This is a genomic window from Nocardiopsis sp. SBT366 (assembly GCF_001083815.1).
Classification (GTDB): Bacteria; Actinomycetota; Actinomycetes; order Streptosporangiales; family Streptosporangiaceae; genus Nocardiopsis; species Nocardiopsis prasina.
Map to the genome: position 1 here is coordinate 1 of NZ_LAVM01000049.1, position 43,747 is coordinate 43,747.

Here is a 43,747-nt window from a genome sequence, read left to right on the forward strand (position 1 = left end):
CGACGGCACCGAGCTGAAGGCCAAGGTCATCACCCCCACCGACGCCGAGGGCCCGCCATGTCCCGAGTCAGTACGCGTCCCTCCAGCGAGCGAACCCCCTTCGGTGCGCGGTTCCACGCCCTCTCCGCCACCGCGACGGCGGCCGCCGTCGCGGTCGCCGCCCTGTCCCCGGCGCCCGCCTCCGCGGTCACCGTCTCCTCCACCACCAGCTACGAGACCATCGTCAGTCACGACGGCACCGAGCTGAAGGCCAAGGTCATCACCCCCACCGACGCCGAGGGCCCGCACCCCCTGCTGGTGATGCCCTCGGCGTGGGCGACCCCGCACATCCTCTACGTCGGCGCCGCCAAGAAGCTGGCAGAGGAGTCCGGTTACCAGGTCGTCGCCTACTCCTCCCGCGGGTTCTGGGACTCCGGCGGCGGCATCGAGGTCGCCGGGCCCGAGGACCGGGCCGACGCCAGCTCCGTCATCGACTGGGCCCTGGAGAACACCGAGGCCGACGCCGACCGGATCGGCATGGCGGGCATCTCCTACGGCGGCGGGATCAGCCTCCTCACCGCCGCGGAGGACGAACGGGTCAGGGCGGTCGGTTCCATGAGCGGCTGGGCCGACCTGGGGGCCTCGCTCTACCCCGGAGACACCATCGACGTGCAGTCCGCCGAGCTACTGCTCCTGGCCGGGAACCTGCTCGGCACCCCCGGAGACTCCCTCAGGGAGATGGAGCGCGAGTACCGGCGCGGCAACGTCGACCCCATCCTGGAGATGGCTCCGGACCGCTCCGCCGCCACCAAGGTGGACCGGATCAACGCCAACGGGACCGCCGTCATGATGGCGCACGGGTGGAACGACGGCATGTTCCCCGCCGGGCACATCGCCGACTTCTACGAGGAGCTGTCCGGCCCCAAGCGGCTCATGCTCGCCCCCGGCGACCACGCCACCTCCGAGGCGTTCGGCGCGGTGGGGCTGCCCAACGAGGTCTGGGAGGACCTGGCCCGCTGGTTCGACCACCACCTCAAGGGCGAGGACAACGGCATCGACGCCGAGGACCCGGTGCGCGTCAGACCCAACAACGGCGACGGCGCTTGGTCCTCACACGCCGACTGGCCCTCGGTGACGACGGCGACCGACGAGTACCACCTCGACCGGCCCAGCTCCAGCTGGGGCCGCTGGCAGAGCAACGGCGCGATGGTCGGGGAGCCCGCCACCGGCTGGGACTACGGTTTCCGCACCGGGATCGGCACGACCGCCCGCAGCGGAACGGTGATCCTGTCGGGGGCGCTCCAGCAGTTCTTCGACGTGCCCACGGGGGTCCTGCTGCCCACGGTGGACCGGTACCGGGCCGCCGTGTGGACCAGCCCCGCCTACCCCGACGGCGCCCGTGTGGCGGGGACCCCCGAGGTGACGTTCACGGTCACCCCGACCACCGCCGACCAGTCGGTCTTCGTCTACCTGTACGCGATCAACGAGCGGGGCACCGGTTCCCTGCTCAGCCACGCCCCCCACACCCTGCGCGACGCCGCCCCGGGCGAACCGGTGACGGTGCGGACGGAGCTGTCGTCTGTCGTGTGGGACGTACCGGCCGGACACCGCCTGGCCGTGGTGGTGGACAGCAAGGACGCCCGGTACGTCAGTGAGAGCCGGATCGGGGACCGGGTGACGGTGACCTCCCCGGAGGAGGAGCCGACCCGGGTGAAAATCCCGCTCGGGTAGACCGGTGCGGGTTTTCTGCCAGCTATCGGCGCCGAAAACCCGAGTTCCGGTCAACGGAGCACCACGCACAAGGCGACCGGCCGCCCCTTCTCTCACGAGGACGGCCGGTCGCCCTCCCGAGAGACCCGCGCCTGCCCGAGAAACCCGCGACACAAACCCAAAGTAGTTATCGAGTTACTCCAAGTGTGCGAAGATCGTCGGCATGACCTCGCCCACCGCACGCAGGATCCTCGCCCCGCTGGCCGCTGTCGCGGTCGCCTTCGGGGGTCTGGCCCTCATCGACCACCTGCCCGCCCCGGCCTCCGCCGTCTCCCAGGCCATCCACGCCTCCGCGGTCCTCCCGGACGCGCTCGCGCCCGAACGCCCCGCACCGGAAGGGCGCACGCCCGCCTCCCGGACGGACGGGATCGACCGCCAGGCCGGAGCCGTGACCGGCGAACAGCGCACCGCGGTCCTCGACTACTGGACCAGCGACCGCATGGCCGCCGCCCAGCCGATCACCAGCCTCGTGGAGTCCACCCTCGGGCTGGCCGACCCGCTCGGGCAGTCCGCCGACATCCAGCCGCAGGCCTCCAGCCCCAGAAGCGACGGAGCGCGCTGGAACGACGGCGGCAAGGTCACCGAGACCACCGGCAAGGTGTACCTGACCATGGACGGCAAGGACTTCACCTGTTCCGCCTCGGTCGTGGACTCCGCCAACAAGAGCACCCTGGTGACCGCCGGGCACTGCGCCAAGGACGGCAAGGGCTCCTGGGCCCAGAACTGGACCTTCGTCCCCGGCTACTCCTCCGGCGACAGCCCGTACGGCAAGTTCACCGCGCGGGACCTCATGGTCGCGCCGCAGTGGTCCAACCGGGCCGACGACAGCTACGACTTCGCGATGGTCGTGCTCAACAAGGACGGCGGCACGCCGGTGCAGGACCGGGTCGGCGCGCAGAAGCTGTCCTTCTCCACGTGGACCGAGCAGAACGTGAAGAACGGCCTGCAGGTCTACACCTTCGGCTACCCGGCCGCCTCGCCCTTCAACGGTCGCGAACTGCACTACTGCTCCGGCCGGACGGTCCCGGACACCGGCGGCACCACCGCCAACGGGGTTCGGTGCACCATGACCCAGGGATCCAGCGGCGGCCCCTGGTTCACCGACTTCGACCCCGCCACCGGCGAGGGCACCATCTCCTCGGTGGTGAGCTTCAAGTACGCCGACGACCGCAGCACCCAGTACGGCCCGCGCCTGGGCACCGAGGCCAAGCGCCTCTACGACCACGCCGCGCAGCTCTAGGAACCGTTCACCCGAACCCTCCGCGCGTGGGACCCGGGGTCACGACGGGGCGGTGGCGGCCGAAGTCCGGCCGCCACCGCCCCGTCCCCTGTTCCCCGGCCCTACAGGTCGATGCCCGTGAGGACGAGGACCCGCTCGTGGGTGAGGTCCGTCATCGCGGCGCGCAGGCCCTCCTTGCCCACCCCCGAACCCTTGACGCCGCCGTAGGGCATCTGGTCGGCGCGGAAGGTGGGGACGTCCCCGACGACCACTCCGCCGACCTCCAGCTCCCGGTGGGCGCGGAAGGCGGTGGGCAGGTCCCGTGTGAAGACACCGGCCTGGAGACCGAAATCGCTGTCGTTCACGGCGGCGAAGGCGGCGTCTGTGTCAGCGACCCGCTGGACGACCAGCACGGGACCGAACACCTCCTCGCGCACCACACGGGAGTCGGCCGGGGCGTCGGCCAGGACGGTCGGCGCCACGGTGACGCCGTCACGCGTGCCGCCGGTCAGGAGGCGGGCCCCCGAGGCGACCGCCTCGTCGATCCAGGACGTCACGCGTTCGGCGGCCGCCGCGTCGACCAGCGGTCCGACGTCGGTCTTCGGGTCGGCCGGGTCGCCGGTGCCCAGCGTCTCGACCTCGGCGACCAGACGCCGCACGAACTCGTCGTGGACGGCGTCGGTGACCACGACGCGCTGCACCCCGATGCAGACCTGGCCGGCCTGGTTGTTGCCGAACAGGGCCACCCTCCTGGCGGCCCAGTCGAGGTCGGCGTCGTCCAGCACCACGGCCGCCGCGTTGCCGCCGAGTTCGAGGGTCACGTGCTTGTGCGGGGCGCGCCGCTGGAGCTCCCAGCCGAACGGTCCGCCGGTGAAGGAGATGACGGGCAGCCGCTCGTCGGTGATCAGCGGGGCCGCCAGCTCGTTGGGCATGGGCAGGATCGACACCATGCCCGCGGGCAGGTCGGTCTCGGCCAGGATCTCGCCGAGGATCAGGGCGGTCATCGGGGTGGCCGGGGCGGGCTTGAGCACGACCGGCGCGCCCACCGCGATGGCCGGGGCGACCTTGTGTGCGACCAGGTTGAGCGGGAAGTTGAACGGCGAGATGCCGAGGACGGGGCCCTTGGGGACCCGCCGGACGAGCGCCATGCGCCCGGTGCCGCCGGGGTCGGTGTCCAGGCGCTGGAGCTCGCCGCTGTCCCGGCGGGCCTCCTCGGCGGCCCACCGGAACACCGACACGGCGCGTCCGGCCTCGGCGCGGGCCCACTTGATCGGCTTGCCGCTCTCGGCGGTGATCACCTGGGCGATCTCCTCCGCGCGTTCGCCGATGCGCCGGGAGACGTGGTCCAGGGCCCCGGCACGGACGTGCGCGGGCAGGGCGGCGGCCTCGGCGGACACCGCGTGCGCGGCGGAGACGGCGGCCTCCACCTGCGCCTCGGTGGGCACGGAGACGACGCCCGCCGTCCCGCCGGTGTAGGGGTTGCGGACGGTCAGCTCGGTGTCGCCGGTCGCGGCGGTACCGGCCAGCCAGAACGGGTGCGTGGTCATGTCGGCGACGCTAACCCCCAGGCGACGCGGCCCGCCTTGTCCACTGTCGCCAATCCGGGCCCTCGAATTGGCCACTGTGGCGCATACGGTCGGGGAATGTCGGCGCCCCCGGACACCATGGGTCCGAACGAGAACCCAGGGAGCCCGACTTGAGCGTCAGCCTGTACTACAGCGCCCACCGCGACACCCCGCTCAGCGACGCCGAGCGCGCCGGGCTGGGCAGGATCATCGCCGAGGGGGAGAGCGCTCTGACCGCCTTCGCCGAGCACGCGCTCCCCGCCTGGGTCCGTGACGGCGAGGTCACCGACCCGGACCTGGAACCCCGTGAGCTGTTCGAGCCCCTGGCGCCGTACTCCTTCGGCGGTGGGCGCGGGGAGCTGTTCGCCGGATCCAGCAAGATCTCCCACACGGCCAGCGGGCCCGAGCCCCAGATGGCCCAGCTGAACCACTACCTTGCCGCGCTCGCCCGGCTTCGGGACGCGGTTCCCGGCGCGGAGTGGCGTGTGAGGATTGATGACTTGGCCATTCCTTGGGTAGACGGAGAGTACGACCTGGGGTCGGCGGGGCACTGACCCGTCGAAGGGAACCTGGTCAACCGGCTGGCGTAGCGACGGTCCTTCGTCCACAGTGGTGAGGGAGGGCTCTGCCAGCGGGTTCGGCCGGACCCTCGGGTCCGCCGCCGTCGGGAACCCGGGAGTGCCCATTGCCGCTCGTCTACCGCACGTTGGTCGCCGTCCAAGACGGCGACGGGGACCTGGTCTCGGTCGCCTCCTCCGTCCTCTCCCGCTGGCTGAGCAAGCGCGGTAACTCGGGTGCGCGAGTGGACTTCGCCGACTCGGGCCGGTACGAGCTGAGCAACCGTTCGCGGGCGCTGGTGGCTCGGCACCACAACGCCGACGAGGGCCTGACCTTCCTTCGGCTGACCACCGAGTCCGAGAAACCCGAGGGCGTGTGGCGCACCCTGGCCACGGTGGTGGTGGACCCCGAGCTCTCCCCGTGGAACTACGTGTGGATCGACATGACCGTCGACCCCACCACGCCCTCGGACTCCCCCCGCTCCGACGTGATGCCGCCCGAGGCCGCGCGCATGCTGCTGGAGGCGGTCGGCGCGCACGACGGCGCCCACCCCCTGCCGTCCTCACCCCGCATCGTGCGCGGGCGCGACGAGGAGGACGTGGCGGCCCTGGTCGCGACCATCCGCGATCCCCTGCGGCGCCTCGCGATCGTCGCCACCGGTGCGCCGCGCGACGTGACCGTGGCCGACTGGCGCACCGCCATGGCGGGGACGCTGTCCCGTTGCACGGGCATGTGCGCCGGTTACGTGCTGGACGGAGCGGCCATGGACCGGGTCGCCGAGCTCCTCCCCCGTGGCCTGGACGTGCCCGTGGGCGGGGTGCGCACCTTCTTACCGGGCGTGGACCCCTCCGACGAGGGGGACGCCCAGCGCCACCCCAGGATGAGTCCGGGCACCCTCGACACGGCCCGCGACGGCGAACGCGTGCGCAACTGGGTGGGCGCCGCCCTGTCCCGGCGGGTGCGCGACAACGCGCTCGGCCTGCGCCTGCCCGAGGCGCTCCGGGCGATCGACGCGTTCCTGGCCGAGGAGACCGAGGACCTGCGCCGGGGTCCGAACACCCGTGCCCCCGTTCCCCCACGGGCACCCTCAGGATCGGGGAACGTCATCGCACACCAGTCAGGGCACGACTCCGTCTCCTCGGTGGAGTTCGCCGCCGCCCAAGCGCAGGAACAGCAGGTGCGTCGGCTCAAGGAGGAGGTGCGCAGGCTCAACGCGCGGATCGGTGAGCTGTCGGAAGAGCACCAGGCCATGCTCGCGGAGACCGCCGACCTCGCCGACGAGCTCGCCGTCGCAAGGGAGGATCGGAGATCGGCCCGGTTCGAGGCGCGGTGGCTGCGCGACCAGGCGAGGGACGCGGGTCTGTTCCGGCTGGCCGCGGCCCCGGCCCCGCGCGACCCCGAGCTACGGCCGCCGTCCAGCGTGGCGGAGCTGCTGGAACGGATCACCGACGGTTCGGCCCTGCCGCACCTGTTCTTCACCATCGAGGACCAGACGGTGTACGAGCTGTCCGACAGCCGCAAGGAGGGACTGTGGGTGACCCGGGCCTGGGAGGCGCTGATGGCCCTGAACGACTACGCCCGCTACCAGTTCGACAACCCGGGCAGCGGGCTGGGCTTCCACTCCTACCTGCGCGAGCCCCCCGACGGTTACCGGGTGATCCCGGTCAAGCGGCTGGCCTCGCAGGAGTCGGACTACGTCCGCAACCGGGGCAAGCTCAACGAGAAGCGGGTCTTCCGGGTGCCGACCGAGGTGGAGCCGGACGGCCGGGTCCCGATGTACGCGCACATCAAGCTGGACATCGAGTACGGCATCTGCCCCCGGCTGTACTTCTTCCCGCACCTGGGCCCGGACACCACCAACCGGGTGTACGTGGGCTACCTGGGACGGCACCTGCCCGTCCAGCAGTCCAACTGAGCCTCACCGGGCCCACAGCGGTTCCTCGGGGTCAGACGAGGGCGTGCCCGAAGGAGTGGGACAGGGCGGCCAGGTCGGGTTCGCCGTACCGTTCCACCAGGTCCTTGAAGCGGATCTCCTTCTCTGGGCCGAAGCGGCTCACCTTGGCCGCGTAGGTGTCGGCGGTGAGGAAGACCGGTGGCTGGCTCTTGCTGTGGAACTTGTCCGCGTACATGACCAGCTCCTCCTCGGGCGACTCGGCGAGGTAGTCGGCGACCGGGATGGGCAGTCCCTGGGCGCGCACGTCGTCGCGGGTGACCCCCACCCCCGTGTGGTGCGAGCAGAACCGGCACAGTGTCTCGGGCAGCCCCTCCCCCACCAGCAGTTCGTGACCGAGCACCCCGTGGCTCACGTAGCGGGGGCCGTCGATCCGTCCGTGCCCGTCCATCAGACGGTAGACGCCGACGTCGTGGAGCAGGCACCCCGCGCGGACGAGATCGGCGTCCACCCCGGCGGGCACGTGGTCGAGCAGCAGCTCGGCGACCTCACACACGGCTCGGCAGTGGGTGTACACGAGCTCGAAGGCCTCGGCGGTGGGCGCGTGACGCTCGTGGAGGGCCCGGATCTCGTCGTCGGTGGGGATCTGCATCCCAGAAGACTAGGGCAGCCGGGACCGGACGTACCCTGGGTGCCGTGACGGGAACGAGGACCGAGACCCTGAGGGGTCTGGCGGAGACGGAGTGGCGCGAGCGCGCCGAACTGCACGGGCGTCGGGTGGACGCCCTGGTCGGCGACCACGTCCGGCGCAGGAGCGCGGGCGAACGGCACCCCGTCGAGGACTTCCTGTTCACCTACTACAACCTCAAGCCCGCGCAGCTGCGGCGCTGGCACCCCGGAGTGGGGACGGTGCTGCTCGGCGAGGGCTCCCGCGAACGGCTCTCCGAGCGCTTCCACACCGAGATCTCCGGCGGGGTGGGCCTGGACGTGCCCGCGTTCCTGGCCGCCCGTCCGGTCCTGGACTTCGTGGAGCGCCTGTTGTCCTCGGTCGCCGAGCGCCCCGCGCACCTGGGCTGCTTCGGGCTGCACGAGTGGGCGATGGTGTACCGGACCGAGGAGGTCCGCCACGGCCAGGTCCCCCTGCGGCTCGGGCACGAGGGCACCGACCGTGTGGTGGAGTCGCACCGGGTCCAGTGCTCCCACTTCGACGCGTTCCGGTTCTTCACTGAACCGGCGCGCCCGCTGAACACGCTCCAGCCCACGAGGGAACGCCAGGCGGAACTGGACCAGCCGGGGTGCCTGCACGCCAACATGGACCTCTACAAGTGGGCGTACAAGCTCACTCCGGCGGTCCCGTCGGAGCTGGTGGCGGACTGCTTCGAACTGTCGAAGGAGATCCGGGTGCTGGACATGCGCGCCTCGCCCTACGACCTCCGGGAGTGGGGTTACACCCCGGTTCGGATCGAGACCGCCGAGGGCAAGGCCGCCTACATGGAGTACCAGCGGGACTTCGCCGAGCGCGGCGCGGTGCTGCGCGAGCGGGTCCTGGACGTGTGCCGGGCCCTTCGGGCGGCCTGATCCCGCTCAGGGCAGCTCGGCACGGCCCACCTCCCCGGCCTCGCGCTCCCGGGCCAACCGGTGGGCTCGCCCCGTGCCGGTCAGGAGCACCACGAGGCTGATCCCGATGGGCACGAGCACGGCGGCGGCCTCCCCGCTCGGGGTGGTCGCCACCGGCAGCAGAGCCAGGCCCGGAAGACAGACCAGCCCGGCGGCGATCGACCAGTGCGCGGAGAGCTCGTGCACGGTGTACCAGGCGTCCTCGCTGGAGCGGGTGTAGCGGGTCCGGATTCCGAAGAACTCGTTCGGTCTGATCCGCCGTCGGGCGCCCATCGCCCCCATGAGCACCAGGACCACCGTCATGAGCAGCAGACAGCCCATCATGCTGAGGAACGCGCCGAGGGGCATCGTCTGATCCGAGGCAGCGGCCAGGGGGTTCACGGGGGTGTGGTCCTTCCTCTCGGAGACGGGAGGGCGCAGGTGGCGGTTCCTCCAGGGAGCCGGTGGCGGTTGGCGGCCACGACCCGGTAGGCGGCGCGGTTGAGCACGCGAACCCCGGGCAGCAGCAGGAACCGGCCTAGGGTCCGGGCCGGGAACCCGGCGCCCAGGAGCACCCCGGCGATCGCGTCCCCTCCGGCGAGCCGCTGCCCGTCCCGGTGCACGAGCCAGGCCTGGGCGTCGGTCTCTTCGGGGCTCAGGCCGAGTGCGGGCAGGTCGGAGTCCTGCCAGGCCGCGAAGGAGGTCCGGGTGCGCAGGCGGTCACGCGCGAAGGCGACCGCGCGCTGGCAGAAGCCGCAGTCCCGGTCGTACAGGAAGACCGCCAGCCCGAGGTCGCGCGTGTGCGGGGTGTCCGCCATGAGTTCCTCCCGGTTCGCTGCGTCCCCTTCCTCCTTCCTACCCGCCCGCGCCACCCGACCGGAAGTCACGAGGGTCAGGGGCCTCGGGCCCACGGCGCGGTCGGCCCCCGTCGCCGGTCCCCACCGGGCTCGACGGGTTCCCTCGTACCGTGGTGAGGGCCTTCGCGCACGCGAACCTGGCGGACGAGGAACGGCTGCGCGCCGAGTTCCGGCGGGTGCACGTGTGCCGCCGGTTCACCCGGCCGGTCGACCTCCCCGGCCGGGCCCGGGCCCGGACACACGAGCGCGCGGGCACCCTCCGGGGGTACCCGCGCGCTCGGTCCGGATCAGTTCGCGCCGTGCACGATCCGCTCGGCCAGCTCCTCGCGGGGCTGGATCTCGCCGGACAGGATCTGCTCGGCGTAGTGGCAGGCCACCCTGTGGGTCGCCTGCCCGCCCTCCAGCGGGCGCAGCTCGGGGCGCTCGGTGTCGCACCGCTCCTCCTGCCGCCACGGGCAGCGGGTGTGGAACCGGCAGCCCGCGGGCGGGTTCGCGGGCGAGGGCAGGTCACCGGCGAGCAGGATGCGCTCCCGGGTGTCCTCCACCGTCGGGTCCGGCACAGGCACGGCCGACATCAGCGACCGCGTGTAGGGGTGCAGCGGGGTCTCGTACAGCTGGTCGCTGGTGGCCTCCTCGACCAGTGAACCCAGGTACATCACCCCCACCACGTCGCTCACGTGCCTCACCACCGCGAGGTCGTGCGCGATCACCAGGTAGGTCAGACCCAGCTCCTCCTGGAGCTCCTCCAGCAGGTTGAGCACCTGCGCCTGGATGGACACGTCCAGTGCCGAGACCGGCTCGTCGCAGATGATGAGGTCGGGCTCCAGCACCAGCGCCCGGGCGATGCCGATGCGCTGGCGCTGGCCGCCGGAGAACTCGTGCGGGTAGCGCTGGAGCGCCTTGGCGGACAGCCCCACCCGCTCCAGCGCGTCCACGACCCGGCGGCGCTGGTCCTCCCTGGTCCTCTGCCTCAGCTCCGACCGGCTCAGCCCCTCGGCCTCCGCACCCTCGGGACCGCCGATCCCGTGTGTCTGAAGGCCCTCCAGGAGGATGGAGCCGATGTTCTGGCGGGGGTTGAGGCTGCCCAGCGGGTCCTGGAAGACCATCTGGAGGTTGGCGCGCTCGCGGCGCATCGACTCCGAGTCGAGCCCGGCCAGGTCGTCCCCGCCGAACCACACCTCGCCCTCGGTGATCTCGTTCAGCCGCAGCACCGCCCGGCCCAGGGTGGTCTTGCCGCAGCCGGACTCCCCCACCAGGCCGTAGGTCTGGCCCTTCTCGATGCTCAGCGAGACCCCGTCAACGGCGCGCACGTGCCCCACGACACGGTCGACGATCACGCCCCGCTTGATGGGGAAGTGGACCTTGAGGTCCCTGATCTCCAGCAGGCTCATCCCCGCTCCTCCTCGTCCTCGCCCACCACGGCCGGGCTCTCCAGCACGGCCCGGTCCACCACGTCGGCGTGGCTGATGGGGTTCACACAGCGGTGGACGTGTCCCGGGTCCCCCACGCCCACTTCGACGAGCTGGGGCGGCCCCTGGAGGCACTCCATGGTGTAGTGGTCGCAGCGGGGCGCGAACGCGCACCCGTCCGTCCACGCGATGTTGTCGTTGACCGATCCGCGTACCGGGGTGAGCGGTTCTCCGCGCGGCGCGTCCAGGCGGGGAATGGAGCCGAGCAGGCCCACCGTGTAGGGGTGGGTGGGGTCGCTGAAGAGCGGCGCTCGCTCGGCGGTCTCCACCGCCCGGCCCGCGTACAGGACGTTGATGTCGTCGCACAGCCCGGCCACGACGCCGAGGTCGTGGGTGATCATCAGCAGCCCCGTGCCCTCCTCGGTGACCAGGTCCTTGAGCAGTTCCAGGATCTGGGCCTGGATGGTGACGTCCAGCGCGGTGGTGGGCTCGTCCGCGATCATCAGGCGTGGCTTGCAGGCCACCGCCATCGCGATGAGCGCGCGCTGGCGCATACCGCCGGACAGTTGGTGCGGGTACTCGGTCAGGCGCCGGGTGGGGTCGGGGATGCCCACCCGGTACAGCAGGTCGGCGGCCTCCTTCCTGGCGGCGGCGCCGCGCATCCCCCGGTGCCGCTTGAGGATCTCGGTCACCTGGAGGCCGATGGGGACCACCGGGTTGAGCGAGCTGAGCGGGTCCTGGAAGATCATCGCCAGCTGGGAGCCGCGCAGGTCGCGCATACGGCGCTGGGAGATCCTGAGCAGGTCCGCCTCCTTCGGCTCCTCTCCCCGGTCGGACAGGCGCATGACCGCGCTGCCGCCGACCTTCACTCCCCGGTCCGGCAGCAGACCCATGAGAGCCAGGGAGGTCACACTCTTGCCGCAGCCGGACTCGCCGACCAACCCCGTGACCTTGCCCTCCTCCAGCGTGAAGGAGACCCCGTCGACGGCGCGGGTCGGGTTCTGGCCCTTGCGGTGGAACACCACGGACAGCTCGTCCACCGCCAACAGCGGCGTGCTGGAACTCATGGTCACTTCCTCAACTTCGGGTCGAGCGCTTCCCGCAGCGCCTCACCCAGCAGGGTGAAGCCGAGCGCGGTGATGATGATGCCCAGGGCCGGGTAGACGGCCAGGGACGGTGCGCTGGACAGGAACCGCTGGGCCTCGGACAGCATCGTGCCCCACTCGGGGTAGGACGCGTCCGGGTTGCCCAGGCCCAGGTAGGACAGGGCGGCCGCGTCGATGATGGCCGTCGCCAGGGTGAGCGTGGACTGCACGATCACCGGGCCCATGGAGTTGGGCAGGATGTGCGTGACGGCGATCCGGCGTTTGCGCACGCCCAGGGCCTGCGCGGCCAGCACGTACTCGCGGTTCCCCTGGGAGATCATCGCGCCGCGCAGCAGGCGGGCGAAGATGGGGACCTGGGCGATGCCGACCGCGATCATGACCGTGGTGAGGCTGGGCCCGACCAGGGCGGCGACGGTGACGGCCAGCAGCAGGGTAGGCATGGCCAGCATCATGTCGATGACGCGCATGATCACGTTGTCGACCTGGCGCCCCCAGCGCCCGCCCAGCACCGAGCAGGCGCCGGCGAGGCCGCCCAGGAGCGCGCCGAACAGGAAGCCGACCAGGGTGGCGACCACGCCGACCAGGAGGGTCTGGCGGGCGCCGATCACCATGCGGGAGAACATGTCCCGGCCGAGGTGGTCCAGACCCAGCCAGTTCTCGGCGCGCGGCCCGACGAACTCGTTGCGGTTCGGGAAGACCTCACCGCCCCAGGCCTGGGAGGTGGGGCTGTACGTGGCGATGAGCGGCGAGAAGAGGGCGATGACGAGGAACACGGCGACGATGACCGCGCCGGTGATCGCCATGGGGCTGCGCCGCATGCGCTGGAAGGCCTCACGCCAGACTCCCGCACCGTGGGTGCCCGCGTCACGGTCGCCCATGAGTTCGGCGAGCCGGTCGACCTTGTCGGCCTTGCGCTGGTGGAACGGGACCTTCTCGTCGGCCACGGCGGTGTCCGGGGCCTCGGACGGGTTCGGACTCGGTGTCGTAGGCATCACTGGGCCCGCACTCTCGGGTCGAGGAGGCTGTACGAGATGTCGACCAGGAGGTTGATGAACACGTACATGGTGGCGATGAGGAGGATGAAGCCGGTGAGCACCGGATAGTCGCGGGTCTGTGTCGCCCCGTAGACGAACGACCCGATACCCGGGAAGGCGAAGACGCTCTCGGTGAGGACCGCACCGGCGAAGAGGCTGCCCGCGAGCAGACCGACCGCCGTGACCACCGGCAGGAGGGCGTTTCGCAGCACGTGGCGGGTGCGCACCGTGGTGCGGTGCAGGCCCTTGGCGTTGGCGGTGCGGACGTAGTCCTCGCCCATGACCTCCAGGACACTGGCCCGGGTCATGCGCGTGATGACGGCCAGCGGGATGGAGGCCAGGGCCAGCCCCGGCAGGACCAGGTGGGCGAGCGCGTCCATGACCACGTCCCACTCACGCGTCATGAGGCCGTCCAGCACCACGAAGCCGGTGATGTCGGTGCGGCTCAGGCCCGGTGAGAGCCGGAAGGCGGAGGGGAGCACGCCCAGGTTCTCGGCGAAGACGACCTTGAGGATGAACGCCAGGAAGAAGACCGGGGTGCAGATACCCAGGAGCGAACCGCCGACGGCGGCGAAGTCCAGCACCGTGCCGCGCTTGCGGGCGGCGAGGTAGCCCAGCGGCAGACCGACGGCGACGGCGAAGATCATCGCGGTCACGGCCAGTTCGAAGGTCGCGGGGAAGCGGAGGAAGAACTCGTCCAGAACCGGTCGGCTGGTCTGGAGGGAGGTCCCCAGGTCGCCCTGCAGGATGTTGCGCAGGAAGGTCAGGTACTGAACCGCGAGGGGTTCGTCCAGGCCCAGGGACCGGCGCAGAGCGGCACGCTGCTCAGCGGTCGCGTCGTCGGGGAGGAGGGCGTACTCGGGTCCGCCCGGCAGTCGTTGGAGCCAGACGAACAGCAGGATCGACAGACCGCCGAGTGTCGGGATCAGCTGTAGGAGTCGCCTGACGATGAATCGCAGCACCTGCGCCGCCTTTCGCCAGTGGTGAGAACGATGGACGCGGAGCGTCCCCCGCCGGGGTGTGGCGGGATGGACGGATGGTCTCTGGGGGTGCCCGGGGGGGTGCGGCGCGGTGTGCCTTGGGGCAGCGGACCGCCGGGGTGGCCGTGCGGCGGGCCCGACCGGTCAGGACCGGTCGGGCCCGGCGGAGGCCCTCTCCCGGGTCAGGGAGAGGGGGTCTCGCGCCTTACTTCCAGGAAGCCTCGGAGAAGTTCTCCTGGGTCAGGGGGCTCACGTTCGGCGGGTTGACGTCCCCGGAGAACGCGATGGAGGGCGGGGAGCTGGAGATGGGCAGCCCGGGCAGGACGTCCATCACCATCTCGTTGAGCTCCTGGTACCCGGCGATGCGCTCGTCGGCGTCGGGGTTGGTGCTCACTTCCTCCATCTTGTCGAAGAGCTCCTCGTCGTCCATGCCCCAGGCGCTGTTGGGGGTGGAGAACCAGGTGCCGACGAAGTTGTAGGCGTCGTTGTAGTCGCCGGTCCAGCCCAGCAGGTACAGCGGGCAGTTACCGCTGTCGGTCTGGTTGATGTACTCGGCCCACTCGTAGCTCTTGGCCTCGACCGTGACACCGGCCTCCTGGAGGTCCTCCGAGATGACGTCGAAGATGTCCTTGGGCGCGGGCATGTACGGACGGGTGACCTCGGTCGGGTAGCAGAACTCGATCTCGAGGTCCTCCTGGCCCGCGTCGGCCAGCTTCTCCGCGGCCAGCTCCGGGTCGTACTCGATCTCGCGGACGTCCGGGGACCAGCCGTCGAGGGTGTCCGGGTGGAACTGCGTCGCGACCTCGCCGCCCTCGGGGAGGATGGTGTCGACGATGCGCTGGCGGTTCACCGCGTGCGAGAGGGCCTCGCGGACCTCGAGGTCGGCGAGGGCCTCGTTGTCCTGCTGGTAGGCCAGGTAGAGGACGTTGAAGACGTCACGGGTGGGGACCTCGAACCCGGCTTCCTGGAGCGGGCTGACGTCGGCCGGGGCCACCAGGTCGTAGCCGTGGATGTCGCCCGCTTCCAGGGCCTGACGGCGGGCGTTCTCGTCCGGGATGGCCCGGATGATCATGTTCTCGAAGCCCGCCGGGTCGCCCCAGTAGTCGTCGAACCGCTTGAGGGTGATCTCGCCCTGGTCCTGGTTCCACTCCTCGACGGTGAACGGGCCGGTACCGGCGACCGTCCCCGGCACCTGGGTGTACTCGGGCAGGTTGGGGTTGCCCTCCTCACCCGTGATCTCCTGGCCCTCCATGGCCTCCAGGCTGGTGGGGCTCATGATGCCGAAGGCCGCGAGGCTGAAACCGCCCGGGTACAGGGAGGAGAACTCGCTGACCTCGATGACGGCGGTGAACTCGTCCTCGGCGTCACAGGAGACGAAACGCGGGTCCGGCGCCGCGTAGGCCTCGTCGTTCTCCGCGAAACCGCCGAAGATCTTCTGCCAGTAGTACGAGTTGTTCGAGCTCTGGTAGGCACCGGAGAGGTTGAACCAGCGGTCGAAATTGGCGCAGACCACGTCGGCGTTCAGGTCGTCGCCGTCGTGGAACTTCACACCCTGCTGGAGGTTGAAGGTCCAGACGGTGCCGTCATCGGACTGGTCCCAGGATTCGGCCAGTCCACCGACGATCTCAGAACCGCCGGATTCGTGTTCGAGAAGGGTCTGGAAGACCTGGCGGCTGTATCGGAACGTCTCACCGTCGCTGGCGAGGAAGGGGTCGAGCGCGGTGATGTCACCGGCGGAGGCGAAGACGAACGGCTGGGAGTCGTCGCCACCTCCGTCGGCGCGGTCACTCTCCGCACAGGCGGTCGCCACAAGCGTGAGCGACGCCGCGACGGCCAGGAGGCCGAGCGGCTTACGGGAAGACTTCGTGAACATGGTCCACCTCAGGGATGGGGGACGGGGGTTTGGGGCCCGGAACGATGATTCGGACCCTAAACCGCGCCATGACCACCTGGGAAGGTAGACGGCTGGGTATTAATACAACCGTTTCAGATCTGTGCCGTGATCCATAGATCGGCATTTGGCTCGCATGTGTTTAACTGAGCGTCAACTTCCCCGGGGCCCCTCCCGCCCCAGCGTCGTGACAATGGGTATTCACCCGAGCACAATTCCGCTTTCTTTATCCGATCATGGGATGAATGACTTTCTCTACCGAATGTCCGTTTTTTGTTTCCGTTCCGTGAACGGGCCCCAAGGCGCCGGAGGCATGCGGTTCGTCCTATGATCTGCGGATGAACACTCCCCTAGACGACGCGGAGCTCACCGCGTTCCTCGAAGGCCAGGACACCACCTGGCTGGCCGAGCAGCTCATGCTCGTCGCCGACGAGGACCCCATCACCCGCATCCGCCTGAGTGCCGCGGCCGGAGCGGAGAGCGCGGTGGAGGAGGCCCGAGGCCTCGCGCTGACGCGGGTCACCGAGCACTCCCCCCAGGAGGCCGCCACCGACCCCGACGACGGGGACCCACTGCACCGGTCGCTCGACCTGCTGGACGACCTCCTCGACTACGGGTTCGAGGACGAGGTGGGAGACATCGCGGACGAGGCCCGCGAGATCTACGTCAACCGTCACGGGGAGGACGGCAGCGAGCACCTGGCCCGCCTGCACGTCCTCGCGGACGGCGAGGAGGAGGACTGAGCGGCGGCGCCTGAGGCGGGACCCCCGGACGGAAGGGGCCCGGCGGTGAGCGTCCCGTGACCACACGGGCCACGCGCGCCCCGGGCCCACGGCGTCCCAGCACCGTGCCGAAGCCATGGCCGAGCGGGGACGTCGTCCCAGGTCGCCAGGCATGAGCCCAGCAACCCGGGGATGGACCAGTCGGATCGTCCAGCTCCGCCCCGGGGGCAGTGAGCCCCCGCGAACGCGGGAGTGGACCGTGGCTGGACTCGCGAGCGGAACTCGGGATCCTGTGAGCCCGCGAACGTGGGGACGGCCGCCGCCCCTCTTCAAGCGCACGTCATGATCGTGAGCCCCGCGAACCCGGGAGTGGACCGTCCTTCATCCTGGAGACCAGGTGCCCGGCGACGTGCCCCGCGAACGCGGCGACGGACAGCGCGGACGGGAAAGGGGTGCCCCGACCAGTAGCCGGGACACCCCCCTCGTGGCGAACTCCTAGGACTCGCACCAGCGGCGGACGTTGGTGCTCCACAGGGCGATGTTGGTGACGATGGCGAAGAGGGCCACCACCACCGCGACCAGCAGCATCGGAGTGTCGGCCAGGCGGGCCGCCGTGTTGAGCGCGGAGACGGCCACGCCGAGGGCGACCACCGCGCCGAACTGCGCCATGCGCCACAGGACGTATCCGGCGCGACGCACGGGCAGCACCAGCGCCACCAGGCCCAGGGTGACCAGCGACGCCAGGACCACCTGCACCCACAGGTCGCGCACGATCGGCGCGGGCGCGCCAGCGTCCAGCGTCGCCCACGCCCGGTAGGCCAGCCCGGCGAACGCGGCGGCGGTGACGAACATCAGGACACAGGTCTGCCGAACGTCCTGCGGGGGCCGCACACCGGGGCGACGCGCGGCGAGCAGGCTCTGCCGGGGGGCCGGCAGCACACTGAACGGCCGGGAGTCGGAGGTTACGGGGGACGTCTGGGTGTCTTGCATGACGAACAGGTTCGCGTGCCGGGGCGTACTACACAAGTGGAGCAAAACCCCCGCGCATGTGGTGGTCGTCTCCCGGCGGTGTCCGGTCAGGTCAGGGAGAGGCCCAGCCGCTCCGACACGTACTCCAGGGCCTGCGCGCTGAGCTGGGTGAGGTCGCCGCGCACGTCGAGCTCCAGCCCCTCCTCGTCCGGCCCCAGGCGCTCCAGGGTCTCCAGCTGGGAGCGCAGGAGCGCGGGCGGCATGAAGTGGTCCCTGCGGGCCTCGATCCGCTCCCAGATCACCTCCTCCGTGCCGTGCATGTGGACGAAGTGCACGCCGGGTGCCCCTCGGCGGAGTACGTCCCGGTAGGAGCGCCGGAGCGCGGAGCAGGCCATCACCGTGGACTCCCCCAGCGCCTCGTGCGCGGCGATCCACTCGGCGAGCTCGGCCAGCCAGGGCCACCTGTCGTCGTCGGTCAGCGGTACCCCTGCCGACATCTTGGTGATGTTGGCCTCGGGGTGGAAGGCGTCGGCCTCCGCGAAGGGCAGTTCGAGGCGCGCGGCGATCCGCTCGGCGACACTGGTCTTCCCGCTGCCAGATACGCCCATGAACACGAAATGCATGCTCTCTCCGAGTCTTGGCCCGCCGCCCGTGCGCGACGCCGCCACCAATAGTGATATCAATCAATCCGGCTAGGCTGCTCCGTGACCCCGACCGCGTCGCAGGAGATTCCGAGGGACGAGATGGCCACCGAGCACCGAACGCTGCACAACCGGGTGCTGGCGGTGCTCGGTCCGGCGATCGCCGCCGGAGAGTACGCCCCCGGCCACGCCTTCACCCTCCAGGGTCTGGAGGGCGACTTCGGCGTGTCACGGACGGTCGCCCGCGAGGCGGTCCGTGTCCTGGAGTCCATGGGCCTCGTACTGAGCCGCCCCCGGACCGGTATCCGGGTCCGACCCCAACGGGACTGGAGCGTCTTCGACCCCCAGTTGATCCGCTGGCGCCTGGCCGGATCCGGCCGCATGGAGCAGCTGCGCTCCCTCAACGAGCTCCGGGCCGCCGTGGAACCCGGCGCCGCCGCCCTGGCCGCCGAGCGCGGACCCGCCGACGAGCGGGCCCAGCTGGAGGTGGTGGCCGACAGGATGACCCTGACCGGCCAGGCGGGCGAACTCACCACGTTCATGGAGCTCGACATCGCCTTCCACCGTCGCGTCCTGGAGTTGTCCGGCAACGAGATGCTCTCCGGTCTGGCCGAGGTGGTGACCGAGGTGCTCGTCGCACGGACCTCCTACGACCTGATGCCGCACAACCCCCGCCCGGAGGCCCTGCGCCTCCACATGACGGTGGCGCGGGCCATCCGGGACGGGCTGCCCGACGTCGCCGAGGCGGCCATGCGGTCGATCGTCACCGAGGTCGCGGACGCCCTCAGGGACGACGCTCCCGGCCGCTGAGGGCCTACAGGACCAGGTACAGGGCGAAGGCGAACCCGAAGCCGATGAAGCCGATCAGGGTCTCCATGACGGTCCAGGTCTTGAGCGTCGTCCTGACGTCCATGCCCAGGAACCGGCCGACCAGCCAGAACCCGGAGTCGTTGACGTGGGAGAGCGCGGTCGCGCCGGAGGCGATCGCGATGACGATCAGGGCCAGGTCGATGGAGCTGAGCCCGGAGGTGGCGTGCACGGCCGGGGCGATCAGACCGGCGGCCGTGGTGATGGCGACCGTGGCCGAACCCTGGGCCACACGCAGCGCGAGCGCGATGACGAACGCAGCGACGATGACCGGCATGCCCGTGGACTCCAGGCTTCCGGCGAGGGCGTCACCGATGCCGCTGGTGCGCAGGACGCCGCCGAACATGCCGCCCGCGCCGGTGATGAGGATGATCCCGCAGACGGGGCCGAGCGCGCCGCCGACGATCTCCTCGACCCGCTGGCGGGTGAAGCGCCCCTGGCTGAGCACGACCATCGCGTAGAGCACGGTGATGAGCAGCGCGATGGGCGTCTCGCCGACGAGCCGCAGGGACTGGACCCAGACGGCGTCCGCCGGGACGGCTCCGGTCGCGGAGAGGGTGGCCGTGCCGGTGTTGGCGAAGATGAGCAGCATCGGCAGCAGCAGGATGCTGACGACCGTGCCCAGGCGGGGCGGGTTCTCGTGGGTGACGTCGCCGTTGGACATGATGTCGTCCGGCACGGGGATCTCGAAGCGCTTCCCGGCCCACAGTCCGAACAGGTAGCTGGCCAGGTACCAGGTGGGGATGGCCAGGAGGACGCCGACCAGCAGGGTCAGGCCCATGTCCGCGCCGATCTCCACGGCCGCCGTGACGGGGCCGGGGTGCGGCGGCACGAAGGCGTGCATGACCGCGAAGGCACCGGCGGTGGGCAGGGCGTAGGTCAGCACCGAGCCGCCCACGCGGCGGGCCACGCTGAAGACGATCGGCAGCATCACGATGAGGCCGACGTCGAAGAAGATCGGGAAGCCGAAGAGCAGGGAGGCCACGCCCAGGGCCATCGGGGCGCGCTTCTCACCGAACAGCTTGATGAGCGCCCCGGCCAGGACGGCGGCGCCGCCGGTGACCTCCAGCATGCGGCCGATCATCACGCCCAGCCCCACGAGGAGGGCGACGTTGGCGAGGGTGCCGCCGAACCCGTCGAGGAGGGTGGGGACCACCCCGTCGACCGGGATGCCCGCGACCAACGCGGTGAGCACGCTGACCAGGACCAGCGCGATGAACGCGTGCATCTTGAAGCGGATGATCAGGAACAGCAGGAGCGCGATGGCGCCCGCCGCGATCCCGAGGAGGGGACCCGTGCCGTAGACGGGTTCGAAGTTCTCCACGACGGAGCCTTCCAGTGGACGGGACGGTGGGGCTTGGCCGTGCAGGGACACGCCCTTGACCTGCTCTTGGACCAGGCTCCGAGAATGGTAATACCATTTGTGAGCATCTGTGAACACCGGCTATCGATTTTGTGAGTGTGACCCAGCACACATCCACCGGTGCGACGCACTTCAGGACAGGTAACCCCGAAGCACATCGGACCGCATCTTCGCGTCACCAGCGGATAAATCAGGTCACTTCTGGGGCCGATGTGCCGTCCACGGTGCGCGGAGATTGACACCCCACCCACCCAGACCCCAACCTCATGCCATGAGCGCTGAGCCCACCCCCTCTCTGCACCTCGCCGTTTACGACCGGATGGCCGACTGGCACTACGGCCACACCGTCGCGCAGGTGCGGGAGGGAATCGGTCCGCACCGAACCGGCAGCCTCCCTGTCGTCACCGTGGGACTCACCGGGGCCCCGGTGACCACGGCGGGCGGGCTCACCGTGCTCCCCGACCTCACACTCCCCCAGTTCAAGCCCTCCACCAGCGCGATGCTCCTGCTGCCCGGCTCGCCCGACTGGGACGACGACCCGGAGTCGCTGGCGCCCCTGGCGTCAGCGGCGGGCATCCTCCTGGACGCGGGGATTCCCGTGGCGGCGATCGGCGGCGCGACCGCCGGGCTGGCCAGGGAGGGGCTGCTCGACCACCGCGACCACACCAGCTCCGCACCCGACTACCTGCTGGGCACCGGGTACGCGGGCAGTCGCCGCTACCGGGAGGAGCTGACCGTCACCGACGGGGACCTGGTCACCGCGGGCGCCAGCGCCCCGGTCGAGTTCGCGCGGGCTGCCCTGGCCCGGCTCGGCCTGCTCAGCCCGCGCGCCCTGGACGCCTGGTACCGGCTGCACGCCCTCCACGACACGGACGCCTACCTGACGCTGTTGGAGGAGGCCTGACCCGTTCGGGCACGCCCGAACGCCCCCTCGCCGTGGGCGACCGAGCCGTCGGCGTCAGGAGCCGGTGACGGCGGCGCTCATGGCGTCCGCGATCCAGACGTAGGGAGTCGGGTCCTCGTCGTGGTCCTCGGCAACACCGTTGATGACGGCCACCAGGGCCAGGTACCGGCCGTGGGTGTCGTCGTAGCCGGGCCCCTCGGAGACGGCGTCCTCCTCGGCGATCCGGCGCAGGAGGTCGGGGACCTGGCGGAACCCGTCGGCCATCCGGGCACGGACCTCCGGGGTGAGCGGGGTGTCGGACAGGGCGACCGCCGCCTCCATGAAGCGTGTGACGGCCGACTGCGCGCGTGAGGACCCGGGGGACTCTCCAGCACGGTAGGCGGCGAGGAGGTCCTCCATGAGGGGCGCCCCGCTGTCGTGGATGAAGTCCTGGAACGGCTCGGTGGCCACAGTCCGTGCCTCGGGCGCCGAGTAGGTGTCCCGGAGGTGGGCGCGTACCGCGTCGCGGAACTCCCGGTCCCGCACCAGGTCGGCCAGGGTGATCCAGGCCTCCAGCTGCGCGGCGGTGGGCTCCTCGGGCAGGACCGGGCGCATCGCGCGCAACCGGTCGACGAACCCGTCCGGCACGTCGAGTCCCTCCGCCACGTCGTTCCAGAAGTCGTCGATGGTCCGTTCCCGCTCCTCGTCGGTCATCGTCACCAGTCGGTGCATCAGGTCGGCCCGCGCCGTCTCACCCCCCTGCCTGATCAGGGCCCTGAGCACCGCCCGCCTGGCCCTCAGAGTGCGCTCCTGCCGCTCGACGATCCCCAGGTGGGTCATGAGCACACCGTGCAGGGTCGCCTCGCCGGTGAGCAACCGCCGGATCTCGCTCAGGTCGGTGTCCAGCTCGCGCAGGGTACGGACGAGTTCCAGCCCGGCGATGGCGTCGACGTCGTACATCCGGTGCCCGGCCTCGTTCACGCCCGCGGGTCGCACGACCCCGGCGTCCGCGTAGTACCGGACCGCGCTGACGCTCAGCCCGCTGCGGCGCGCGGCGTCTCCGATGGGGTACAGCTCTTCGTGGTTCATGGGGACCACTGTGGTGTCTCAAGCGGCTTGAGGCGCAAGCCCGTCCGGAGGGGCCCGAACCGGCCCGGTCCGGGCCCCGGGGGACCCGCGCAGTATCGTCGTGGGCGCACCCCACATCGTCGTGGGCGCACCCCACGCCGAGGAGGAACCTTGATCGACCTGCGTTCCGACACCCTGACCCACCCCACCCCCGCGATGCGCCGGGCGATGGCCGAGGCCGAGGTGGGTGACGACGTGTTCGGCGAGGACCCCACAGTGCGCGCGCTGGAGGAGGAGACCGCCGCGCTGCTGGGCCGGGAGGCCGCGCTGTACGTGCCCTCCGGGCACATGGCCAACCAGCTCGGCCTGTACGTGGCCACCCGCAGCGGCGAGGAGGTGTGGGCGCACGAGCACCACCACCTCATCGGCGACGAGCAGGGCGCCACCGCGGTGCTCGCCCGTGTCCTGCCCCGGATGTACTCGGGTGAGCCGTTCCCTCGCCAGGAACTGCTGGAGTCGTGGATCGCGGGCGTCGGCGACGTGCACCGGGCCGACCCCGCCCTGGTGTGGCTGGAGAACACCTTCTCGGGGCAGGTGCTGCCCCTCGCCGAGCAGCGCCGGGTGACGGACTTCGCGCACGCGCACGGCCTCCGGGCCCACCTGGACGGGGCCCGGCTCTGGAACGCCGCCGTCCACCTTGGGGTCTCCCCCGCCGAGGTGGCCGCCGGATTCGACTCCGTGTCCGTCTGCTTCTCCAAGGGCCTGGGCGCCCCGGTGGGCTCGGCACTGGTCGGTGACACCGACACGGTCCGGCGAGCCCGACGCGGTCGCAAGCTGCTGGGCGCGGGCATGCGTCAGGCAGGGATCATCGCGGCCGGCGCCCTGCACGCGCTGCGCCACCACCGGGAGCGGCTGGTCGAGGACCACGAGCGCGCGGCCCGGCTCGCCGAGCGGCTGGAGGGCCTGCCGGGGGTGTCGGTCGAGGCCCGGACCAACATGGTGCTGCTGACCACCCCGGAGGGTCGGGCCGGACGGTACCTGGAGGCCATCGCCGCCGAGGGGGTCCGGGCGATCGGCGGGGGTGCCCGCGTGCGGCTGGTGCTGCGCCAGGAGATCACCGACAGCGACGTCGAGGACGCGGCGAAGGCGATCACCCGGGCGGCCGCGTCGGTCTGATGTGGACGACCGCAGGTCAGCGCGGTGCCGCGTCGGTAGACTTGGCCGATCACGTGCGAACCCGGGGCGCCCACAGGTGTTGCGCATCACATCGCGTAGTAGCATCGGGCGTATGACATTGTCGTACTAGAGAGTGGTAGCACCGCAATGCCGGGAAGAATCCAGTCCATCGAACGCGCCGCCGCCATCCTCCGGCTCCTGGCCAGTGGCGCCCGCGGACTGAGTCTGGCCGAGGTCTCCCGCTCCCTGGAACTGCCCAAGGGCACCGCCCTGGGCATCCTGCGCACCCTCCAGCACGTGGGGTTCGTGGAGCAGGACCCGGAGTCGGGCCGCTACCGCCTGGGCGGCGGGATGCTCAGCCTGGGCACCCGCTACCTGGACGGGAACGAACTCCGCACCCGCGCCCTGAACTGGGCCGACACCCTGGCCTCGCGCAGCGGTGAGAGCGTGCGGATCGGCACCCTGCACAAGCACCAGGTCCTGGTGGTCCACCACGTCTTCCGCCCGGACTCCTCCCGGCAGACCCTGGACGTGGGCACCCTGCTGCCGCTGCACTCGAGCGCGCTCGGCAAGGTCCTGATGGCCTTCGACCCCCTGGCCGTGCCCGAGGAGGTCTCCGCCGTGGAGACCGACTCCCCCGTCGAGCTGACCGCCTTCACCCGCCACACCGTGACGTCGATGGCGACGCTGGAGGCCCAGCTGTCGGAGATCCGCGACAACGGCTGGGGCTGGGAGGCCGAGGAGCTGGTGGACGGCGAGGTGTCCATCGCCGCGCCCATCCGCGACCGCCGGGGGGTGACCGTCGGCGCCATCGGGGTTCGGGGCGCCGTCGAGCGCCTGCGCGGTGAGGACGGTAAACCCGACATGGAACAGGTCTCCTACGTGCGCGACGCCGCCCGGGCCATCTCCCGTGAGTTGGGCGTCACACCCTACTGAGCCGGGCCTCACGCTCTGACCCCGGGCTTCGCGCCCGATCCCCTCCGCCCGCGTGCCGCCGGGCCCCCGCCTGCCTTCACACGCCTTCCCACGCCCCGCCGGGCAACGGCGGGGCCAATGGCGTTCACCGCTTCGCCCCACTTTGGGTCAGGGCCCGGAGTGGTGCTTTCCGCGTCCGCGCCCGTCCTGAGACAGTGTCCGCGCGACCGCGTGATCCACGCAACACGATTGCGTCACACGGCCTTGACATGGGAAGGAAAAACGGTTGAAACTATCGCCTATTCATACGTCAATGTCGTACATCGTTCGGTGAGCACCGCCGATCACACCGATTCCCACCCCAATCCAGAGCCGTCCACCTGAAGGCGAGCACCGATGAGTCAGCAGTACGTCGCCGCGATCGACCAGGGCACCACGTCGAGTCGCTGCATCCTCTTCGACCGGGACGGACGCATCGTCTCGGTCGACCAACGAGAGCACCGACAGATCTTCCCGAAGCCCGGTTGGGTGGAGCACGACGCGCTGGAGATCTGGACCAACGTCGAGGCCGTGGTCCAGGAGTCCCTTCGCAAGAGCGACATCACGCCCGACCAGATCGCCGCCATCGGCATCACCAACCAGCGTGAGACCACCCTGCTCTGGGACCGGGAGACCGGCGAACCGGTCTACAACGCCATCGTCTGGCAGGACACCCGCACCGACGACATCGTGCGCGAGCTCGGCGCCGACGGCGGCCAGGACCGCTTCCGCCCCAAGTGCGGCCTCCCCCTCGCCACCTACTTCTCCGGCCCCAAGATCCGATGGCTGCTGGACAACGTGGACGGTGTCCGGGAGCGCGCCGAGCGCGGCGAACTGCTGTTCGGAACCATGGACACCTGGCTCATCTGGAAGCTGACCGGACGCCACGTCACGGACGTCACCAACGCCAGCCGCACCATGCTGATGAACCTGGCCACCCTCGACTGGGACCCCGAGGTCCTGGAGGCCATGGAGATCCCGGCCAGCCTGCTGCCGGAGATCCGCTCCTCCTCGGAGGTCTACGGCGAGTCCACCGGCTACCTGGCGGGCACCCCCGTGGCCTCCTCGCTGGGCGACCAGCACGCCGCCCTGTTCGGGCAGACCTGCTTCGACCCGGGTGACGTCAAGGGCACCTACGGCACCGGCACGTTCCTGGTGATGAACACCGGCACCGAGCCCGTGACCTCGAACAACGGCCTGCTCACCACCCTGGGCTACAAGATCGGCGACGCACCCGCCGTGTACGCCCTCGAGGGCTCCATCGCGGTCACCGGCTCCCTGGTGCAGTGGCTCCGCGACAGCCTGGGCCTGATCTCCTCCGCGCCCGAGATCGAGACGCTCGCGCGGACCGTCGACGACAACGGCGGCTGCTACATCGTCCCGGCCTTCTCCGGCCTGTTCGCCCCGCACTGGCGCAGCGACGCCCGGGGCGTGATCGCCGGTCTGACCGGCTACGTGAACAAGGGCCACATCGCCCGCGCGGTCCTGGAGGCCTCGGCCTGGCAGACCCGCGAGGTCGTCGACGCCATGAACGCCGACTCCCAGATCGACCTCACCACGCTGAAGGTCGACGGCGGCATGACCGCGGACAACCTGCTCATGCAGATCCTCTCCGACGTGCTCGACGCCGAGGTCGTGCGGCCGATGGTCGCCGAGACCACCTGTCTGGGCGCGGCGTACGCCGCCGGGCTGGCGGTCGGATACTGGCCCGACATCGAGACCCTGCGCGCCAACTGGCACAAGGCCGCCGAGTGGAACCCCCGGATGGAGCCCGCGGTCCGGGACCGCGAGTACCACAACTGGAACAAGGCCGTGCAGCGCACCCTGGACTGGGTGGAGCACGAGGACGCCAAGTAGCACCGGGTCGGCGGGGAACGGGTCGGTCACGCGAGCGACCCGCCCCGGGTGACCGACCCTCGCGACGACCGCGTTCCCGGGACGCCCCCGTCACCAGGGGCCCGCGGCGCGGACCCCGGACACCGGGAGGTGTCCGGCCCATCCATCTCGGCTGCCCCGTCACGGGGCGGAGGTCTCCATGGAAAACATGTCGGTGTACCTGGCGGAGTTCGTCGGTACGGCCATCCTGATCCTGCTCGGCGGCGGTGTCGTCGCCGGCGTCTCACTAGCCCGTTCCAAGGCCCTCGCAGCGGGCTGGATCGTGGTGACGTTCGGCTGGGGTATGGCGGTCGCGATGGCGGTCTACGTCGTCGGCGCCGTCTCCGGCGGCCACATCAACCCGGCCGTCACGCTCGGTCTGGCCAGTATCGGCGAGTTCGAGTGGGCGCTGGTTCCCGGCTACATCATCTCCCAGCTACTGGGTGCCATCGTCGGTGCCTGCCTGGTCTTCCTGGCCTACTTCGCGCACTGGAGGATCACCGACGACCCCGAGGCCAAGCTCGGCGTCTTCAGCACCGCGCCCGGGGTGCGCAACCCGGTCGCCAACCTCACCACGGAGATCATCGGTACCGCGATGCTGGTGCTGGGCGTCCTCGGAATCGGCGGCAACGAGGGGTCGGTCACCAAGGGCGACGCCGACCTGTCCGCCCTGTTCGCGCACGGACTGGCTCCGCTGCTGGTCGGTCTGCTGGTGCTGGCGATCGGCCTGTCGCTCGGTGGCCCGACCGGGTACGCCATCAACCCGGCCCGTGACCTCGGTCCCCGTATCGCGCACGCGCTCCTGCCCATCCCGGGCAAGGGCTCGTCCGACTGGGGGTACGCCTGGATCCCGGTGGTCGGCCCCCTCGTCGGTGGTGTGATCGGTGCCTGGATCTGGCACCTGACCGGCTTCGGTGCCTGAACCGGGGTCACACCAGCGCTCGTTGGGGGCGCCCGGCCACGGCCGGGCGCCCTCCGGCGTTCACGGGACCCTCACGGGCCCAGGTGGAACTCCTCCAGGTAGTCGAGGGTCTCCCCGGGCCGCAGCGCCACCAGTCTGAGGTGGTTGACCAACTGCTGGTAGCGGGCGACCTCGTCGGGCTCCTCCAGGTAGATGCCGTCCGTGGCGGTCTCCAGGTAGACCACCGTGGGGTCGATGGCGTGGGGGAACTCCAGGATCACGCAGGACCCCCCGGCTCCGGGGTTGAGCTTGGCGGCCCGGGTCATCTGCACGGTGACGTTGGGCCGCTGGGCCATCTCCAGGATGTGTTTGACCTGGGCCCGACGGACCTCGGGGTGGTCGTGCAGGCGCAGCAGGGCGCCCTCGTCGAAGATCGCGCACAGCTCGGGAGGGTCCTGGTCCTCCAGGATGCGCTGGCGGGTCATCCGGGCGTCGATGTCCCGGCGGATCTCCTGGGGATTGGCCAGGCACGCCTGGGCGGCGACCCTCATGTACTCCGGGACCTGGAGGAGCCCCGGGATCACGACGGGCTGCCAGGACGTGATGCGCCTCGCCTCGGTCTCGAATCCGACGAACCGGGCCGCGAGCACGTCGCGGTACCGGGACCACCAGCCGCGTTCGAGGGACTGTCGGCACAGGTCGAGGATCTCGTCGAACTCTCTGCCCCGGGGGACCTCACAGGCGTCCAGGATCGCCCTGATCTCCGGAACGCTGGGGCGTTTCTTGACCCCGGACTCGATGTTGGAGTAGGTGGACTTGGAAAGGCCAGCGGCCGCCGCGGCCTCTTCGCTGGTCTTGCGGGCGGCGAGCCGCACCCGCCGCAGTTCGGCGGAGAGCCGGCGCCGCCGGATCGTGGGTGAGTACCTAGTGGCCATGATGTCGTTCATCGTAGGACCGGAGATGCCTCCCAAGCGGGACAATCCGGGGAACTCGAAGTCCAGACACGCATCTCGATTGCGGAATCAGGAAATCAGGTTCCTTGGCTCTGGATTCCAGACTTCCAGGGGGACGAACTTCGCCAATCACGCCTTGGCGCTACATGTCCGGCAGCGGACCGCGCCGCTGGATCGCGCATCGGGTGTCTGGTCCGACTCTCCCCGGACCGGTTCGACAATGCCGAACCACAGTGGACAGCCAGCGACCACTCGACACCCCAGGGTCACACCAACCCCAAAAGGTCCCAGTCCAGCCCTACCCATCCAGCCTCGATGCCCGTAACCGTGGCGCCGATCCGCTGGATCGTTCGGCATTGTCGTATTATGTGTACGACACCCACCTGAAACGTGGAGCCCGTTCAGGTACGTGCGGTAACGCCCCCCTCCCCAACGGACGGAGCACCAGCCATGACCGCCAGCGCACACCGCAGTGACGCCCGAACCCACCGAGCGCGCACGCGCGAGGAACTCACTCGGGGCACCTTCGACCTCCTCGTCATCGGCGGCGGAATCCTCGGCACCTCCGTCGCCTGGACCGCCACCCAGGCGGGCCTGCGCGTGGCCATGGTGGACGCGGGCGACTTCGCCGGGGCCACCTCCAGCGCCTCGTCCAAGCTCGTGCACGGCGGCCTGCGCTACCTTCAGACCGGCAACGTGCGCCTGGTCGCGGAGAACCACAAGGAACGGCGTTCCCTCGCCTCCGACGTGGCTCCGCACCTCGTCAACCACCGGCCCTTCCTCGTCCCCGTCTACTCGGGGGGACCGCACGGTGCCGCCAAGATGGGCGCGGGCGTCTTCCTCTACTCCGCGCTCTCCGCATTCGGCGACGGCATGGGCCGCCTGCTCTCCCCGCTCCAGGCCAAGCGACTGGCGCCGGGGCTGCGCACCGAGGGGCTCAAGTCGGTGGCCGCCTACAGCGACCACCAGATGAACGACAGCCGCATGGCGGTCATGACCGTGCGGGCCGCCGTGGACGCCGGGGCCGTGGTGCTCAACCACGCCGAGGTCCGGGGGCTGCGGACCACCCGCGGCCGGGTGACCGGCGCCGACCTGCACGACCGGGTGAACGGGGACGACTTCGGGATCGACGCGCGCCTGGTCCTCAACGCCACCGGCCCCTGGGTGGACCACCTGCGCCGGATGGAGGACGCCGCAGCGGCGCCGAGTGTGCGGCTCTCCAAGGGTGCCCACCTGGTGCTGAGTACCCCCGACCCGTGGAAGGCCGCGCTCACCATCCCGGTGGACAAGTACCGCGTGTCGTTCGCCATCCCCTGGGAGGGGCACCTGCTCCTGGGAACCACCGACGAGTCCTACGAGGACGACCCGGCCGAGGTCGGCGTGGTCCCCTCCGACGTCGACCAGATCCTCGGGGAGGCCGCGCTGGGTATCGACGCCTCCTACCTCGACCGCGACCGCATGACCTACTCGTTCGCGGGGCTGCGCGTGCTGCCCGGCGGCCCCGGGGACACCAGCTCCGCCAAGCGGGAGACCGTGGTCACCCAGGGGCGAGGCGGCATGCTCTCAGTGGCCGGGGGCAAGTGGACGACCTACCGGCACATCGGCCGGACCGTCCTGGAGGAGCTGCGCAAGGTGTCGGCGGTGCCGCTGGCCGAGGACATGGCCGACCCGCTGCGGACCGTGCCGCTGCCCGGTCTGGCCAGCCCCGACGCGGTCGCCCAGCGCCTGATCATCGACCGCGATCCGGGTGCCCGCCTCGACCCGTTGGTGGCTCGGCACCTGGCGTCGCACTACGGAAGTCTGGCGCTGGACATCGCCGGTCTGGTGCGCGACCAGCCGGAGCTGGGCGAGCGCATCCACCCGGACGGGCCGGACGTCTGGGCGCAGGTCGTGTTCGCCCGCGACCGCGAGTGGGCCGTGACCGTCGACGACGCGCTGCGCCGCCGGACCACGGTCACCGTGCGGGGCCTGGACACCCCCGAGGTGCGGGAGCGCACCCGCGCCGTCCTGGAGGCCTGAGCCCCGGCAGGAGGGCCACGAGCCCTTCGGGAGGACTCCTCTCACACACACCGGGACCCCGGGGCCGTCAATGACGGCCCCGGGGTCCCTCACGTGCGCCCGGGCTGACCCTCGGGGCTCACTCCGGAACCGCCACCGGCCTCGCGGCGACGGGTCCCGGACACGCGAACGCCCCCGGAGAGACGAACTCTCCGGGGGCGTTCAGCGACGTTCACGCCCACAAGGGGCGACATCGCTACGTCTATGCGGTCTTAGATCGCGACGACGTTCTCGGCCTGCGGGCCGCGGGTGCCAGCGACGATCTCGAACTCCACGCGCTGGTTCTCCTCCAGGTTACGGAAGCCCGAACCCTGGATGGCGCTGTAGTGAACGAAGGCGTCGGGGCCACCGTCGTCGGGGGAGATGAAGCCGAAGCCCTTCTCGCCGTTGAACCACTTCACAGTTCCCTGAGCCATGTTTTCTCCTTCAGCTCGGTGTACACGGACGCATACTCACACGCCCGAAAATTGCCGCGAGCCGACTCCAAGAGAAACCGCCCGCCGGTCACAAACTCCGCGGGCAAGACACCAACTGCGAAATTCAACGACTAACAATCTTCTTCGAAGGTACCACAGTCACGTCGGGTGGCGAGGGGTTTCGATGTGGCAACCCGCACGGCCCGTCGAGGAATACCGACGGGCCGTGCGGGGAACGCGTGTGAACCCTGTGGTGTCCACCGGAGTGTCACACCCGCATCACCCAGGGGTCACGAGCGTGTCGTTGACGCACCTCAGCACAGGTGGCCGCGTCACGGCCCCCGGATCGAGAGCCGCACCGCCCAGCACGGTGAAGGTGTGCGACTCGTCGGGCAGCAGTGTCACCAGAGCGCTGTCCGCGCTCACTCCCGGATCGAGTCTGTCGACGTTCAGGACCAGATCCCGCAAGAGCACGCGAGCATGGACCGTCACCCGCAAATCGGAACCGTCCACCCGTGTTTCCACATCGAATTCCGGCTTTCGGTACTCCAGGTCGAGATCGCGGGAGAAGAACCACCACGCCCGCTCTCCCACGCCGTCGACGGTGAGCACCTCGCGGGCGGGCTCTCCCGGCTCGGCGAGCCCCGAGGGCACCGGTACGCGCAGCGCACCGCGCGGCTCCACCCGCACCTCGTGCGCGGAGGCCGCCAGGGCCCTCCCGGTGGCGGTGTCCCGCCGGGCGAGGGTCACCTCGGTGGTCCACTCCTCGTCGGTGTCGTTGCCGAGGACCACCACCAGCCCCTCCGGGGTGGGCTGGACCGTCGCCACCCGGTCCGCGTACACGCGCCGCAACGCGTACCACAGGGGCTTGCGACGCCCCGCGCCGTCCACCGCCGCCCACGACGTGACCGGCCAGCAGTCGTTGATCTGCCACATCACCGTGCCGGTGCAGTACGGCCAGGTGGACCGGAAGTGCTCGATCCCCACGGTGAGGGCGCGCGCCTGGTTGACCTGCGTGAGGTAGTGCCAGTCGTCGTACTCCCACTCCCGGTCCCCGAAGTGCGCGGCGAGCCCACGCGCGAGCTTGCCGTTGCCGTCCTCGGCCTTCTGGTGGTGCAGCACACCCGGGGAGGTCTGGGTGAGCGGGTCGTCGGTGACCGCGCCCCGCAGCGTGGCGTGCGCGGGCGGCGCCTGGTAGCCGAACTCGGCGGCGAACCGGGGACGGTGGTCGCGGTAGACCGTGTAGTCCTCCTGGTTCCACACGTCCCACAGGTGCATGGTGCCGTGCTCGGGCGCGTTGGGGTGGACCCCCTCACCCTCGGAGTAGGGGCTGCCCGGCCAGTAGGGGCGCGTGGGGTCGAGTTCGGCCACCACGCGGGGCAGCACGTCCAGGTAGTACCCGGCGCCCCACGCACGGCCGTCCAACCGTTCCTTCCACCCCCAGTCCTCGTGGCCCCAGATGTTCTCGTTGTTGCCGCACCACACCGCCAGGCTGGCGTGCGGGGCCAGCCGAACGACCGCCTCGCGCGCCTCCGCCTCGACCTCGGAGGCCAGCGGCTCGTCCTCGGGGTAGGCGGCGCAGGCGAAGAGGAAGTCCTGCCAGACGAGGATCCCGCGCTCCGAGCAGAGCTCGTAGAAGTCCTCGGACTCGTACATCCCGCCGCCCCACACACGCAGCAGGTTGATCCCGGCGTCGCGGGCCTGCTCGATCCGCTCCCGGTAGCGGTCCCGGCCGATCCGGCTCGGGAAGGCGTCGTCGGGGATCCAGTTGGCTCCCCTGACCAACACGTCACGGCCGTTGACCTGGACGGCGAAGCCCGTTCCCTCGTGGTCGGGCTCACTGCGCACGGCCACGTTCCGGAAGCCGATCCGGCGCTGCCACGTGTCGAGCAGGGGGGTGCGCGGCCCGGCCCCGGAGAGCTCCACCACGAGGTCGTGCAGGGGCTGGTCGCCGTGGCCGCGCGGCCACCAGAGCGCGGGGGCGGTCACCACGAGGTCCAGGACCGCCTCCGTCCGCCCCGGCCCGAGCGTGACGGCCGTGGTGGCGCCGCCGACCGTCGCCGTGAGGGTGAGGGGAAGGTCGGCGCCGGGCCCGGTGCGCTCCACCTCCACGTGTGCGCTGACCCGCCCCAGCGAGGCGTCCTCGGAGACCGAGACCAGGGGCCGCACCGAGGCCAGCCGCGCGGTGGACCACGCGTGCAGCCGGATCGGCCGCCAGATCCCGGAGGTGACCACGGTCGGGCCCCAGTCCCAGCCGAAGTTGCAGGCCATCTTGCGGATGTACTGGTAGGGCTCGTCGTAGGCGCCCGGAAGAGCGCCCATGCGCTCCCGGTTGCCCTCGGCGTACCGGTAGGGGGAGGCGAACACCACGTCCAGGGCGGGGGCCGGGCCGCCCTCGGCCAGCGCCCCGGTGACGTCGAAGCGGTACGAGCGGTGCATGTTGGCGGTCCGCCCGACCTCCCGGCCGCCCACCCGGACCTCGGCGACGGTGTCCAGCCCCTCGCAGACCAGGTCCACGCGTTCGGCGGCCCCCACCGACGGGTCCAGGCCCTCCAGGGTGCGCGTGTACCTCCAGTCCGTCCGGCCGATCCAGCCCAGCCCGTCCTCGTTGTCGTCGAGGTAGGGGTCCTCGATCAGGCCCCGGTCGAGGAGGTCCGTGTGGACACAGCCCGGCACGGTGGCCGGGACCCCTCCCAACGCGGCGGCCGGGTCCGGCACGGAGCCCTCGTGGGGCACCGCCGTCAGGGTCCAGCCCTCGCACAGGTCGAACCAGGAGGTCATACGCGCTCCCTCTCACTACTGCCTGGGTACCGCTTCGGTACCGCGGTGTTCGGTCCGGGGCGGGCCCGGCGAGGGCCCGGCCCCGGGGTCAGTTCTGGTCGATGCCGACGAAGTGCCCCTCCTCGACCTCCACCAACGGCGCGGAGTCGTCGCCGTCCGCGACGGTGGGCAGCTCGACGTCCTCGGGCGGGTTCGCGGCCAGCTCCGCGTCCACCTCCGCCCAGGTGCGGTGCAGCTGCGGCACACACGAGAGCAGGTGGCGGCTGTAGGGGTGCAGGGGGTTCTCGAACACCCTGCGGGTGGGGCCCAACTCGGCGATGGCCCCCTTGCGCAGGATCACCGACCGGTCGCTGACGTAGTTGCCCAGGGACAGGTCGTGGGTGACGAACAGGACACCCAGCCCCCGCTCCTTGAGGTCGCCCAACAGGTTGAGCACGTCGATCCGCGTGGAGGCGTCCAGCATGCTGATCACCTCGTCCGCGACCAGCAGCCGCAGGTCGAGCAGGAGCGCCCGCGCGATGAGCAGGCGTTGCAGCTGCCCGCCGCTGAGCTGGTGCGGGTACTTGTCCAGCACGTTCTCGGGGTCGAGGCGAACAGTGCCCACCACGTCCAGGACCCGGTCCCGCCAGTCGGCGTCCGAGACCTCCGGGAAGTAGGAGGAGCGGATCATCTCGAAGACGCGGTCGGCCTTGAAGATGGGGTTGAAGGAGCTGAAGGGGTCCTGGAAGACCCCCTGCACCCGGCGGTAGTACTCCTTCCGGGCCGCGAACCCGCGCAGCCGCGACACGTCACGGCCCTCGAAGCGGATGCTGCCGGAGCTCACCCCGGTCAGGCCCAGCACCATCTTCCCGATCGTGCTCTTGCCGCTGCCGCTCTCCCCGATCAGCGAGACGACCTCGCCGGGTTCGACGGTGAGGTTGACGTCCCGGACCGCGCGCAGCTTCGCGCCGCCGAACGCACCCACCCGGTACACCTTGTGCACATGGCTCAGTTCCAGCACGGCGCTACCTCCCCGTCTTCCAGCAGGCGGCCCAGTGGCCGGGCTCGATCTCCACCAGCGGCGGGACCTCGGAGCACTCCTCCGAGGCCATGGGACAGCGCTCCCGGAACCGGCAGCCCGAGGGCGGTCGCAACAGCCCCGGCGGCGTGCCGGGGATGCCCTCCAGGCGGGTTCCCTCGGTGGTCGTGCCCACTTCGGGCAGCGCCCCGATGAGCATCCGCGTGTAGGGGTGCTTCGGGTCGTTGATGATGGTCGCGGCCGGGCCCTTCTCCGCGATCCGGCCCGCGTACATCACCATGACGGAGTCGGCCATCTGGTAGACGAGCGAGATGTCGTGGGTCACGAAGATCATGCTCTTGACGTAGCCGCGGTCGCGGAACTCCACCATGGACTCGACCACCGAACGCTGGGTGGACACGTCCAGGGCCGAGGTCGCCTCGTCCGCGATGAGCAGGGACGGGTTGAGCAGGGTGGCCATGACCATGACCACCCGCTGCTTCATCCCGCCGGACAGCTCGATCGGGAACCGGTCGAGCACGTCGGGGTCGAGCCCCACCAGCTCCAGACGGCGCCGCAGCTCCTCGGCGACGCTGGCCGGACGCACGCCGCGTGCGCGCAGCAGCTCGTTGATCATCCGCCCGATCTTGCGGGTCGGGTTGAGGGCGCTCATGGCGTACTGCGGGACGAGCGAGATCTCGTGGTACCGGAACGGGTTCATCGCGCGGTCGTCCGCGATGGGGACGTCCTTCCCGTCCAGCTCGATCGTGCCGTCCACGTGCCGCATCCGGCCGTCCAGCCGGATCAGGCTCTTGCCGAGGGTGGTCTTGCCGCAGCCGGACTCCCCGGCCAGGCCCATGATCTCCCCGTCCGCGAGGTCGAAGCTCACCCCGTCGAGGGCGTGGACGTCCCCGCGCAGGGTCTGGTAGTAGACCTTCAGGTCCTTGACGCGCAGGGTCATCACAGCTCCCGCAGCTTGGGGTTGAAGACCTCGTCCAACCCGACGTTGAGGATGTACATCGAACCGACCAGGAGGGTGATCCCGGCACCCGGCGGAACGAACCACCACCACATGCCGAGCTGGAGGGCGCTCCACCCTCCGGCGTTCTCCAGCATCAGTCCGAGGGAGACGCCGCCCGCCGGGCCCAGGCCGATGAAGTCGAGCCCGGCCGCGATGAGGATGGCCCCGCCGAACAGCAGGATGAACGACATCACCAGGTACGAGCTCATGTTGGGGGCGATCTCGCTGGTGATGATCCGCCAGGTGCGCCGTCCGCTGAGCCGGGCCAGGTCCACGTAGTCGCGGGTGGCCAGGGTCAGGGCCTGGGAGCGGACCGCGCGGGCCGCCCACGGCCACGACGTCAGTCCGATGAACAGCGCCTGGACGACCAGTCCGCGCACGTCGAGGTAGGCGACGGCGACGATCAGCACGACCATGCCGGGCAGGACCAGCACGACGTTGGTGAGCATGTTGAGGATCTCGTCGACGACCCCGCCCTTGTACCCGGCCACGAACCCGACGGTGGTGCCGACGATGAACGCGATGCCGCCACCGAGCAGGCCGGTGAGGAACGTGGAGCGCAGGCCGTAGACGAACTGGGCCCAGATGTCCTGGCCGAACGTGGTGGTGCCCAGCCAGTACTCGGAACTGGGCGGCTGGCTCTGCGGGCCGACGTAGACGTTGGGACCGTGGTCGATGAACAGGGGGCCGATGAGCCCGATCGCCAGGAGGGTGAGCACGATGCCCGAGCCGATGAGCAGCTTGGGGTTGCGGCGGGCGAAGTGCAGGGTCTCGGACACCCTGCGTTCGCCGGACGCGTCGGGGGCGCCTCCGGTGTCGGTGGCCCCGGGTGCCCCGGGGATGTTGCTCATGACGCGCCTCCCGTCATCTGGACGCGCGTACGCGGGTCGACCAGGACGTAGATGATGTCGATGATGAAGTTGGCGATCAGCACGCCGACGACCACGAACAGGAAGATCCCCTGGAGCAGGAAGAAGTCGCGGTTGTTCAGCGAGTTGAGGATCAGCGTCCCCAGGCCGGGGTAGTTGAAGACGATCTCCGTGAGCAGCGCCCCGGCGATCAGCGTGCCCAGCTGGACGGCGAGTCCGGTGATCTGCGGCAGCATCGCGTTGCGGAACGCGTAGCGGCGGATCAGGCGGCGGGGGGCGCCCAGTGCCTGGAGGTAGTTCGAGTAGTCCGCCTCCAGCTCGTAGATGATCATGTTGCGCATGCCGATCGCCCAGCCGCCCAGGGCCACGACGAACATGGACAGGAACGGCAGGAACCAGTGGGAGATCAGGTTCGAGATGAACGTCCACGACCATGAGGGCGTGAGCGCGAAGCTGTACCCGCCCGCGGTCGGGAAGAAGCCGCCGACCACCGACAGCGAGTAGGCCAGCAGCATCGCGATCCACATGTAGGGCATCGCGGTGAGGATGTAGCCGATCGGCAGGACGGTGTTGTCCAGGATCTTGCTCCGGGCCGCGAAGGCGCCGAAGCGGTTGCCGATGATCCAGCTGAGGATGATGGCGGGGAGCAGCAGGGCCAGGGTGAAGGGCACGTGCCGCAGGATGACGTCGGTGACGGGCTCCGGGTAGAGCCACACGCTGAGCCCGAGGTCACCGCGGAAGAGCCCGGCCCAGAAGCTGAAGTACTGCTGGTGGAGCGGGGTGTCGAGGCCGAAGACCTCGTTGTAGTAGGCGGTCATCCGCTCCAGGGCCTCCGGGTCGGAGACCGAGGCCCTGCTGAGCATGCTCCGGACGGGGTCGCCCGGCATGAAGCGCGGGATCATCCAGTTGATGGTGACCGCCACGACGAAGGTGATGCCGTAGATGCCGATCTTTCGGCCCATGTAGCGCCACACGGGTGTCCTCCAGGTGTGGGAGCGCGGGTGGTGGGACGCTCCCGCGCGGGGAGCGTCCCACGTGTGCGCTATTCGGCCAGTTCGATCTCGGCGAGGGTGTAGATCGCGCCCATCTGGTACATGTTGTTCCACATGGTGGCGAAGTTGTCGGGGGTTCCCTCGTCCTCACTGGGCCAGTTGGTCCACACCTGGTTGCTGGCCTGGGACCACATGCCGTTGTACCAGAGCGGGATGATCGGCAGGTCGTCCAGGAAGATGCCCTGGAGGTCGGAGGTGATCGCGGCCATGCCCTCGACGTCCTCGGCGGGAGTCGCGGCCAGCTGTTCGGTCAGCTCCCAGGCCTCCTCGTTCTCGTACCGGGCGTAGTTGGCCGTGGTCTGCTGGTCGCGGATCGGCAGCTGGAAGATGAAGTCGTAGTACGTCCAGGGCGTGTTGCTGATGCTCCGGTCGTTGTTGATCATCAGGTCGAACTCCGCCTGACGGAAGTTCTCGATGAGCAGTTCGTGCTCGGGGAAGGCGGGTTCGACCTTGATCCCGACCTCCTGGGCGTTCTCGGCGATGACGTTGGCCGCCTCCATCCAGTCGCTCCAGCCCGAGGGGACCTCCAACGACAGGGTGATGGGTTCGCCGTCCGGGGTCTCGACGAAGCCGTCACCGTCCTCGTCCAGGTAACCGGCCTCCTCGAGGATGGCCACGGCCTCGTCGGAGTCGTAGGTGTAACCCTCGTCCGCGACCAGTTCGTGGTCGATGTACTCCTCCCACTGGGGGAGAAGGCCGGTGGGGTCGGCCGCCTCGACGAGGTTGGTGTAGGGGCCCTCGACGATCTGGCTGGTGTCGACGGCGTGGGCCAGCGCCCGTCGGAACTCGGGGTCTCCGAGGGCCGGGTGCTCGTGGTTGGGGACGAGCCAGGCGGTGTTCGCGGACTGCATGTAGGGCGGGCCCGCGAAGTAGCTGGTGATGTTGTTGTCGTTGCTGATGACCTGGTCGATGCCGGGGAGGAAGTTGTTGGAGAGGTCGACCTCGTGGTTGTTCAGCATGTTCATCGTGACGTCGTTGGACGCGTTGACGATGTCCACGATGTAGGTCGGCTTCATCTCCAGGTCGAGGGCCGCGGTGCCCCACCAGTCGTCGTTGCGCCGCCAGACCATGCGGTCATCCGCGTGGTTCTCGTAGACGTAGGCACCGGTGCCGACCGGGTCGCGGTTGGGGTCGTCGTTGACCTGTTCCTGGCTCTTGTCGGCCCAGAGGTGGTCGGGGACGATGGCACGGTTGGCCACCCAGTTCATCCACTCCTGCGGGCGCGGCTCGGAGAAGGTGAGGGTCACCTCGCGCTCACCGGTGGCCTCGGCGCTCTCGAGGTAGTCCCAGACGTTGCTGTAGTGGATGTCGAAGTGCCCGAGCTCCAGAGTGGTGACCACGTCCTGGGCGACCAGGGGCTCACCGTCGGTCCACTCGACCCCGTCGCGGAGGGTGATGACGTGGGTGTTCTCGTCCGGCCACTCATCGCTCTCGGCGAGCCAGGGCGAGTACTCGCCCTCGCTGGGATCGAAGACGAAGAGGGGCTCGTAGACCAGACCCACGGTTCCGACCGCGTAGTTGCCCTCCATGATCGGGTTCCAGTTGGTGGGGGGACCCCAGGCCGTGCCTGTGGTGTACAGCGTCTCGTTCCGGGGGTAGCCCCCGGAATCGCCCCCTGCGCCCTCGCCCGAGCACGCGCTGGCCACCAGCACCAGCGCCGCCAGAGCGGCGGGAAGCCTCAGAGATCTCATCTCGACTCCTCCTTCCACCCGGTCGGCCCTTCGTATGGGGGGAAGCCGATCCTGACTAGAAAGGCTGGGAGCGCTCCCAAGAGAGGGAGCGAAGGACCGTTGCTGAACCGGGTAAGTGACGTTAACAACAACATGGACCGGCGAACCCCGTCAATCCCCGTCACTTTGGTGTTATCCGCTTGTAACAGCGGATTCGGGGTCCCCCACCAGCACCCCCGTGCTCCCACGGGGGTGCAGCTCCCCCACCGGGGTCTCCTCGCTCTCCACTCGCTCCTGGTCCAGGACCCGGCTGAGCATCCCGGCGACCTGGCGTCCGTGACCCACCACGTCCCGGCTGATCGCCGTCAGTGAGGGCCGCACCAGGCGGCAGAGCGCGGAGTCGTCCCACGCCACGATCGACAGTTGGCCGGGCACGTCCACGCCCATCTCCGCCGCCACTCCGAGCCCCGCCACCGCCATCAGGTCGTTGTCGTAGACCAGCGCGGAGGGCCGGTTCGCGGAGGCCAGCAGGCGCCGGGTGGTCCGGGTCCCGGACTCCCCCGTGTAGTCGGCGTTCACCGAGTACGCCCCGGACAGCCCCGCCCCGGCCGCGGCCTCCTCGAAGGCGGCGCCGCGCACCTGGGTGTGCACCAGCTCCTCCGGCCCCGCGATCCTGGCGACGCGCCGGTGCCCGAGCGCCGCGAGGTAGTGGACCACCTCCCGGACCGGGGCGCCGTCGTCGGTGTACACGCAGGGCAGTCCGCCCACGCCGTCCGGTCCGCCCAGGACCACGGCGGGCAGGCCCAGGGAGCGGACCACCGCCGGCCGGGGGTCGTCCGCGCGCAGATCCACCATCACCACCCCGTCCACCCGGCGCTCCGAGGCCCACCGCCGGTACACCTCCAGCTCCGCCCCGGCGTCGTCGGTGACCTGGAGCAGGAGGTCCACCCCGGCCGAGGCCAGCTCCGTCTCGATACCGGAGACCAGCTGCATGAAGAACGGTTCGATGCCGAGCGAGCGGGCCGGCCGGTCCACGACCAGCCCGACCGCGCCGACCCGGCCGCCCGGGGACAGTGCCCGGGCCGCCTTGCTGGGAGCCCACCCCAGGTCGTGGGCGATGTCCAGGATGCGCCTCCTGGTCTCCTCGGAGACCCCGGGGCGCCCGTTGAGCGCGTAGGAGACCGCCCCCTTGGACACCCCCGCCGCGCGGGCGATGTCCATGATCGTCGGCCTCCGCATCAGAGCACCCACAGTGTTTCCCTCACGTCCTCTCTCCTCCCGTCACCCGTCCGGGTTCCGGGCTCCGAACACCCGTTTCACTGAACCGGTTAAGCGATCGACACGGGATTGTACCCACGGGAGCGGCGGGCACCCAGGCAATTTCGGGGCGGCGGCGCGGGTCCGGGCGAACCGGAGAGGGAGTGCCCGCGGTTCGGCTACCCCTGGCAGCCGGGGCACCAGTACAGGGTGCGCCCGGACAGCTCGGTGGCGGAGACCGGAGACGAGCACACGCGGCAGGGGTCCCCGGTCCGGTAGCAGACGTAGAGCGTGTCGGGCCGGGGCACCGGGCGCGCGTCGGGATCGGGCCGGTCCTCCGGTCGCGTGGTGATGATGTACCCGTCCCGGACGCCGTCCTCCAGGAGTCCGGTGAGGTCCGCCCAGAGGGCGTCCCAGCGTTCCCGGCTGAGTTCGCGACCGGGGGTCAGGGGGTCGAGCCCGGCGCGGAAGAGGGACTCGGCCCGGTAGATGTTGCCGATGCCCGCGATGACGTCCTGGCGCATGAGGAGCACCGCGAGGCTGCTGCGGGACCGGCTCACCACGCGCCAGGCGCGATCGGGGTCGGCGTCGGCGCGCAGGGGGTCCGGGCCCAGCCGGGCCTGGACGGCGTGCTTGTCGTCCACCGTGACGACCTCGCAGGCCGAGGCGCCGCGCAGGTCCGCCCAGCCCGAGGAGTTGACCAGGCGGACGCGGACGGCGCCCACCGGCTCCGGTGGAACCACGAAGCCGTCCGGGTCGCGGCGCAGGTCGAGGCGCCCGGCGCCCTCGGTTCGGGGGGCGCCCAGGTGGCGTTCGCCGTCGGCGTCCCCGAAGGACCAGGCGCCGTAGAGGCCGAGGTGGACGCGGAGCCATGCGCCGGAGTCGAAGCCCAGGAACAGGTGCTTGCCGTGTGCCTCGCTCTCCGTGAGGACCCTGCCGTCGATCCGGGCCGCGCCCTCGGCGAAGCGCCCCTGGGGGCTGCTGGCCCTCACCGTGCCGCCGCCGAAGGTCTTCTCGAAGTGCGCGGCCAGCCGGTGCAGCGTGTGACCCTCAGGCACCCGTGTCCCCTTCTGTCAGCATGTGTCCGTCGTTCCAGGATAGGGCGCGGGCACTCGCCCCCGACCGGGTGGCGGGAGGAGACGTCAGCAGGCGGACAGGATCTCCTCCACCAGCGTCCGGGGATCGGTGAGACAGCGCCAGGCGGGGACCACCACCACGAGGTCGTCAGTGACCTCGTTGAGCGCGTCTCCCCTGGTGAGCAGGCGACGAAGCGAGGGGCCGTCCGGTTCTCCGTCCAGCAGCAGGACCACGCGCCGTGATCCGTAGCTGACCACGAGGTCGGCGGTCCACCCGTGGAAGCGGCGTCCCGCCTCCACGTCGGTTCCGGCTGTGCGCAGGGCGTCCACCAGGGCGGTACCGGCCGGGGTGGCACCCGGGCCGGAGCGACCCCGGAGGAGGTCGCCGAGGGGGCCGTCACCGCCGGACCAGTGCGCCCGGTCACCCACCACCACGAGGCGTTCGCTGGTCCGGGTGAGCAGTGACGACCACAGGTGGGTCATCTGGCGCACCCGCCGCTCCGCGATGGCCGGGGCCCCGGCGACGAGCATCGGGGAGAGCACGGTGACGTCGGCGGCGGCGGTGTCGGAGTCCATCATGTCGGGCCCGCCCACCCGGACCCGGTGACGCAGGTGGCGTTGGCGCAGAAGCCTGCGGAGCAGCGCCACCTGCGGTTGCAGGGGCGCCACCACCGCGAGGCCGCTGTCCGCGGGCAGCTCCCTGTCGAGCTCGGCCACGACCACGGCCACCCGGTAGGCCTCCTCCCGGTTGACGTAGGAGGACCCCGGAGCCGCCTCGCACTCCCCCGTGACGTCACGCCACTCGAAGGCGGGCCGCCCGGCTCCTCGGGGCGGGCCCTCAACCACGAGCCGTCCTCCGTAGCAGTGCCGGGAGGCGACCGCGGCCAGGTCCTCGGGGGCTCCGTCGTGTTCGTCCAGCCAGAGCGTCGTGGTGGTGGCCGCGCGCACCGCCCGCAGCGCCGAACCCGATCCGTACCGCAGCGCGCGGTCGTCGAGCTGGCCCGCGACCAGCCCGGCGGTGGCCAGGGCCCGCCGCTCCTCCTCGGGTTCCAGCACGCTGGCCGGGCCCGCGTGGGCGGGGTCGCCCGCCACCACCGCGCGGTTGGCCCGGTAGAGCACGGGGAGCAGTTCGCTGACCCGGGTCCGCTCAGCGCCCACCACGACCACCAGGTCGAACATCCCGGCCTCCGAGGGCAGGGCACGGGCCTGGTCGGTGCGGCAGGCCCACACGGGCAGGGCGTCCAGGAGGTTGGCCGGACCGGGCCAGCCGCCGTCGTGGTGCCAGTTGAGCGCCTCCACGCGGTTCTCGATGGAGGTGCGGCCGCGCCGGAGGCGGGGGCCGGTCACCGAAGCCAGGCAGGCCGCGCTGGCACGGCGGTGCTGGACCCACGCGTCGGCCAGCTCCTCGGTGAGTTCGTTCAGGGGCGCACAGCGGGTCCTGCGGTCCACCGCCGCGCGCCACTCGCTCTCCAGGCGGGCCACGGCGCAGAGCTGGTCCAGCCCCTCGGGATCGGTGGCCACACCCAGTTCACGGCGGACGGCGGCGCGGTGCTGGAGTCCGCCCAGACCGCCCGCGGCGGCGCGTTCGGCCCGGTGCAGCCAGTACTCGGGGCCGCCGTGCTCGGGCGTGAAGAGGGTCTCGGGAGCCCAACCCCGGGCGATGCTGCGGCCGCGCTCCTCGGCGAGATGGGCGAGGACGTGGCCGTCTGCGGCGAGTGTGTCCATGGCCGACCACACCCGGCGGACCCGGTTCCAGGCGGCGACCAGGTCGTCGCGGTGGCCTGGGCCGTCCTCAGCGGCGGGCGTCGGCCCCGTCGCCGCTGTGGGCTCCGAGTGTTGGGCCAGCAGGCGGGTGAGTTGCCACCGTTCGGCGGCGCGGTCGCCGGCACAGCCCGCGCGGACGACCGGGTGCGCGGGGGCGGTCTCCGCCCGGGCCAGGACGGCGTCGAGGTCGGCCTCGGTCCGGCCGCACACCAGGACCCGCTGTCCGCTGGCGACGGCGGTGCGCACCAGGGCGTCGACCAGGTCGTGGACGCCGCTGCCGGGAGGGGCGGCCACGGCGGTGAGCTGGTCGCGCATGGCGGCGCGCAGCACCGTGTACTGGGCCTGGCTGAGGTCGGTGGCCGAGACCGGGACCGGCGGGGGGTTGTGGTCGCGGTCCGCTGCCTCGCGACGGTGCGCGCGCGAACCGCGCCGCGGGGTTTCGGGAGCGGGCCAGCCCCTGGCGCGGTCGGCGCCCCGGGCCGCGGGAGCGGCGTGCGCGGCGCTGCCGAGCAGGGACTCCAACGCGTCTCTTTTAAACATCTCCGAGCCCACGAGACAG

37 protein-coding genes are annotated in these 43,747 nt (G+C 70.8%); 13 read left to right on the plus strand and 24 right to left on the minus strand.

The window, feature by feature from the left end; genetic code table 11:
• Window positions 1-57: 57 nt before the first annotated feature.
• Both ADX84_RS16000 and ADX84_RS16005 read left to right on the plus strand, forming a co-directional pair.
• Window positions 58-1,710 carry a CocE/NonD family hydrolase gene (locus ADX84_RS16000; RefSeq protein ID WP_049574808.1) on the plus strand — a complete coding sequence of 551 codons (1,653 nt, stop codon included), beginning with the start codon at window positions 58-60 and terminating at the stop codon, window positions 1,708-1,710.
• A 202-nt stretch (window positions 1,711-1,912) separates the two neighbouring features.
• Complete coding sequence (locus tag ADX84_RS16005; protein ID WP_049574812.1) at window positions 1,913-2,989, plus strand: serine protease; 1,077 nt, start codon at window positions 1,913-1,915, stop codon at window positions 2,987-2,989.
• 101 nt (window positions 2,990-3,090) lie between these two features.
• Here ADX84_RS16005 and ADX84_RS16010 read toward each other — a convergent pair whose 3' ends face one another.
• Entirely contained in the window at window positions 3,091-4,515 is a 1,425-nt protein-coding gene (locus ADX84_RS16010) for an aldehyde dehydrogenase family protein (RefSeq protein WP_049574814.1), read from the minus strand.
• Between the two features lie 149 nt (window positions 4,516-4,664).
• Here ADX84_RS16010 and ADX84_RS16015 point away from each other — a divergent pair, with 149 nt between their 5' ends.
• Together ADX84_RS16015 and ADX84_RS16020 are read left to right on the plus strand one after the other, a co-directional pair.
• The gene (locus ADX84_RS16015; RefSeq protein ID WP_049574823.1) at window positions 4,665-5,087 is read left to right on the plus strand and encodes a hypothetical protein; all 423 of its coding nucleotides are present in this window, start codon (window positions 4,665-4,667) and stop codon (window positions 5,085-5,087) included.
• 131 nt (window positions 5,088-5,218) lie between these two features.
• Complete coding sequence (locus ADX84_RS16020) at window positions 5,219-7,006, plus strand: hypothetical protein (RefSeq protein WP_049574826.1); 1,788 nt, start codon at window positions 5,219-5,221, stop codon at window positions 7,004-7,006.
• A gap of 31 nt (window positions 7,007-7,037) precedes the next feature.
• On the opposite strand, the gene ADX84_RS16025 is transcribed toward ADX84_RS16020, so the two are convergent.
• The gene (locus tag ADX84_RS16025) at window positions 7,038-7,634 is read right to left on the minus strand and encodes an HD domain-containing protein (protein WP_049574830.1); all 597 of its coding nucleotides are present in this window, start codon (window positions 7,632-7,634) and stop codon (window positions 7,038-7,040) included.
• Window positions 7,635-7,678: 44 nt separating this feature from the next.
• Here ADX84_RS16025 and ADX84_RS16030 point away from each other — a divergent pair, with 44 nt between their 5' ends.
• On the plus strand, window positions 7,679-8,560 hold the full coding sequence (locus ADX84_RS16030) for a hypothetical protein (protein WP_049574833.1): 882 nt from the start codon (window positions 7,679-7,681) through the stop codon (window positions 8,558-8,560).
• A 6-nt stretch (window positions 8,561-8,566) separates the two neighbouring features.
• On the opposite strand, the gene ADX84_RS16035 is transcribed toward ADX84_RS16030, so the two are convergent.
• The 7 genes from ADX84_RS16035 to ADX84_RS16065 all read right to left on the minus strand — a co-directional run bounded on the left by ADX84_RS16035 (window position 8,567) and on the right by ADX84_RS16065 (window position 15,837).
• The gene (locus tag ADX84_RS16035; RefSeq protein ID WP_049574837.1) at window positions 8,567-8,980 is read right to left on the minus strand and encodes an SdpI family protein; all 414 of its coding nucleotides are present in this window, start codon (window positions 8,978-8,980) and stop codon (window positions 8,567-8,569) included.
• Entirely contained in the window at window positions 8,977-9,396 is a 420-nt protein-coding gene (locus tag ADX84_RS16040; protein ID WP_049574839.1) for a thiol-disulfide oxidoreductase DCC family protein, read from the minus strand. The genes ADX84_RS16035 and ADX84_RS16040 overlap by 4 nt, the downstream gene beginning before the upstream one ends.
• Before the next feature lie 326 nt (window positions 9,397-9,722).
• Window positions 9,723-10,826: an ABC transporter ATP-binding protein gene (locus tag ADX84_RS16045; RefSeq protein WP_049574841.1), complete on the minus strand. Its 1,104-nt coding sequence runs from the start codon at window positions 10,824-10,826 to the stop codon at window positions 9,723-9,725.
• On the minus strand, window positions 10,823-11,911 hold the full coding sequence (locus ADX84_RS16050) for an ABC transporter ATP-binding protein (RefSeq protein WP_049574844.1): 1,089 nt from the start codon (window positions 11,909-11,911) through the stop codon (window positions 10,823-10,825). The genes ADX84_RS16045 and ADX84_RS16050 overlap by 4 nt, the downstream gene beginning before the upstream one ends.
• 2 nt (window positions 11,912-11,913) lie before the next feature.
• Window positions 11,914-12,942: an ABC transporter permease gene (locus ADX84_RS16055; RefSeq protein WP_049574845.1), complete on the minus strand. Its 1,029-nt coding sequence runs from the start codon at window positions 12,940-12,942 to the stop codon at window positions 11,914-11,916.
• On the minus strand, window positions 12,942-13,946 hold the full coding sequence (locus ADX84_RS16060; RefSeq protein ID WP_017542583.1) for an ABC transporter permease: 1,005 nt from the start codon (window positions 13,944-13,946) through the stop codon (window positions 12,942-12,944). Before ADX84_RS16060 ends, ADX84_RS16055 begins: the two co-directional genes overlap by 1 nt.
• 223 nt (window positions 13,947-14,169) lie before the next feature.
• Window positions 14,170-15,837: an ABC transporter substrate-binding protein gene (locus ADX84_RS16065; RefSeq protein ID WP_049574846.1), complete on the minus strand. Its 1,668-nt coding sequence runs from the start codon at window positions 15,835-15,837 to the stop codon at window positions 14,170-14,172.
• 356 nt (window positions 15,838-16,193) lie between these two features.
• On the opposite strand from ADX84_RS16065, the gene ADX84_RS16070 reads away from it, so the two are divergent.
• Window positions 16,194-16,598, plus strand: a complete 405-nt coding sequence (locus ADX84_RS16070; RefSeq protein WP_049574848.1) for a hypothetical protein — start codon at window positions 16,194-16,196, stop codon at window positions 16,596-16,598.
• Between the two features lie 474 nt (window positions 16,599-17,072).
• Here ADX84_RS16070 and ADX84_RS16075 read toward each other — a convergent pair whose 3' ends face one another.
• Entirely contained in the window at window positions 17,073-17,567 is a 495-nt protein-coding gene (locus tag ADX84_RS16075; protein ID WP_234004012.1) for a hypothetical protein, read from the minus strand.
• An 86-nt stretch (window positions 17,568-17,653) separates the two neighbouring features.
• Window positions 17,654-18,169: a gluconokinase gene (locus tag ADX84_RS16080; RefSeq protein WP_049574853.1), complete on the minus strand. Its 516-nt coding sequence runs from the start codon at window positions 18,167-18,169 to the stop codon at window positions 17,654-17,656.
• A 120-nt stretch (window positions 18,170-18,289) separates the two neighbouring features.
• On the opposite strand from ADX84_RS16080, the gene ADX84_RS16085 reads away from it, so the two are divergent.
• Window positions 18,290-18,997 (plus strand): FadR/GntR family transcriptional regulator, encoded by a 708-nt coding sequence (locus tag ADX84_RS16085; RefSeq protein WP_049574855.1) that lies wholly within the window; start codon window positions 18,290-18,292, stop codon window positions 18,995-18,997.
• A gap of 4 nt (window positions 18,998-19,001) precedes the next feature.
• Here the strand turns inward: ADX84_RS16085 and ADX84_RS16090 are convergent, their stop codons facing one another.
• The gene (locus tag ADX84_RS16090; RefSeq protein ID WP_049574859.1) at window positions 19,002-20,378 is read right to left on the minus strand and encodes a GntP family permease; all 1,377 of its coding nucleotides are present in this window, start codon (window positions 20,376-20,378) and stop codon (window positions 19,002-19,004) included.
• A 310-nt stretch (window positions 20,379-20,688) separates the two neighbouring features.
• Here ADX84_RS16090 and ADX84_RS16095 point away from each other — a divergent pair, with 310 nt between their 5' ends.
• Window positions 20,689-21,321: a DJ-1/PfpI family protein gene (locus tag ADX84_RS16095; RefSeq protein ID WP_049574865.1), complete on the plus strand. Its 633-nt coding sequence runs from the start codon at window positions 20,689-20,691 to the stop codon at window positions 21,319-21,321.
• 54 nt (window positions 21,322-21,375) lie between these two features.
• Here the strand turns inward: ADX84_RS16095 and ADX84_RS16100 are convergent, their stop codons facing one another.
• Window positions 21,376-22,389: a MerR family transcriptional regulator gene (locus ADX84_RS16100; protein WP_049574915.1), complete on the minus strand. Its 1,014-nt coding sequence runs from the start codon at window positions 22,387-22,389 to the stop codon at window positions 21,376-21,378.
• 150 nt (window positions 22,390-22,539) lie between these two features.
• On the opposite strand from ADX84_RS16100, the gene ADX84_RS16105 reads away from it, so the two are divergent.
• The 4 genes from ADX84_RS16105 (at window position 22,540) to ADX84_RS16120 (ending at window position 27,295) form a co-directional block, all read left to right on the plus strand.
• Window positions 22,540-23,544 carry a low specificity L-threonine aldolase gene (locus ADX84_RS16105; protein ID WP_049574868.1) on the plus strand — a complete coding sequence of 335 codons (1,005 nt, stop codon included), beginning with the start codon at window positions 22,540-22,542 and terminating at the stop codon, window positions 23,542-23,544.
• 147 nt (window positions 23,545-23,691) lie between these two features.
• Window positions 23,692-24,480 carry an IclR family transcriptional regulator gene (locus ADX84_RS16110; RefSeq protein ID WP_049574869.1) on the plus strand — a complete coding sequence of 263 codons (789 nt, stop codon included), beginning with the start codon at window positions 23,692-23,694 and terminating at the stop codon, window positions 24,478-24,480.
• A gap of 375 nt (window positions 24,481-24,855) precedes the next feature.
• Complete coding sequence (gene glpK / locus ADX84_RS16115; protein WP_049574871.1) at window positions 24,856-26,355, plus strand: glycerol kinase GlpK; 1,500 nt, start codon at window positions 24,856-24,858, stop codon at window positions 26,353-26,355.
• A gap of 178 nt (window positions 26,356-26,533) precedes the next feature.
• Complete coding sequence (locus tag ADX84_RS16120) at window positions 26,534-27,295, plus strand: MIP/aquaporin family protein (RefSeq protein ID WP_199776612.1); 762 nt, start codon at window positions 26,534-26,536, stop codon at window positions 27,293-27,295.
• A gap of 71 nt (window positions 27,296-27,366) precedes the next feature.
• On the opposite strand, the gene ADX84_RS16125 is transcribed toward ADX84_RS16120, so the two are convergent.
• Entirely contained in the window at window positions 27,367-28,221 is an 855-nt protein-coding gene (locus ADX84_RS16125; protein ID WP_049574875.1) for a helix-turn-helix transcriptional regulator, read from the minus strand.
• 456 nt (window positions 28,222-28,677) lie between these two features.
• On the opposite strand from ADX84_RS16125, the gene ADX84_RS16130 reads away from it, so the two are divergent.
• The gene (locus tag ADX84_RS16130) at window positions 28,678-30,246 is read left to right on the plus strand and encodes a glycerol-3-phosphate dehydrogenase/oxidase (protein ID WP_049574883.1); all 1,569 of its coding nucleotides are present in this window, start codon (window positions 28,678-28,680) and stop codon (window positions 30,244-30,246) included.
• Window positions 30,247-30,497: 251 nt separating this feature from the next.
• Here the strand turns inward: ADX84_RS16130 and ADX84_RS16135 are convergent, their stop codons facing one another.
• The 10 genes from ADX84_RS16135 to ADX84_RS16180 all read right to left on the minus strand — a co-directional run.
• Complete coding sequence (locus ADX84_RS16135) at window positions 30,498-30,701, minus strand: cold-shock protein (RefSeq protein ID WP_017581854.1); 204 nt, start codon at window positions 30,699-30,701, stop codon at window positions 30,498-30,500.
• A 279-nt stretch (window positions 30,702-30,980) separates the two neighbouring features.
• Window positions 30,981-33,482: a glycoside hydrolase family 2 protein gene (locus ADX84_RS16140; RefSeq protein WP_049574886.1), complete on the minus strand. Its 2,502-nt coding sequence runs from the start codon at window positions 33,480-33,482 to the stop codon at window positions 30,981-30,983.
• 88 nt (window positions 33,483-33,570) lie between these two features.
• Window positions 33,571-34,482, minus strand: a complete 912-nt coding sequence (locus tag ADX84_RS16145; protein ID WP_049574889.1) for an ATP-binding cassette domain-containing protein — start codon at window positions 34,480-34,482, stop codon at window positions 33,571-33,573.
• A gap of 4 nt (window positions 34,483-34,486) precedes the next feature.
• The gene (locus ADX84_RS16150; RefSeq protein ID WP_049574892.1) at window positions 34,487-35,440 is read right to left on the minus strand and encodes an ABC transporter ATP-binding protein; all 954 of its coding nucleotides are present in this window, start codon (window positions 35,438-35,440) and stop codon (window positions 34,487-34,489) included.
• Window positions 35,440-36,351, minus strand: coding sequence for an ABC transporter permease (locus ADX84_RS16155; protein WP_049574896.1), 912 nt, complete (start codon window positions 36,349-36,351; stop codon window positions 35,440-35,442). Before ADX84_RS16155 ends, ADX84_RS16150 begins: the two co-directional genes overlap by 1 nt.
• Window positions 36,348-37,343: an ABC transporter permease gene (locus ADX84_RS16160; RefSeq protein ID WP_049574899.1), complete on the minus strand. Its 996-nt coding sequence runs from the start codon at window positions 37,341-37,343 to the stop codon at window positions 36,348-36,350. The genes ADX84_RS16155 and ADX84_RS16160 overlap by 4 nt, the downstream gene beginning before the upstream one ends.
• Before the next feature lie 68 nt (window positions 37,344-37,411).
• Window positions 37,412-39,112, minus strand: a complete 1,701-nt coding sequence (locus ADX84_RS16165) for an ABC transporter substrate-binding protein (RefSeq protein WP_199776613.1) — start codon at window positions 39,110-39,112, stop codon at window positions 37,412-37,414.
• Between the two features lie 171 nt (window positions 39,113-39,283).
• Window positions 39,284-40,330 (minus strand): LacI family DNA-binding transcriptional regulator, encoded by a 1,047-nt coding sequence (locus ADX84_RS16170; RefSeq protein ID WP_049574906.1) that lies wholly within the window; start codon window positions 40,328-40,330, stop codon window positions 39,284-39,286.
• A gap of 197 nt (window positions 40,331-40,527) precedes the next feature.
• Window positions 40,528-41,406 (minus strand): Fpg/Nei family DNA glycosylase, encoded by an 879-nt coding sequence (locus tag ADX84_RS16175; RefSeq protein ID WP_049574912.1) that lies wholly within the window; start codon window positions 41,404-41,406, stop codon window positions 40,528-40,530.
• A gap of 84 nt (window positions 41,407-41,490) precedes the next feature.
• Window positions 41,491-43,747 (minus strand): ATP-binding protein (locus ADX84_RS16180; protein ID WP_049574918.1); only part of this gene is annotated, 2,257 nt, incomplete at its 5' end.

Excerpts from the sequence above, each read along its gene's own strand:
- ADX84_RS16130 (WP_049574883.1), top strand. The coding sequence starts at position 28,678 with ATGACCGCCAGCGCACACCGCAGTGACGCCCGAACCCACCGAGCGCGC.
- ADX84_RS16010 (WP_049574814.1), bottom strand. The coding sequence starts at position 4,515 with ATGACCACGCACCCGTTCTGGCTGGCCGGTACCGCCGCGACCGGCGAC.
- ADX84_RS16140 (WP_049574886.1), bottom strand. The coding sequence starts at position 33,482 with ATGACCTCCTGGTTCGACCTGTGCGAGGGCTGGACCCTGACGGCGGTG.
- ADX84_RS16110 (WP_049574869.1), top strand. The coding sequence starts at position 23,692 with ATGCCGGGAAGAATCCAGTCCATCGAACGCGCCGCCGCCATCCTCCGG.
- ADX84_RS16135 (WP_017581854.1), bottom strand. The coding sequence starts at position 30,701 with ATGGCTCAGGGAACTGTGAAGTGGTTCAACGGCGAGAAGGGCTTCGGC.
- ADX84_RS16050 (WP_049574844.1), bottom strand. The coding sequence starts at position 11,911 with ATGAGTTCCAGCACGCCGCTGTTGGCGGTGGACGAGCTGTCCGTGGTG.
- ADX84_RS16125 (WP_049574875.1), bottom strand. The coding sequence starts at position 28,221 with ATGAACGACATCATGGCCACTAGGTACTCACCCACGATCCGGCGGCGC.
- ADX84_RS16070 (WP_049574848.1), top strand. The coding sequence starts at position 16,194 with ATGAACACTCCCCTAGACGACGCGGAGCTCACCGCGTTCCTCGAAGGC.
- ADX84_RS16065 (WP_049574846.1), bottom strand. The coding sequence starts at position 15,837 with ATGTTCACGAAGTCTTCCCGTAAGCCGCTCGGCCTCCTGGCCGTCGCG.
- ADX84_RS16120 (WP_199776612.1), top strand. The coding sequence starts at position 26,534 with ATGGAAAACATGTCGGTGTACCTGGCGGAGTTCGTCGGTACGGCCATC.
- ADX84_RS16040 (WP_049574839.1), bottom strand. The coding sequence starts at position 9,396 with ATGGCGGACACCCCGCACACGCGCGACCTCGGGCTGGCGGTCTTCCTG.
- ADX84_RS16165 (WP_199776613.1), bottom strand. The coding sequence starts at position 39,112 with ATGAGATCTCTGAGGCTTCCCGCCGCTCTGGCGGCGCTGGTGCTGGTG.
- ADX84_RS16085 (WP_049574855.1), top strand. The coding sequence starts at position 18,290 with ATGGCCACCGAGCACCGAACGCTGCACAACCGGGTGCTGGCGGTGCTC.
- ADX84_RS16080 (WP_049574853.1), bottom strand. The coding sequence starts at position 18,169 with ATGCATTTCGTGTTCATGGGCGTATCTGGCAGCGGGAAGACCAGTGTC.
- ADX84_RS16000 (WP_049574808.1), top strand. The coding sequence starts at position 58 with ATGTCCCGAGTCAGTACGCGTCCCTCCAGCGAGCGAACCCCCTTCGGT.
- ADX84_RS16155 (WP_049574896.1), bottom strand. The coding sequence starts at position 36,351 with ATGAGCAACATCCCCGGGGCACCCGGGGCCACCGACACCGGAGGCGCC.
- ADX84_RS16095 (WP_049574865.1), top strand. The coding sequence starts at position 20,689 with ATGAGCGCTGAGCCCACCCCCTCTCTGCACCTCGCCGTTTACGACCGG.
- ADX84_RS16150 (WP_049574892.1), bottom strand. The coding sequence starts at position 35,440 with ATGACCCTGCGCGTCAAGGACCTGAAGGTCTACTACCAGACCCTGCGC.
- glpK (WP_049574871.1), top strand. The coding sequence starts at position 24,856 with ATGAGTCAGCAGTACGTCGCCGCGATCGACCAGGGCACCACGTCGAGT.
- ADX84_RS16170 (WP_049574906.1), bottom strand. The coding sequence starts at position 40,330 with ATGCGGAGGCCGACGATCATGGACATCGCCCGCGCGGCGGGGGTGTCC.
- ADX84_RS16005 (WP_049574812.1), top strand. The coding sequence starts at position 1,913 with ATGACCTCGCCCACCGCACGCAGGATCCTCGCCCCGCTGGCCGCTGTC.
- ADX84_RS16055 (WP_049574845.1), bottom strand. The coding sequence starts at position 12,942 with ATGCCTACGACACCGAGTCCGAACCCGTCCGAGGCCCCGGACACCGCC.
- ADX84_RS16025 (WP_049574830.1), bottom strand. The coding sequence starts at position 7,634 with ATGCAGATCCCCACCGACGACGAGATCCGGGCCCTCCACGAGCGTCAC.
- ADX84_RS16075 (WP_234004012.1), bottom strand. The coding sequence starts at position 17,567 with ATGCAAGACACCCAGACGTCCCCCGTAACCTCCGACTCCCGGCCGTTC.
- ADX84_RS16100 (WP_049574915.1), bottom strand. The coding sequence starts at position 22,389 with ATGAACCACGAAGAGCTGTACCCCATCGGAGACGCCGCGCGCCGCAGC.
- ADX84_RS16045 (WP_049574841.1), bottom strand. The coding sequence starts at position 10,826 with ATGAGCCTGCTGGAGATCAGGGACCTCAAGGTCCACTTCCCCATCAAG.